Source organism: Shewanella sp. GutCb (assembly GCF_002836135.1).
GTDB lineage: Bacteria > Pseudomonadota > Gammaproteobacteria > Enterobacterales > Shewanellaceae > Shewanella.
The window spans coordinates 1-57,671 of sequence record NZ_PJBL01000002.1; the positions used below are offsets into that span (position 1 = coordinate 1).

At 41.9% G+C, this 57,671-nt stretch carries 45 protein-coding genes and 2 pseudogenes (1 of these 47 running past the window's edge); 22 read left to right on the top strand and 25 right to left on the bottom strand.

Annotation, left to right across the window (positions count from 1 at the left end):
• Positions 1 to 829: hypothetical protein (locus CXF86_RS22640; protein WP_180960989.1), on the top strand; the 829-nt coding region annotated here is incomplete at its 5' end.
• An 86-nt stretch (positions 830 to 915) separates the two neighbouring features.
• On the opposite strand, the gene CXF86_RS01820 is transcribed toward CXF86_RS22640, so the two are convergent.
• The 9 genes from CXF86_RS01820 to CXF86_RS01860 form a co-directional block, all read right to left on the bottom strand.
• Positions 916 to 1,500, bottom strand: a complete 585-nt coding sequence (locus CXF86_RS01820) for a recombinase family protein (protein ID WP_102038208.1) — start codon at positions 1,498 to 1,500, stop codon at positions 916 to 918.
• Positions 1,501 to 1,712: 212 nt separating this feature from the next.
• Complete coding sequence (locus CXF86_RS22645) at positions 1,713 to 1,850, bottom strand: hypothetical protein (RefSeq protein ID WP_180960990.1); 138 nt, start codon at positions 1,848 to 1,850, stop codon at positions 1,713 to 1,715.
• A gap of 10 nt (positions 1,851 to 1,860) precedes the next feature.
• Positions 1,861 to 2,001 carry an alpha-amylase gene (locus tag CXF86_RS01825; protein WP_102038209.1) on the bottom strand — a complete coding sequence of 47 codons (141 nt, stop codon included), beginning with the start codon at positions 1,999 to 2,001 and terminating at the stop codon, positions 1,861 to 1,863.
• Between the two features lie 319 nt (positions 2,002 to 2,320).
• Complete coding sequence (locus tag CXF86_RS01835; RefSeq protein WP_102038211.1) at positions 2,321 to 3,238, bottom strand: viperin family antiviral radical SAM protein; 918 nt, start codon at positions 3,236 to 3,238, stop codon at positions 2,321 to 2,323.
• Positions 3,239 to 3,313: 75 nt separating this feature from the next.
• Entirely contained in the window at positions 3,314 to 3,982 is a 669-nt protein-coding gene (locus tag CXF86_RS01840) for a hypothetical protein (protein ID WP_102038212.1), read from the bottom strand.
• Positions 3,975 to 4,310 (bottom strand): hypothetical protein, encoded by a 336-nt coding sequence (locus CXF86_RS01845; RefSeq protein ID WP_145992374.1) that lies wholly within the window; start codon positions 4,308 to 4,310, stop codon positions 3,975 to 3,977. The genes CXF86_RS01840 and CXF86_RS01845 overlap by 8 nt, the downstream gene beginning before the upstream one ends.
• A 50-nt stretch (positions 4,311 to 4,360) precedes the next feature.
• Positions 4,361 to 4,903 carry a hypothetical protein gene (locus CXF86_RS01850; RefSeq protein ID WP_102038214.1) on the bottom strand — a complete coding sequence of 181 codons (543 nt, stop codon included), beginning with the start codon at positions 4,901 to 4,903 and terminating at the stop codon, positions 4,361 to 4,363.
• 484 nt (positions 4,904 to 5,387) lie between these two features.
• Complete coding sequence (locus CXF86_RS01855; protein ID WP_102038215.1) at positions 5,388 to 5,600, bottom strand: AlpA family transcriptional regulator; 213 nt, start codon at positions 5,598 to 5,600, stop codon at positions 5,388 to 5,390.
• 254 nt (positions 5,601 to 5,854) lie between these two features.
• Positions 5,855 to 7,183, bottom strand: a complete 1,329-nt coding sequence (locus CXF86_RS01860) for a sensor domain-containing diguanylate cyclase (RefSeq protein ID WP_102038216.1) — start codon at positions 7,181 to 7,183, stop codon at positions 5,855 to 5,857.
• A 405-nt stretch (positions 7,184 to 7,588) separates the two neighbouring features.
• On the opposite strand from CXF86_RS01860, the gene CXF86_RS01865 reads away from it, so the two are divergent.
• Positions 7,589 to 7,825, top strand: coding sequence for a helix-turn-helix domain-containing protein (locus CXF86_RS01865; RefSeq protein WP_101089223.1), 237 nt, complete (start codon positions 7,589 to 7,591; stop codon positions 7,823 to 7,825).
• A gap of 431 nt (positions 7,826 to 8,256) precedes the next feature.
• On the opposite strand, the gene CXF86_RS01870 is transcribed toward CXF86_RS01865, so the two are convergent.
• The gene (locus tag CXF86_RS01870; protein ID WP_101089222.1) at positions 8,257 to 8,487 is read right to left on the bottom strand and encodes a helix-turn-helix domain-containing protein; all 231 of its coding nucleotides are present in this window, start codon (positions 8,485 to 8,487) and stop codon (positions 8,257 to 8,259) included.
• Positions 8,488 to 8,642: 155 nt separating this feature from the next.
• Here CXF86_RS01870 and CXF86_RS23175 point away from each other — a divergent pair.
• The 6 genes and pseudogenes from CXF86_RS23175 to CXF86_RS01895 form a co-directional block, all read left to right on the top strand.
• Positions 8,643 to 8,687 (top strand): annotated as a pseudogene (locus CXF86_RS23175) (hypothetical protein); the annotation flags it as partial.
• A 943-nt stretch (positions 8,688 to 9,630) separates the two neighbouring features.
• The gene (locus CXF86_RS01875) at positions 9,631 to 12,252 is read left to right on the top strand and encodes a TonB-dependent receptor plug domain-containing protein (RefSeq protein WP_102038217.1); all 2,622 of its coding nucleotides are present in this window, start codon (positions 9,631 to 9,633) and stop codon (positions 12,250 to 12,252) included.
• Positions 12,253 to 12,581: 329 nt separating this feature from the next.
• Positions 12,582 to 13,103 (top strand): phiTE_072 family protein, encoded by a 522-nt coding sequence (locus CXF86_RS01880; RefSeq protein WP_102038218.1) that lies wholly within the window; start codon positions 12,582 to 12,584, stop codon positions 13,101 to 13,103.
• Positions 13,104 to 13,490: 387 nt separating this feature from the next.
• Positions 13,491 to 13,580: pseudogene (locus CXF86_RS22565) on the top strand (transposase); the annotation flags it as partial.
• 1,231 nt (positions 13,581 to 14,811) lie between these two features.
• Positions 14,812 to 16,965: a S8 family serine peptidase gene (locus tag CXF86_RS01890; protein WP_102038219.1), complete on the top strand. Its 2,154-nt coding sequence runs from the start codon at positions 14,812 to 14,814 to the stop codon at positions 16,963 to 16,965.
• Between the two features lie 12 nt (positions 16,966 to 16,977).
• Positions 16,978 to 17,451 carry a hypothetical protein gene (locus CXF86_RS01895; RefSeq protein ID WP_102038220.1) on the top strand — a complete coding sequence of 158 codons (474 nt, stop codon included), beginning with the start codon at positions 16,978 to 16,980 and terminating at the stop codon, positions 17,449 to 17,451.
• Between the two features lie 677 nt (positions 17,452 to 18,128).
• Here the strand turns inward: CXF86_RS01895 and CXF86_RS01900 are convergent.
• The 5 genes from CXF86_RS01900 to dsrO form a co-directional block, all read right to left on the bottom strand.
• Positions 18,129 to 21,686: an ABC transporter permease/M1 family aminopeptidase gene (locus tag CXF86_RS01900; RefSeq protein ID WP_102038221.1), complete on the bottom strand. Its 3,558-nt coding sequence runs from the start codon at positions 21,684 to 21,686 to the stop codon at positions 18,129 to 18,131.
• Positions 21,687 to 21,697: 11 nt separating this feature from the next.
• The gene (locus tag CXF86_RS01905; protein WP_102038222.1) at positions 21,698 to 22,579 is read right to left on the bottom strand and encodes an ABC transporter ATP-binding protein; all 882 of its coding nucleotides are present in this window, start codon (positions 22,577 to 22,579) and stop codon (positions 21,698 to 21,700) included.
• 1,274 nt (positions 22,580 to 23,853) lie between these two features.
• Positions 23,854 to 26,949, bottom strand: coding sequence for a tetrathionate reductase subunit A (locus CXF86_RS01910; protein ID WP_102038223.1), 3,096 nt, complete (start codon positions 26,947 to 26,949; stop codon positions 23,854 to 23,856).
• A gap of 17 nt (positions 26,950 to 26,966) precedes the next feature.
• Positions 26,967 to 28,070 (bottom strand): NrfD/PsrC family molybdoenzyme membrane anchor subunit, encoded by a 1,104-nt coding sequence (gene nrfD / locus CXF86_RS01915; RefSeq protein ID WP_102038224.1) that lies wholly within the window; start codon positions 28,068 to 28,070, stop codon positions 26,967 to 26,969.
• Positions 28,067 to 28,834: a sulfate reduction electron transfer complex DsrMKJOP subunit DsrO gene (dsrO, locus tag CXF86_RS01920; RefSeq protein ID WP_101090665.1), complete on the bottom strand. Its 768-nt coding sequence runs from the start codon at positions 28,832 to 28,834 to the stop codon at positions 28,067 to 28,069. Before dsrO ends, nrfD begins: the two co-directional genes overlap by 4 nt.
• A 169-nt stretch (positions 28,835 to 29,003) precedes the next feature.
• Here dsrO and CXF86_RS01925 point away from each other — a divergent pair, with 169 nt between their 5' ends.
• The 4 genes from CXF86_RS01925 to CXF86_RS01940 all read left to right on the top strand — a co-directional run bounded on the left by CXF86_RS01925 (position 29,004) and on the right by CXF86_RS01940 (position 34,516).
• The gene (locus CXF86_RS01925) at positions 29,004 to 30,824 is read left to right on the top strand and encodes a sensor histidine kinase (RefSeq protein ID WP_102038225.1); all 1,821 of its coding nucleotides are present in this window, start codon (positions 29,004 to 29,006) and stop codon (positions 30,822 to 30,824) included.
• 2 nt (positions 30,825 to 30,826) lie between these two features.
• On the top strand, positions 30,827 to 31,441 hold the full coding sequence (locus CXF86_RS01930) for a response regulator transcription factor (protein ID WP_102038226.1): 615 nt from the start codon (positions 30,827 to 30,829) through the stop codon (positions 31,439 to 31,441).
• 453 nt (positions 31,442 to 31,894) lie between these two features.
• Positions 31,895 to 32,185, top strand: a complete 291-nt coding sequence (locus CXF86_RS01935; RefSeq protein WP_101090662.1) for a hypothetical protein — start codon at positions 31,895 to 31,897, stop codon at positions 32,183 to 32,185.
• A gap of 63 nt (positions 32,186 to 32,248) precedes the next feature.
• Complete coding sequence (locus CXF86_RS01940; RefSeq protein ID WP_102038227.1) at positions 32,249 to 34,516, top strand: TonB-dependent receptor; 2,268 nt, start codon at positions 32,249 to 32,251, stop codon at positions 34,514 to 34,516.
• 632 nt (positions 34,517 to 35,148) lie between these two features.
• Here the strand turns inward: CXF86_RS01940 and cyoE are convergent.
• From cyoE to CXF86_RS01970, 6 genes are all read right to left on the bottom strand, one after another.
• Positions 35,149 to 36,081 (bottom strand): heme o synthase, encoded by a 933-nt coding sequence (cyoE, locus tag CXF86_RS01945; protein WP_102038228.1) that lies wholly within the window; start codon positions 36,079 to 36,081, stop codon positions 35,149 to 35,151.
• A gap of 13 nt (positions 36,082 to 36,094) precedes the next feature.
• Complete coding sequence (cyoD, locus tag CXF86_RS01950) at positions 36,095 to 36,430, bottom strand: cytochrome o ubiquinol oxidase subunit IV (protein ID WP_101090659.1); 336 nt, start codon at positions 36,428 to 36,430, stop codon at positions 36,095 to 36,097.
• Complete coding sequence (cyoC, locus tag CXF86_RS01955; protein ID WP_101090658.1) at positions 36,430 to 37,041, bottom strand: cytochrome o ubiquinol oxidase subunit III; 612 nt, start codon at positions 37,039 to 37,041, stop codon at positions 36,430 to 36,432. Before cyoC ends, cyoD begins: the two co-directional genes overlap by 1 nt.
• On the bottom strand, positions 37,038 to 39,023 hold the full coding sequence (cyoB, locus tag CXF86_RS01960; RefSeq protein WP_102038229.1) for a cytochrome o ubiquinol oxidase subunit I: 1,986 nt from the start codon (positions 39,021 to 39,023) through the stop codon (positions 37,038 to 37,040). The genes cyoC and cyoB overlap by 4 nt, the downstream gene beginning before the upstream one ends.
• Before the next feature lie 2 nt (positions 39,024 to 39,025).
• Positions 39,026 to 39,928: a ubiquinol oxidase subunit II gene (gene cyoA, locus CXF86_RS01965; protein WP_102038230.1), complete on the bottom strand. Its 903-nt coding sequence runs from the start codon at positions 39,926 to 39,928 to the stop codon at positions 39,026 to 39,028.
• Between the two features lie 190 nt (positions 39,929 to 40,118).
• A complete protein-coding gene (locus CXF86_RS01970; protein WP_232775133.1) occupies positions 40,119 to 40,508 on the bottom strand; it encodes a hypothetical protein in 390 nt (129 codons plus the stop codon).
• Positions 40,509 to 41,241: 733 nt separating this feature from the next.
• On the opposite strand from CXF86_RS01970, the gene CXF86_RS01975 reads away from it, so the two are divergent.
• The 9 genes from CXF86_RS01975 (at position 41,242) to CXF86_RS02020 (ending at position 53,140) form a co-directional block, all read left to right on the top strand.
• On the top strand, positions 41,242 to 43,554 hold the full coding sequence (locus tag CXF86_RS01975) for a TonB-dependent receptor (RefSeq protein WP_374702314.1): 2,313 nt from the start codon (positions 41,242 to 41,244) through the stop codon (positions 43,552 to 43,554).
• Between the two features lie 11 nt (positions 43,555 to 43,565).
• Positions 43,566 to 45,719, top strand: coding sequence for an FAD-dependent oxidoreductase (locus tag CXF86_RS01980; RefSeq protein WP_101090654.1), 2,154 nt, complete (start codon positions 43,566 to 43,568; stop codon positions 45,717 to 45,719).
• 55 nt (positions 45,720 to 45,774) lie between these two features.
• A complete protein-coding gene (locus CXF86_RS01985) occupies positions 45,775 to 46,602 on the top strand; it encodes a DUF547 domain-containing protein (protein ID WP_102038317.1) in 828 nt (275 codons plus the stop codon).
• A complete protein-coding gene (locus CXF86_RS01990; protein ID WP_102038232.1) occupies positions 46,589 to 47,911 on the top strand; it encodes an ABC transporter substrate-binding protein in 1,323 nt (440 codons plus the stop codon). Before CXF86_RS01985 ends, CXF86_RS01990 begins: the two co-directional genes overlap by 14 nt.
• Positions 47,881 to 49,614, top strand: a complete 1,734-nt coding sequence (locus tag CXF86_RS01995; RefSeq protein ID WP_102038233.1) for an ABC transporter permease — start codon at positions 47,881 to 47,883, stop codon at positions 49,612 to 49,614. The genes CXF86_RS01990 and CXF86_RS01995 overlap by 31 nt, the downstream gene beginning before the upstream one ends.
• An 8-nt stretch (positions 49,615 to 49,622) precedes the next feature.
• Positions 49,623 to 50,306, top strand: coding sequence for an ATP-binding cassette domain-containing protein (locus CXF86_RS02000; RefSeq protein ID WP_102038234.1), 684 nt, complete (start codon positions 49,623 to 49,625; stop codon positions 50,304 to 50,306).
• Positions 50,307 to 50,426: 120 nt separating this feature from the next.
• Positions 50,427 to 51,083, top strand: coding sequence for a CDP-alcohol phosphatidyltransferase family protein (locus CXF86_RS02005; protein WP_101090650.1), 657 nt, complete (start codon positions 50,427 to 50,429; stop codon positions 51,081 to 51,083).
• A complete protein-coding gene (locus CXF86_RS02010; RefSeq protein ID WP_257985263.1) occupies positions 51,076 to 51,900 on the top strand; it encodes a sterol desaturase family protein in 825 nt (274 codons plus the stop codon). The genes CXF86_RS02005 and CXF86_RS02010 overlap by 8 nt, the downstream gene beginning before the upstream one ends.
• A 661-nt stretch (positions 51,901 to 52,561) precedes the next feature.
• Positions 52,562 to 53,140, top strand: coding sequence for a HupE/UreJ family protein (locus tag CXF86_RS02020; protein WP_101090649.1), 579 nt, complete (start codon positions 52,562 to 52,564; stop codon positions 53,138 to 53,140).
• Between the two features lie 539 nt (positions 53,141 to 53,679).
• Here the strand turns inward: CXF86_RS02020 and CXF86_RS02025 are convergent.
• The 4 genes from CXF86_RS02025 to nfsA all read right to left on the bottom strand — a co-directional run bounded on the left by CXF86_RS02025 (position 53,680) and on the right by nfsA (position 56,799).
• On the bottom strand, positions 53,680 to 54,021 hold the full coding sequence (locus CXF86_RS02025; protein ID WP_101090648.1) for a zinc ribbon domain-containing protein YjdM: 342 nt from the start codon (positions 54,019 to 54,021) through the stop codon (positions 53,680 to 53,682).
• Between the two features lie 269 nt (positions 54,022 to 54,290).
• Positions 54,291 to 55,100 (bottom strand): AraC family transcriptional regulator, encoded by an 810-nt coding sequence (locus tag CXF86_RS02030; RefSeq protein WP_102038235.1) that lies wholly within the window; start codon positions 55,098 to 55,100, stop codon positions 54,291 to 54,293.
• A 123-nt stretch (positions 55,101 to 55,223) separates the two neighbouring features.
• A complete protein-coding gene (locus CXF86_RS02035; RefSeq protein WP_102038236.1) occupies positions 55,224 to 55,751 on the bottom strand; it encodes a YbhB/YbcL family Raf kinase inhibitor-like protein in 528 nt (175 codons plus the stop codon).
• Between the two features lie 307 nt (positions 55,752 to 56,058).
• A complete protein-coding gene (gene nfsA, locus CXF86_RS02040; RefSeq protein ID WP_308303110.1) occupies positions 56,059 to 56,799 on the bottom strand; it encodes an oxygen-insensitive NADPH nitroreductase in 741 nt (246 codons plus the stop codon).
• Between the two features lie 335 nt (positions 56,800 to 57,134).
• On the opposite strand from nfsA, the gene CXF86_RS02045 reads away from it, so the two are divergent.
• Positions 57,135 to 57,671, top strand: partial view of a CBS domain-containing protein gene (locus CXF86_RS02045; RefSeq protein ID WP_101090645.1) — the 5' portion only. Its footprint extends 24 nt past the window's final position; only the first 537 of its 561 coding nucleotides appear in the window; its start codon is at positions 57,135 to 57,137; its stop codon lies beyond the right edge, outside the window.

The following is a 57,671-nucleotide window of genomic DNA, read 5'->3' on the forward strand; positions in this document are numbered from 1 at the left end:
TAAAATACAAATCATCGAATCTCTCAGTGAAAAAGACCGAAAAACAGGGCAGATTTTAATTGAAGACATCAAGATGATGGAATTATCTCATCGAAAAGGCGTTGCCATTGATTATGTGTCAATAACTACAAAAGAAGAACTATTCACTCATATTGATACTCTCATCCACGAAGCGAAATATAACCGTGTCTTCCCTGTGCTTCAGCTAGATGTTCACGGTACGTCAGATAAAAGTGGAATAGTCTTAAATTCAGGCGAAACTATAATTTGGAGGCAGCTTTGCGATAAACTTAGAGAGTTGAATTCATTATCTAAAGGAAATCTCATAATCGTAATGGCAGCATGCTATGGGGCTAATATTCAACAGGGAATAGATATTTTTAATCGGTCTCCTTTTTGGGGAGTGATGTCCCCTCTAAATACGGTGACCCCAGACGAGATATTAGAATCACTTAGTGAGTTCTATCGTCATATATTTGAAAACTCTAGTGATGTGAACAATCTCCCTATTTATACAGCTTTGAAACTTATTACAACCGATGCCGCTTTTCTACAGTATTGGAAGGTATATCTTGATGACAAAAGTCCGGATGATTTATTAACACAGCATGTTGTTAAATTCTATGCAGAGGTGAAGAAAATTAATCCCGATATTAAGTTTGATGATTTAAGGAAAACCTGGGCTATTGAATGCAGAAGTAAACTCTTAGAAAAACTAAAACACTTCCTTTTCGCTGATGTTGATCCTTATAACCTTGACAAGGTCAAGTTCACTTCATCAAACGAGATATTAGAGCACTTTAAGGATGAAGCCCTATATGGCTATTAGCAAAGTGATAATACGCCGATATTAAGCAAATGCGCATTGACAGAAATATCTTACCGCAAGAAATTATACTATTCGTCTAAAACAATCTAGTTACTTGGATTTGGTAGTTTATTCCAGTGCCTTTTCACTGTTGCGATTCCCAAACCTAACGCTTCTGCCACTTTAGATTGAGATAAGCCCACCGCTTTTTTAGCTTGTACTGAAGCGGTGGTGGCGCTAGCTTGTGGTCTACCCAGTTTTTTTCCTTGTGCCTTAGCTCTCTCAAGCCCTTCTTTTGTTCGTTCTCTGATTCGGTTACGCTCAAACTCGGCAAAGGCCGAGAACATTTGCAGCATCAACTTACCCTCAGCACTTGAGAGGTCTGCTACAGGTAAATCTAAGCAGACAACCTTGATACCTTTATCTGTAAGTAGGTTAATGGTGTTTTGTACATCAATGTTATCGCGGCCTAAACGGTCTAATTTAAGTACCACCAGCATATCCCCACGTTCCATCTGGTGATTGATGAGCATCTTGAACTTTTCACGTTTCATTGCCTCAACGGAACCTGAGACCGTTTCACTGATAGTGCGAGCATCATTTACCTCATACCCTTTTTGTCGGATAGCAAGAATCTGATTCTGGGTGGTTTGCTCTGTTGTAGAAACACGGCAATAAGAAAAGATACGCATTGGTCACTCTCTTTTGTAGGAGGTATCAAATAAAGGGGTATCATACAATTAAAGTACCATAAAAGATACACCCTAATTTTATGATACCGATATCTAATAAGGAACACTGGTATCAATATACGAATGTTAAATATTCAGTTTAAAAAGTAAATGAGCGACGTGCATGCACACCGCTCATAGGCTCTAGATTGATTACAACTCGCTAATTAGCGTTAATCATCTCCAATGTAGTCATCATTATTGGGGTTATGGATATCAGACCATTCATCCATATCTGCATCGTTATTGGGATTGTTGATATCGGACCAAGAATCTAACTCTTCCTGGGACATATCAGAAGTATCTGGCATGGTAATCTCCTTATTTTTTACCTTGATAACGTGGATTTTTAGGGTCCAGTTGTTGGCTACGATTATCCAATACTTTTTGATGCGCTTTATTGGTCCCTGTGGTGCCTTGATTGCTATTAGGTTGGTCCGACTTATTTTTGTGGTTGCTCATTTTAAATATCCTTAATAATTAAGTTAGTTTGATTACCGGGGAATTAGCCATCTAACCCCCCTGTAATCGCCGAACATCACTTTTAAAATTATTAAATGCCCTTCTATCACTCGGTGAGCCCGGTACTGTCAGCTTTCGCCCATTAGATGACTGTAAGATAAGATGCCGCGTATGACGATATTCCTCCCATCCTTTTTGCTTAATCATCTGATAAACAAGATTGTTAATATTTTTATCGCTGCTGTATTTTTTCATAAGTATCCCTAAGCTTAAAAACCGATTTACAAAGCGTTTTTCCAGCCTTGTTTAAACTGTATTTTTAATAGCTTTGGGAAGTACTAGTACTAACTGAAGATTGATAGCGGCGCGAAAACGCATCAATATTAAAACTGATCTGCTTAAACGCCTTTTCTACCCCGACATCTAAAATAGGTTCACTATGAGCGTGCCCCGCACCATCGCAACTATTTTGGTAGAAACAGCCGTCGGGATTTATCATGAGATAGGATTGCCACATCGCATCGTTATCTTCTTCCACAATAAAGCCTGACAGTGCTTGGTGGCGGTCGACATAAGCCCGATATTGCTCATCTGTGATTGTGCAGTCTTGTTGCTGTACCGGAAGTACTCTTAACAACTTCCATTTATCTGGTTGGATCTGTTCAATCGTGCTTAACAGGCTTTCTCGCCAATTAAACGCATTAACGACAGTGTTGAGCTTGAGTTTTCCTGCTGGATTTAAAGCTCGATACGTACGACAGATTTCAATCAGTTTGTCAGGCGATAACCAGTCTCCCTTTCTATCAAGCCGACCAATCGTGCTTGCTAACAGATAGTCGCCAGTATCAAAGCTGATCCCAAGCATATCGATATGTGTTGAGACACGGTTTAGCATTTGAGCACTTAAGAAGTGCCCATTGGTGATGATGGAAGTATTAAACCCAAGTGATTTAGCATAGAGCAAAGCTTCTATAAAACGACTGCCAAGCATGATGGGCTCGCCACCAGCAAAGTTAATCCGTACTGCTTGATAGCCGAGTTGTGTTTTTAATGGGTTATCTGAAAGGAAATAGTCAGCCAATCGACTAAGTAGCGCACTCACTTGTGATTCGGCGTGGTGTAGTTCTGATGAAAGAACATGGTTATCCCATGTTGCATAGCAATAACCACATCGGTAATTGCACGCTTCAGTCATGTGAAAGTTGATAACCAGTTCTTGGACTTGATTTGTTTGCATTGTGAATCTCCGTTTGTTGATAACAAACTCAGATTCATTCAGTGCAATGCACTAACAAGCATTTATTGTTACTTTTTAAAAATTTCTCATCTGGTCAAGCAAATCATCAAAATCACAAGCTTCCTGCAACTGAGAGTCTATAGATTGCTTAAGCTCCTTTATACCTAGAACTGATTCATCTAAATGGCTACAAAGCTCACTGGCCTTTTTCCAGTCTTTCTGCAGATAAGCCATGAGCACTGTATCTGACGTCTTTAAGACTGAAGACTGAACCAATAGAGCCTGTAATAGTCCGGTATTACTCCCCAGTGCAACTTGTGGCAACTTAGAGAAGGGATTAGGCAGCTTGGTGTGATACAGGCTTTCACCTGAACGTAGTGCATTAACCAGCTCTAACACCATAGGACTTTGGAGTGCAATTCCCATTAAGCTCGTCATATCAGACAGCAGTGTATTTACCGTCTCAGCACACTCAGCCCGATAAGCAGTATCTTCAAAAATACGCTTAACCTCTTTGGGATCTAGGTAGATGGCATTGATGATCAAAGCATTGTGCAGAACTGTTAATTGAGATTTATCTTTTAGATATATGGTTGAGCGTTGTACATGTTTATCTTGAACTGTTTTGATAAGCCCATTACGAACTAATGAATTGGCTTTATTTTTTAGAAACTGGCTATCCTTCGCTACCTGGATAGAAAACAGTTTGAAAATTGCATCAGGTATTGTGATCCCACTATCCATCGCAATAAACCTTTTCTAATAGTGTTGTTGCTGTCGTTGTGTTTTCCCACGCATTAACGCCAAAAGAGATATCAGCAATAGATTGCGCCAATGTGTACCAATTACTTTTCCGATAACGACTATAGGAACAAGTCGAATTCTGTTTTATGTACTGTTGTAAAACACCAATACAATATCCAGCCCGCATTGCTTCTGACATGGACGTTCTAACGGATGACAGTTGCCTTTGTTCATCACGGCTTTTGTAAACACTTACCGCCTCTTGACAAGCCTGCACTAAAAACTCGCCATCATCACCAAATAGAGCTTGTTTTGCCTTTACCGGCATAACAACGCTCAAGCTTATGCAAGCACAGATAATTATTACTTTTTTATATCTCATACGGGATTCACTCCTGAAGGAGTATCATCTTTAGGCATTACAGGTTCAGGTGATTCAATTTCTGTAGCTTCAGTGTTCACTTGCAAGTTTTCACTATTTTTGGGGACTAAACCGTAAAGTAATACCACCAACAGCGCCGCATCGAAAAATCCTATCCACTCAGCCTGTTGCTCGTAAAAGGCAGTGCTGAGATTTCCCTGAGAGTACAACTGCATTAACAAGAATGATGCTTCGATAAAAAATGCAAACAGGAACCCTAAAGCCAGAATAATAAACAAACGCTTTATTGCAGACCAATAACTCAACTTTACCGTTCGGGACACTTTAACAAAACGCCAAACCATAATAAAAAAAAGCGCAATAAGCGAGGTCTCTAAAATATCTAGGTCAGCAAAACCTTCATTATATTCAAGAAAGGAAATGGGGACTGAAATGATTGTTAGAATGCCCGCGAGTGCTACAAGTACAAAGCTGACTTTATTAATGAGCCATGACACTACGCTGGTAACAAACTGATCTAGTTTACTTAAAAAATTCATACTACCGTCCATGGGAAAATGTATACCGTTGAAATACATTTGTTATTTTAAACAATGTGATAGGTACAGTCCACGCTTTAATTAACACATTTTTACAACACTAATGACTAATGTAGCCAACTGGTTATGTAGTAACGTGCACCTCCAATATCTACCTCAAACATTTTTTAGCCATATATCATCCTTATGCCGTAACCAATAACGACATAACAAAGCAGCTGGTGGACACCATGCCACCAGCTGCTTTTTTACTTTAAGGAATGATTAGGAGGCTTTATGCCTATAGCTCTTATTACTGGCTTTGCGGTTGGCGTTGGTATTTATCAAGTATTAAAGGAGCAGAGTTATGTTTGATTTTGTTAAGCACAAGCCAATAGCAGAACTGTTCTTGCTGGAAGTCATCGTTGGATAATAAGTGGGCTGTTGAATCTGATAGCTAAAGCTTTTTAGTCCAAACTTATGGATAGCTGAAAAGGCTCTCCATTTATGTTGTCGCTAACTCTGCTTTTTTAGTCTTTAAATCTCGTTTTTCAATCTGCTCCAATATCCACTCTTGCACTTCACTTTCGACCCACGCAACAGCCCGGTCACCTAATGATACAGACTTAGGGAAGCACCCTTCTTCAATACACTTATAGATTGTTGAACGTCCTAAGCCGGTGCATCCGATTACATCTTTGAGTCTGATTAGTTTCATGATTAGGTCCTGGTTGTTAATTTCATTCAATAACCAGTGCCAGTAATTTTTAACCTATAACGCCTTTACTCAGTGTACAGCCAATCAACTTTTATGATCCAGCTTCCACTTCAGGTAATCCGTCACCTCAAAGATTTATTAAACCTATATCAACTCAGTGTATAGATGTAGTAGTCAACCAGTACTAGTAAAGAAGTTTAATCAAACGACATAATTAATCATCGTTGTATAATTAACTACGTAGTGAAGGGAGTTTAACTAACGCAAACACGATCCCTTCCTTCTTGTTTAGCTCTATATAACGCCTTATCAGCTAAAGTCAGAGCACTCTTAATCTCGTTGGTATCTCGGTAACCTGCAGTACCAACACTAATTCTCACTTCTAAACTCAAGCCCTCAACTTCAAAGTTTTCCTTTGAAACCATCGACCTTAACTGGTCGCATATCTCTTTAGCTTGTTCAATTTTAGTTATAGGCATTAACAGTATAAACTCTTCCCCTCCACTTCTACATAAAACGTACTTATCTGAAACGTGCTCCATACAAAAGTTAGCAAAGCCTACCAAAACTCCATCACCAACATCATGGCCATATTTATCGTTTATTTTCTTAAAAAAATCGATATCAAAGATGGCAATAGAACCATAATCCACTACGCTATGGAAAGCTTTAATTTTGCGCTCAAACCCACGCCTATTTAGCAAACCAGTTAAAAAATCAGTATGAGCCTCGTTCTCAAATATAAACTTTTGTTTCTCACTGCCTTGATATTTTTTGAAGTATCTTATAGGCAACAAAACTAATAAAAACAGAGCCAAAAGTAAGAGGAACACAAGGGTTCTAAAATAAATGCCTGAATTAACCTTAGATACAGATAGTTCCCATTTAACATTAGAAAAACCAACCACACCCTTTATTAATGAACCTTCTAACCTCCCCTTTGAGCTTATCAACTTTTCATTCTTCCCCTTACAACCAAGGTTATACCCTAAGACTAAATAATTATCAAAACCATGTTTTGACAGTACATTATCCACAACATTATTTATTGACTCTAAATACACTATTGAAGATATAAATCCCCAAAATTCATTATCCGTTCGAACAGTTCTTCTAACGATAAAAGCTTGCTTTCCATTCTGAACTAATTTTACTGGACCGATAATACTAACATCTTTTTTTAATATCGATTCCATGCAACCTAACTTTATATCCTCACCACTTAGAATGTCATGACCAATTGCATTTTTATTATCATCATAAGGGTAAACATAAGAGACTACTCCATTTGGCAGAAGGATTATTGATTCTACATCGCTATAACCTTCAGTTAGTTGTTTAGCTGCCAGATTGAATTTTTTTAATGTAATACCTTTGCCATCAGATATTTCAATCATTTCTTTTAAGACCTCAGATGAAATCAATGCACCATTGAAAATGGCCTTTACAGCTTTATTTAGATCAGCAACAACATTAGATAAATGCTTTTCATCTTTTACTTTGTCTAAGGAACTAACTATAAATTCAGTAGCCAAAAACAGTATAATTATAAACAAAAAAACAAAGAGCTTATTCAACATCATAACTACTCATCTATGCAATCAAACACAGCCTCATTTAGAGTTCTTCTTGCAAAATAGAACACTACAGCTCAAATTCACAAGTGCAACAATAGAAGCCATTCGCCAAAAACCGTAATCAGGGCATTTACTCCCTAGAAACCATTAGCCAAAACCATAATCAGGGCATTTTCACCCTAGAAACCATTCACAAAAAAAACGAAATCAGGGTATTTACTCCCTAGAAACCATCCACAAAAAAACGCAATCAGGGCATTTACCCCCTCTTTTTCTAGATAACAGCCTAAACTTAAAGTACTTCAAAATTTATTCCTTTAATGCAGGAGGAGTCTTAGTGCTACATATAAAAACAATGAAATCAAAATATCCTATTTTGGGATACTTTTCAATCTGAAATATCATTTGATCATGAAAAATAAAAAATGGTCAGACAGAGAGGAATCTCTACGTAACGCATTGAAAAATATGCGTAAAAATGTGTACTTAAATCAAAGCCAATTAGCTCAAAAGTTAGACAAACCACAAAGTTTCGTATCGAAATACGAAAGTGGTGAACGACAACTTAGAATTTTGGAGTTAGAACGGGTGTGTATTGCTTGCGGAACAACCGCACATGAGTTTCTGAAGGTTTTTAGCGAGCACTAACTTCTCACTATTTATAACAGATAATTCTATAGCATTATTTTTGTGTATAAGCGGAAATATTTATATTGTAAAAATGTCAGAGAGGTAGCTCTGCGCTTTATAGAGCTACTTCAGTCTCATTATCAAATAGATTAGTATCTTTAGAATATACAACCCAAATCTAGGCCACATGAACGTACTGCTGCAAGTCCCCGAACTGATGGCTACACATCCAATCCTCCAAAGTAGTACTCATTCTCAAATCGATTATTGACCAATAATTCCACTTTTCCCTTTTAGTTATTCAGTTTGAAAGCTCAGTACTTATATTGAAATTCACCACTGTATACGTTCACTAAAACGTCTACTTATGACTGCAGCTAAACTGTTCTAGTTCTACACTAGGCCTTATAACTCACTATTTAGCATTCTCATTAAGACATTTTCGAACACTAATATAATCGTTCTGCAACGACCAAAATATCAGAAGGTTTACAATCAAGAGCTGTAGCTAGTTTCCACACCGAAGTGACTGTAGCTTTCGCAACAACTCGTTCAATACCAGATACTAAATAACGTGCAAAATCTGCTTTATCAGCCAACTCCTCTTGATTAAACCTAGCTCTATACGACGAAGCTTTACCGAACGCTAGGCTAACTTTTAACACTTCATCATTATTCACACAGAGATCTCCAGAACAAGGTCAGCAACTCAATGATGCTTTCCCTGAGATCATCAAGCGACTTGAAAATCAAGCATCACTGGCTTCCTTAATTCCAGGTGGCAGCGTTGCATTAGCCTTCGCACGGTGGGCTCACCTGTGAGGCTGATACCTTAGGCTGTCATGGTTATTTGTACATTGCCATTTATCCTACATCTTAAAAAACAATATACGAGCAAACTAGATAGTCCCTTCCCTTCCCTTCACCTACCACTCCCCTCTCATAAGCTGTCTTGTCACCCTCATTCACTTAAAAACTTAGCATGACCTAATTACCGCACATCAATCTCAAACGAGGTATCCAAGTTGAGTATTCAACTACATCATTCAAAGTTTGCCTATAAATTTCATCGATGAATGAATAATGCTGACTATATATTAAAAATGGAGATTTCCTTTTATATAAGAAACTTTAATATTTTATACTTACCTTTACTAAAGGCTGTAAAGATGATTTTTGTAGTATGCCTCTCCATTCCTATGGCTGCAGAGTGAATCTTTCTTCTATTTAAAAACCCTCTATCAATACCTATTAACTCTTACATTAATATTTCTATTAAAAACAGCAATAGATATATAAACCTGATTTGAAATACATATCAAACTTAGTTTTTATTCGGGTAAAGTTTACGAGACGTCCAACCTACTCTTTATAATTATTTTCGTCGTTCCGCTCAATATCGACTCTAACAATTTCATATAAATACAGGTAAAGCGGTGTAGATTAAATAATTAAAGCAAAATCAACCCGTTATAAAAATCAAACTTAGAATCTTACCAGTATTAACTGAAGTAAAATGTAATCATGCCTGCTCCCTACAAGCTTGGTAAATAAAAACATAAAAACCACAACTAACCAACATAAACACAAAGATCAGACAACATAGATTAATAAACATTAATTTCCTATCGTTACCTAATCTTATGAATAAAAAAACAATATATATACCAATAACTTGAATTTTATATTTAGAGTAACATCTCTGCAACATTTAGACCTTGGTTACAATTTGAAACATTTGTTACGTGATGCTTTTGTTTTTGTATCTTTATATTGAGCTCGGTTCATAACGAATAAATCTAAAAAACTAATTGGGGATGCTAATGTTTCATGCAAATAAAATTACACTCGGGATTCGTATTACACTCCTGGCAGGAGCTGTTACAACGGCCGTCGCTTCTTTGGGCGCTTATGCGGCTGATGGTGAACAACAAGTTGAACGTATACAAGTAACAGGTTCTCGTATTAAGAGCACTGATATGGAGGGGAGTTCACCCGTAACCACTATTAGTATTGATGATATCGCCAAAACAGGACAAATGACGGTTGCTGATTTACTTCGTAGTAGCAATTTAAACACCTTTGGATCGTTCTCTGAGCGTTCAGGTAGTTCGGCGCAATCTCAGTCCTCTGTTAATCTGCGTGGTGTGGGTTCAGAGCGCACACTTGTTCTACTTAACGGAAAGAGAATGCCGGGGTCGCCTACCTTGGGTGGTACCGCTGTAAACTTAAATGCTATCACTACTGCGGGTATTGATAGGATTGAGATCCTTAGTGATGGTGCAAGTGCTGTCTATGGTTCTGATGCTATCGCGGGTGTGATTAATATCATTACCAAGAAAGGTTATGAGGGCTTACAGCTATCCGCTACTAAAACAGATCCAGAGCAGCCGGGCGGCGAAGAGTGGAAAGCACACGTTATTGGTGGTGTATCAAGTGATAAAGGTAATATTACTTTCTCTCTTGAGCACCAGCAACGCGAGATTATCTACCAACATGATCGTTGGTTTTCTTCATCGTCCAATACTGATGCTGCTAAGTACGCTGATACAACGGGTGTATCTACCTATGCGCGTAACTTCAATGACGGAACAACTTATGTAACAAGTCCGTTAGCAGGCTGCGACAATCCCGATATGGTTGGTGATGGTCATATCTATGATGCTGGTGACGGTGATCATGTTTGTGGTTATGACTATACGGCAAAGGGGGCAGACCACGCGGCGAGAACGTTTGATGCTGGTTATTTAAATGCTGAGTATCAAATCTCTGATGAAGTTCGTTTCGAGGGGCAAGGTATTTTCTCTCGTAATAAGACTTTTGGGCGTTATGCACCAGCACCGGGAAAATTCGCAGTTGGCGCGGGAGTGGTAGACGTTAAAAACTATGGTCCTGATGGTAAATATGTAGACACCACCAAAAATAAAAATGCTGGTACGGTTTTATATCGCTTCACAGGTGTAGGTACTCGTGACTCTGAAACTATTGACCACAGCACGGATATTCAACTAGGTTTTGTTGGTGAACATGATGCTCTAGGCTGGGACTTTACATATCACTATAACCTAGCTGAAAATAGCAATAACGGTACAGGTTATGTCCATCGTCCAACGGTAGAAGCGTTGGCGGCGGCTGGTAAGTTTAACTTTGGTCCAGAGGGTAACAGCAAGGAAGTTATTGACTCTATCACTCATGACATATTCCAGAAAGACACTATGGAATTCCAAAGTGTTAACGCTGGTGTTAACTTTGATGCTATTGATTTGATGGGTAGCGGTGATATGAGTTGGTACTTCGGTACTGAGTTCATGGATTACAAGTATACATCTGCTGTAGATTCGGAATCAGCTAACGGTGAGATTATCGGCTCTGCTGGTAATGGTTCATCAGGTGAGCGTGATGTATATGCTTTCTTTGGTGAGACTACATTACCTATCACTGATGATTTATCAATGAATGCGGCTTTACGCTATGACAAATACTCTGACTTTGGTAATGCTGTCACGCCTAAAGTATCACTACGATACAAAGCTACTGATGATTTAGTATTACGTGCGTCATGGGGTCAAGGCTTTAGAGCACCATCATTAGCTGATTTACATGCTGCTGATTCGTTCAGCGCAGATACAGCGACCGATTATCAATATTGCGCACAGGTGGGTACTGCTGTTGCACAGTGTAAAGCTAAGCAATATGACGTAACGCGAACAGCTAATGCCGATCTTGAAGCTGAAACCTCTGATTTCTACAATCTAGGGGCTATCTATGATTTCACGGAGAACTTTAGTGCTAAAGTTGAGTACTATGACCTTAAGATAGATAACGTTATCACGTTAGTCTCTCTTGACTCATTACTGAGCGAAGAAACTAAAGTCGGGTACGGTAATCTTAAGTTGGGTAATATTAAGCGTTATGGTGATACTGCTAGCGGCAAGATATCAGAAGCTACAGCGCCATTAGTTAACGGTAATAGCTTGTCAACGTCAGGACTTGATTTTAATCTATCATATCGTGACTTAGAAACGTCTATCGGTGACTTTAGCGTTAACCTCGATACCACTTACGTTTTAGACTACAGCGAAGAAGAATACTTCGATGGTCCAGTCCATAACAAGATAGGTCGTAACGGATTACCTAAGATACGTTCAACAGGTACGGTCGATTGGATGATGGGCGATCACTCTGCGGCGGTAGTCATGCACTATATTGACGGCCAAACAGAGAGAACTGATCCTGAAACCTTTGGCCAAGTCGGGTTGCTTAGCTCACAAACTACATTTGATGCTAGTTATGGGTATAACACTTCTTGGAATGGTAAGGTATCACTAGGTATACGTAACCTAACAAATGAAGATCCTGTTTTAGATTCAAGTCTTGATTACGATAAGGGTTTATATAACCTATACGGTCGTACTTATAACTTATCGTACACTCAGACGTTCTAAAGTAAGTGGTTTTCACTATGTCACTACCTAGTTATCTTATACTCTCTTAACCATTTAGCTGAAGTCCTTAGCCGATAGTTCTGTTTTATCTCGGCTGGGGACCTCTTCTCTTCAACCGTGCCCAACAGACAGATGAAATTCAATATGAAAGGAGCTTCCTTGTGATGTCTAATTGCAGGATACAAAATCCCAAACTCTAGTATAGGTAGGCTGCGGTCGAAAATTAAATATTGATGATGATGCTTAGGCATTATATTGGAGCATTCACAGCATGAGACTTAACTTCCCATTGATTACATGTCAGTTAAAAACTTTTAAGAGCTAATATCATGAAAATAAAACATTCAAACAAAAATCAGGTAAATATAAAAATTTATGATCTTCAATTCATGGAACCTATCGACGTAACAATTAAAAACATATTACCAGGAGTGAGTCAAATAGATTTTTATCATATTGACAAGTATTATTCAGCCACATGGGCGGCCATGAAGACAGATATAATTAGTTTTGTTATTTCAATTAATGATGAGTTTTTATCAAAAAATTCTGGAGGACCTAAAAAATTGATAGATGATGATGTAGAGGCTCTCCGAACAATTCAAAAAACAGCTTCTAAAGTTCATGGCGAACACCATGAACTCACTCTAGAATTAAATAACTTTTCAGCTAATGAAATAAGTACGGCTAGAAATAGAATTAGTAAAGAAATGCTTAGTTATTTAAATGAAGATGATTGTTTGGAAAAACTTTTCCCCACTAAAGTAAATCCTGAATGGGATGCTTTTTGTCAAATAACTAAAACATTGAGAGATGGACTAATTAAATATAAGACAGATATTGCAACTTAGTCGATAATTCAAATTTTAAAAATAGTGAGCAGTTATTATTTTCTATACCAATCAATAATACAGGCTATTGGTACTTATACAGGTCTGTCACAAACTGAGAGCGAACCGCTATAAATTGATGGAATAGACTCCTCATGGTCCTCCGCCACATAATCAAATTCAACTTTTTAAGCAATTACCGAACAATTGCTTAAAAAGTAGCATTAGGTCAAAGAACTGTTGAAGTGAAAGCTCATCACCTGTTTAATGATCTGATATTAATTGACAGTGCTATCCATTTTCTCAGCGATAGTTAGCTACTGCTCATAAATATTCAAATGATTGGTAAGCCCCTAGAAAAGTAGACACTTCATAGAGTTATAATGAACCAACAATATGAGATGTTACGTGCGCGGAACACGATATCCCGGTGAATTCAAAATTGAAGCCGTTAAACAGATCACTGAGCGTGGTTATAAAATCGCAGATGTTGCCGACTTGCCCCAGCTCCGAAAAGAGTAGCCTGCACGCCAGGCAGCTTGTCAATTGTATCGTCTAGGGTGGGATGGATATTTAGCTTTAATTGATCTTCCGTCATCACGCTGATTGAAGTGGTGCTTTCCATCATAGTTTTCTTGAGTGAAACATTGTGAGTCACTATAGCAGTCGCGATCTGCATGCCTGAAGTTATTATCACTTACATGAAGAGGACATGGCTGGTGTCTGCGATTGACAGTTTGTACCGACCTTGAGAGTCGCTCTAGGCTACGTTGCCAAACAACTACTGGTTGTAGATAAAACGGTGGAGTTGTACTTTCAATTTGTTGCAGACAAACGACTAGTATAATGTTTGATGTTGGGCCTGCACATTCGTCATGATAAACATTGCTGTACTGACAAGCGTTATCGATTGTAAAACAATCGACCATAAGCCAAATAAAAGCAGAAGGTAACCCATTATTTTGAGGTTTATCTTTCATATGGTTACCTCCGTTATTTGAAGACGTGCAACTTATTAAGCGAAGATATTAGTTTTGTGACATATCAAATGTCTACTTTTAAATCTTAGTCATATGTAAAAAATATTTAAAGTTAATATCTGAACACTTTAGTTAGATACAATGTTACTTTATACCTTGTATCACCGCGCTATTTCTGCCCTCCCAGCTTAATGTTAACAAATTTAGATTTAAAAAATATCACTAGCTAATCTAGATCTACTTCTAGGCATGAGTTACCGCCTCCTTGTAACGCTGTTAATAAAAACCCTATTAATTTATTTTAAAATATAAATACAGTCTTCTGTAACCTACCCTTCACATTAACAATTACATCACTAATGTATAATGTATAAATAATCGTGCTAGTTGTATATTAAATCTAAATACTGGTTTATAAAGCTCCTTGCAATCTAGCTACAATAAAGTTTCATTCAGATTATAACTTATAGAAACAAAATCCATTCCAAAGCTCACTGAAAACCTCTTCCTTAAATAGATAAAATAAAATTAATCTTTGTTATATTTTTGTGTAGCCAATATCAACAATCAATTATATAGCAACAACTTAAGTTACGCCTTTGTGTGAACGAAATGTAAACGACCAGAACTAGATACATTCTGTTACACCTGTTAATTATGGGTGTGGTTTTATATCTTTTACATTGAAATCGCTTCGTATAAATCGAAGAAGGGAAGAAAGTTAATTATTAAAGGGAAAGGTATTAAAGATGTATAAAAAAACAATACTTTCTATTTGCATTACAACAGCTATTTTAGCTGGCTGTGGTAGTGACAATAGTGATACTAAAAAGAACATTTTGTCACCTACAAGCTCTGATGTAACCGTTAGTGCAAAGCAGTCAGTTACCGTTACAGGTACACTGACTGGGAACGATGAAGATAGTGATGTTACTTTCTCTATCGTTGATCCAGATTCAATTAAGCTTGGTAAGTTACTCATAACTGATGCCGCTAAAGGCACGTTCACCTACACTACTTCGGCTAGCGAAGGTGCTGAGGTCATCGATTTTAAAGTTAGTGATGGAGTCAATAAAGATTCGGTCTCCGAGCTGACTATTAACATTGATGGCGGTGATCCGCTATACACTCAACAATGGCACTTAAAAAACACGGCGCAGAATTCATTTTCTTTAAGTCGCGGTCTAACTGGGAACGATCTAAATGTAGAGGGCGCTATTTCAAGCGGTGCTACCGGTAAAGGTATTATTGTTGCTGTTATTGATAACGGCGTAGAAATCTCCCATGAAGATTTGAAAAATAATGTGATTGTTGGAGGGTCGTACAACTTAATTACCGGAACTAATGATCCAACGCCTTTTGCTGATAGTGCTGCTCATGGTACTGAGGTGAGCGGTATTATTGCTTCCGAGGGCTGGAACGGTTTTGGGGGGCGTGGTGTTGCACCAGAGGCAAGTTTAATTGGTTTCAACTTTTTAGACCAAGATCCACTATGTGCTCATCCAACACTAAGCAACTTCTTAACTTGTGCTGCAGGTGTACAGACGTTTGCCAACTTCGCTAAATCCCATGGTAAAAGTGCTTTTAGCGATACCGCAAGAGTGTTTAACCAAAGTTACGGTTATTCACCGACACTGCCGTTTACCACTGAAGAAGATGAAAATGAACTGATGCTAGATGTTGTTAAGCATGGACCTGATGGTAAAGGTGCTTTATTTGTTAAAGCCGCTGGTAACGGATTTCAATACTTCAAATTCCAAAATGCTTACTGGGCACCAAGTATCGCTGTGATTAAAGGTGAAGATAACAATCATGGTTTACCTTTCCATAACGCCAATATGTCACCAGATAATACTAACTTGTTCAATTTAGTTGTTAGCGCGACAAATGCAGTCGGCCAATTATCAAGCTATTCATCAGTTGGCTCTAATGTGTTTGTCGCTGGTGCTGGCGGTGAGTACGGTACTGATGCTCCTGCCATGGTGACGACCGATAGAATGACCTGTGCAAAAGGTAGCGCTACCACTAATGATCGCCCCAGTACAGGATTCATGGGCGGGGACCATCCTCTTAATGAGCAATGTAACTATTCATCAACAATGAATGGAACATCAGCTGCAACTCCTAGTGTAGCAGGTGTTATTGCATTGATATTGAGTGCTAATCCCGATTTGGGTTGGCGTGATGTTCGTGAAATTTTAGCTAAAACTTCAGTTGAAATTAATCCAGACCAATCACCAATAATGATAGATGTTGCAGGTAAAGCTGATTTTGAAGCTATGGGAGCATGGGTAAAAAATGCTGCAGGGTACCATTTCAATAACTTATATGGCTTTGGTCGCGTAGACGCAACAGCCGCAGTAAATCTTGCTAGAACCTATAAAGCTGATTTAGGCGATTACGTAATTAGTGATTGGACTACAAAAGACAAATTAGATAAGGCTATTCCGGATGCTAACCCGAGTGGCGTAACGGATGCTAATTCAGTTCTAGACAACCTAGTTATTGAGGGGGTTCAAATAGAGCTAAACATTGATCATAAGCGCTTACCTGACTTAGCTATCGAACTTATATCTCCATCAGGCACTCATAGCATGGTAATGACACCTTACAACGGTTTCACATTCCAAGGAGTCGCTGATGAAACGGATCCTGATGAAATCGTTACTGGTTATGTGGATACCCCAATGCTATCAAATGCTTTTTATGGTGAAGATTCGGCTGGCGACTGGACCCTTAAAGTGACTGACGTTAATAGCGGTCAATATAGTTTTTGGACTCAATATAGAGTAGGTACAGCTCAGAATCCTGCCGCCAATGATAAGGTCGTTGATATACCTAACGATGCAAACGGACTACTTAAAGGTTGGTCTATCCGTTTCCATGGTCATGCAGCTAGCTAATTGGAGTTACAAATGAAAAAATTTAAAGTAGTTATTTGCTTATCAGTATTACTTACCTCCTTTGCTGGGACGGTAGCATTCGCTGAGTCGGATATAGCTGAAAAGCTAAATATGAATGAAACCAAAACAAATGAACAAAAGTTAGTTGACCGCACATCATCTACAGAAGGAGCGTACAAAGTGCAGCAAGGTGATTCCATTATTCGCTCAGATACACTCACTAAAGGCCAAATCATCTTTGACCGTTTATCTCAACCATCGATAGTCACGGGTGATCTTGTTATTAAGCTATTTGATAATGCTTCATCTGAAGATTTTGCTAATGACCACGACCTTTCAATCTCTATGAATACGGAGTCTAACTTAGGGATTTACACACCTAAAACTGATGCTGACTTAGTTAAATTGCTCGAATCAATTAAAAAAGATGACCGTGTAATTAGAGCTAAGTTGGATAAATCGACTAACAAATATCAAATCCAGTGATAGATAAGTTTCAATAATCTGAATTTGAGATAATACATTTAATATCAACCCTCTTTGTGATTATATTTTTCAATTAGAACTCATTAATCACTTAGAGGGTACACAAAAACAACAAAAAACAAATTCACTTTTAATGGACTAATAGAAACAACCATAAAGATAAACTTATGGTTAAGCTAAGAGGACTCGTAACAGAGGACGTTACAGTGACAGTTGTGGCAGATAGAGCTTTGGTGATACCGCACTGTTTAACTTCATTAAACATGATCTGGGTTTTGAGTTCATTATTCAGATTAATGGGGCTAATAGGCCACCCATTTTAATCATCAGGTGAATCTACGGATTTTTTAACTGTTTATGTCAAAAGTGCCGTTGTACTTATACCAAGTCCAGCTGCAATTTAAGGTAACTTTATTACGTTGATTAATCTAAGCTGACTTAAAGCATTAAATAGCCAATTTTAGACGTAATGCGTCCCCATGAAACATGCAAGTTATGTGTGTATGACATTGAAGCTGGCTACTTAGTCAGGCCAATACTGACAAACTTCCTTTTCGCTACACAGTAATGAATTGCCACGCCATTTCATTTAAGCAAAGTAAGTCCATTTTCCGCAATCAAATTTCTATCCGTAAAAAACTGACGCTTTAAGCGTCAGTTTTACGTTAAAGAACCGATTAAAGCTTAAAGATATTATCCTTCGCATCACGGTCAATCAGCTTAATAAAGGGATCAACCCCTACATAGCTTGGCTTACCATCAAGGACTAAAGTTAAGTTATTCTCTCCACTAACAAGTCTATGCTTCTCTAATAGCAGCACTTCACTGTCATTTTTAAGGTTGTCAGGATCGGCGCTAAATACACCAATATCAATTAAGGCATCTAATGGTAATTCAGATTCCTCACCTTTGCCTTGGGCAGCTTTACGACCAGCATGAATAGTCAAGTCCAACTGTACTTTGCCATTATCCAATTGAGTCATCACTACATTCGTCAAACGTAAATCATATAATATGATCTGGTTAAATGAATCTTCGATAAACTGCGCTTGTTCCTTATCGACCCCCTGTTTAAGGTAGCGGACGAGATCCAAAGTGGTTGGAAAAGGATCATTACGATATTGATAACGTGTTAAAAATGCCTTCAAGTTATCATTAAGCCTATCTTCCCCTATAGCATCTTTAATCGCCATCATCACCACAGAGCCTTTTTGGTAGTGAATATATTGCTGGTTCTCACTACGCAATAACGGCATCTCTCTTATCGATTCAGACGACCGACCACGTAAGTATCGATCCAATTCATATTTAAGGAATTTACGGATCATTTTCTTGCCATATTTCTTTTCCAGCACCATCAAAGCAGAGTACTGAGATAAGGTTTCTGAAATAACAGCACTGCCCTGTACGTCAGCAGCCCCCACTTGATGCCCCCACCACTGATGTGCCACTTCATGCGCCGTTACGTAATACACGGGGTCAATATTGTCTTCATCACGTAAGTCGGTAATAAAACCAATACGCTCAGAATAAGGCACGGTATTAGCAAAGCTTTGAGCAAAACTGCGGTAACCCGGAAACTCCATGATCCGCATTTGCTTATGCTGATAAGGCCCAAATGCTTGAGTGTAATAATCAATAGAATCTTCCACTGATTCGATCATGCGATCGACATTCCAAGGGTGGTCTGGGTGATAGTAAACCTCAATCGCAATGCCCTTATGTTCAATACGTTTAACTTGATAACGTGCCGAAATAATAGCGTAAAAATTCACCATTGGACTGTCCATCAAATAGTGAAAATACTGCCGCCCATCTTTCTTCCACTGTTTTTGTAAGTATCCGGGTGCTAAGGCTATTTGGTCAGCAACCGTCGAAATGGTGGCTTCAAATTGAATAAAATCACCATTGGCCCCAAAAAAGTTCTGCGTGTAAAAGCGATCATCCTCAAGCTTGTTAGCACGCTGTTTTTCAGCTAAGTCACGCTTTTTACGCTCGTGACGATCTGACAACTCATAACCTTCTTGGTAACCAAATGCCGGTAATAACTCAAAATTATTAATGAAAGTACCATTTTCAACAACCGTGAAATCAAAGCCTGATTCGGCAATCCCGACTGACTCGCGGGTTAATTGAATATCCCCTTGTACTTTATCTCCTGGCATAATCGGCGTTTGGAAAGTCAGCCAAGTATTGCGGTAACGGTCATCAAACTCTCCTAGAGTTGAATGAGGAATATTGATCTTTACTGTGTCTGCACGTGTATGTTCCGGCAATTGTACTAACATTTTTTCGATTGGCTTATCTGACTTGTTCTGCCATTCAAATTTAATGTTCGCCACAATTTTACGGGCTTCAGGATAAAGATCGATATTAGCATTTACTTTTGTCGTCACTAATATAGGCCAGCCTTGGTATTGCTTGAACGCTTTTTCGTAGTCTGCTTGTAAATCGGCGCTTTCATCTGCAGTTTGGTACTCATTTAGCACTTTTGTTTGGTAAAATAAGTAACTCCCCATGCCCAGAAACACAACAAGAGCACTTGCCACTATAACCTTGCCACCGCCACCTAATTGGTAGCCTAACAAGTTCATTCGCGTCTTAAGGCTCTGCTGTGGCCCTCTGTGGTACAAGCCATAGCCTAAAACAAATAAGACTACGCTTAGCGCTCCCCAGTAAATCATGTACATACTCTGGGTGAACAAGCCCCAACCGTAACCATTCATATCGGAGTAAGCTAAGGTGGGTGCCTGAGCAAAATTATATAAACTATGACCAAAACCCCAACTGGACATCACAAACGTCGTTAAGTAATAGCCAACAAACAGGCCCATACCTACGTACTTATTCGGACTCAGCACTTGCAGGAAAAATGCCAGCACCGCGGACATAATCAAAGGCACAAGATAATAAAATCCAAGTCGAATAATATATTGCGACAACTCAAGATTGCTCTGGCCTTTAATTAACTGAAATACAATCGTGGTGCACATGGCCAGTAAATAAAGCAGGGTCATTACGATAACAACGGACACCAACTTTGAACTCCAAAAGCTCAAATTAGACACCGGCATGCTGTCAACAATATCCCCCATGCCCGATGTGCGTTCACGCCAAACAATTTCAGCACTGTAATAAATCAGCACTATGGTCATTAATAGGCCCGTAGCACCGGCAATGTTGTTAACCATGTCTTGTGTCAATGGCCAGTTTGAGGTGCCATACCACCCAAAGTCAGTAAACATCGGGCCAATTAAGTTAAATACTGTTAAGGCCCCTAAGACCACAAAAGGTGCTGTCAATAATACTTGGCGAACTTCAAACTTTACTCGCGTCCAAAACTGCAAACGGCCATTTGGCTGCGTCGCCACGGCCAATTGTGATAGCGGTGTAAGCTTGGGAAGTGTACCGGCTTTCAAAGACTTCTTTTCACGTTGCTTAGTTAACTTAGGTTGACTAAAGATGCCAGAAAACCCGAGTAATACCGCAGCAATACCTAGCCACAATAAGCGGTTTTGCAACATGATCCCTGACAATTCCACCAGCTGAGTATTTTTTTCACTGATGGTCCAATAACGAGTGACATCAGCAAAAGTACGTAGTGCAAAGGGATCAAGTAATGCAGCGATGGTACGATACTGTGGCTGACCCGCCATTTCACCCGTTAAGGTATAAAGCACCAGCATTGCCACAGCCGTAAGATATAAGGCCATCAAAGACCTAAATTTGATAGCCATCGCATAAAACAAGGTCGAAATTAATAATAAACTGGGCAGCGCCAATTGAAAATAAGGCACTACATAGTTCAGTAATGAGATGGAACCAAAACGGCTAGCATCCACCCAAGGCATAATAGAACCCAATAAGAAGCCCAGCGGAATAAAAGCAAACACCGCAATGACCACCAAGAAACTGCCTATAAAGCGGCCAAACTGATATGAGAATGGGGATAACGGCTTACTATAAATCAACTCTTCCATCAAATGCTGATGGTTACGAATTGCAGTCGTCCCCACAAAATTCACCACCGCAAACATCGAAATAAAGCTCATAATGAGCATCGACTGAGTAATACTAAAGGGGCTGTTTTTCATCACTTCGCCGCCAGCACCAATTTGTATATTGTTGGAAGCAACAGACAAAAAGCTCACTAAAAATAAAAGTGAAGCGACCACATAAAATGACGGTTGACGTAAATAATAACGCCACTCAAATCTCACCATAGATAACAACATAGTTCTTCTCCTTATGCTGCCTGACCATTACGGTGACGATGAAGCGTGGAAAAGTACAAATCCTCAAGACCGGCACGGGCAGCTGTGAAACCTTCTGGACATGTATCAGACATCACATGCAGAACAGTTCGACCAGCTAACAAACGTTTGGAAATGACTGATAACTCAGACTCCAGTAACGCGGCCTCAGCTTGGCTGACCGTCTTAGACCAAATTTTGTCATCCAACCCCTCGACTAATTGTAATGGGTTACCTTCAAGTAAAATTTTACCCGACGCCAGCACCGCCATGTTAGCGCAAAGTTCAGAGACATCTTCGACAATATGGGTTGAAAGAATAACCACTTTTTCTTCACCCAGGCTCACTAACAAGTTATGAAAACGGTTACGTTCTTCAGGATCTAAACCTGCGGTCGGTTCATCGACGATAAGCAATTTGGGATCGCCAATCAGCGCCTGCGCAATACCAAAACGTTGACGCATACCACCGGAAAAACCACTGACCGCCTTATTCTTATGTTGATATAAATTAGTATGAGCAAGTAAACCATCAACTGATTCTTTGCGAACTTTAGGGTTATTAAGCCCTTTTAATATGGCCAAATGATCTAATAAGTCATAAGCGCTTATACGTGGGTAGACATTAAAATCTTGCGGGAGATAACCTAAGGTTTCACGCAGTGCTTGCGGATCGGCCATGACATCTATGCCATTAAAAATAATACTTCCAGAATCTGCACTTTGCAGAGCTGAAATAGTACGCATCAATGACGATTTCCCTGCACCATTTGGCCCGAGCAAACCAAACATTCCCTTGTCTATATTGAGATTAACGCCATCAAGTGCTTTAACATCATTGTCATATGTTTTATTTAAATTGGTGATAGTTAACATGTGTGCCTCTTGTTCCTTGAGAATAAAATACCGCCAAAGCACCACCTATCATTAATGTTATAGGGGACTCACGATAAAATAAGATTTGAGCTATTATTTGACCAAATGAAAATGAATGCTAATCTCTTTTATTTACTGATTCAATCTGACTTTGTTACGGAATGTATAAGGGGCAGTTGATCTTTCGAGCTTAGTTTTTGTTCAACTCTTTCCGCTAAAGAATAATGCTTTTAGTATCAGGCTATTTAAACGTGTTAAATAAGCGCCTAATACACGCTTGTAGTAAAAGAATAAACGCTTTGAAACGAACTCAAATGACCACGCTATCTGGCTGTTTTTTAGTCGATATTTAACCGATACCTAAGTGTTAAACATTTGCTTTGTCTGCGAACAAAAATCAGACTGTCACCCTGTGATTTACACTCGAAATTGGGGGTGAAAAAGTGCAAACATTAGTTTGCAAAATTATTATGACTCAATAATATATATTTCAAATCATCTCATTTAGATTTTAAAACTCGCTGTTGTATAGAACAAACGCCTCACATTATCATAAGACCCAAAACCTGATCCCGAGCCTGTAGTTCCATCAGGTAAGTCACGATCAAACAAATTTTCAATCCCAGTTTTTAGCGTAATACCTGATTCAAAGTGAAGATCACAACTCTATCAAAAGGGGCTCTTGTGCTTGCTCAACAAAGTCTATATTCCTGACTCTAATGGTGCGAGTACTATCAGGAACTATAAAGTACATAAAATTAGACTTTATGAGATTGAAGGTTGTTCACTTACTAGCGTTAGTACGAGGAAGGTCACTGATGATTTTTTCCGAGTTTTAAAAAAACTCCATCATCATTCAAAGTGACCTACCTTAAACGGAACACCCGATGTAACAGCCATCAAAACAACATGATAAAAATCAATCGGAATACAGTAACTTAATAACTTACACCAAACCCCACAGAACCACCAAATACAGGAAGCCTCGGTACGAAACTATCGGGGCTTCTTGTATCTCTGCAAAACAATAGAATCAATATCTTACGTAGAGTAAAAGCTTATTCCACCAAGAGTTGCGGTCTTGGTCGTTATCCAGAGGTACCGCGGGCTAAAACAGGGAAAATAAGAGATGAGGCTCGCGAATGCTCGAAGCTAAAGGTTATTCTGTATTAAAGGCATCAATACAGCATGCGACGCTTAGTCTTAATATAAGCCGCACAGCAAAGCTCTCTGCCAGAGCAGAGAGCTTTATACCGTCCGAATATCTATCAATATTACGCTTTGCGAATTTTAGCCGGAAGAGACTGACGAGCAGCCGAGCCAACCACCCAATCAAGCATTACGCCTTTACCTTCACGAGTAGGGTCAATCAGACCGATATCATTAATATTGACACCATCACCGCCGCCGCGATTTTTTACTGGCTGTTGCTTACCATCAATCCAATGTGAACGCTCACCCAGTTCGGTGTGCCCAAATCCGTGCTCAAAGCCAAGGCTACCGGGCTTGATCCCATCGAGCACCATGGCGATGGCTTCGGTACTTGCACTCGGTGTTTCAACGATGAACCTATCACCGGTTTGAATCTGCGATTTTTCAGCATCAATTGGATGGATATACACCGGATTAATGCCTTTAATCGAATGCAGACGTGGAGAAAGGTTAGACACCGAACTGTGAATATTTGACTTGAAATTAGTCAAACTAAATGGCCACTCCTTAGGCGGATACTTTTCATCTAACGGCGTACCATCACTGAGTTTTTGAGGATACCAAGTTGGGCAACCACTGTAGAATTCGCCCGTCATCGTGTTTCTAGAGGTACCGACCTTCTCATTCCAGATGGCGAGCGGCTTAGTCCATTTGTGCTTCATGGTGTCGTCTTGATACGCATTAGATGCATTTTCAAAACGTCCTCCACGGGCAAAAATATACGCAACCCGTTTCATCTCGTCAGCCGTGAGGGTTTTCTGCATTGCCGGCATTAAACGTTCTAACCCTGACCAAGCAATATCCTCTGCTGATACCTCTGGTACACCGCCTTTTACATACGCAAGGTTAGCGGCTGAGCGCAGATAAAAGTCTTCGGCGCAGTGAATGCCATGCCAATTGCCCTTGCTATCAGGAATAGCTTTATCACCAAAGCCACCTAATTTCATTTTCTTAGCAATATCAATTAAAAAGTTTTCTAAACAGATTGAGCGGCCATCTTTACTTTTAGCTGTTCTAGGCTCAACAACTGGCCAACGGGCGGTAATGGCCTTCACTGGTACGCCGTGCCACGGTGCGGTCATTCCCCAGCTTTCATAGGTCACTGTGTCTGGGACCATATAGTCTGACAGTGCGGTGGTTTCGTTAATGAACGCATCAACTGACACAATTAGCCCGAGCTGCTTAGGATCTTTAAGTTTGTCCTCGAGTAGGTTTTTTAGGCCGGGAACACCGTACATTGGATTGGCCATGTGGTTGATCCACGCTTTAGCGCGATATGGATAACCGTCAATTGCCGCAGAAAGATGCTCAGTTAATAATGGCGCCGAGATAGGATACCAAGGCGCACGTGTAGGGTAAGGAGACTCTCCGGCTGCAACGCGGCGTTTATATTCACTGGTCTTGTGATACGGAAACTTACTGCGTGAGAGGAAGATACCTTTAGGCGCTGTTTTGCCCTCAAACTGAGTAAAGTCATAACGTGGGCCTTTAGCAGATGTAGGATACCCCCCTGCTCTTGCCATTGCGCCACCTTTGACATTAACGTTACCGACAAGGGCATTAAGCATCATGATCGTAAAGGCATTATAGAAACCATTGGTGTGCATGTTACCACCGTGGGTGTCGACGACGGCTTTAGTGCCATGGCTGGTAAAGCGAGTTGCTAACGCGATAATTTGCGCTTCGGCTATCTCACACTGCTGGCTGTAAAAACTCAGATCATGTTTAAACGCTTCATCTTTGAGTCGCTGTAGCGACGATTTCACTCTGACAGTACCATTAGCCAAAGCAACGTCACAGTCAACAAAAAGTGCCGCTTCGTCAGCTTGTGTATGCAAGCCAAACTCATCAGTTTTTGCGTCGACAATCACGTAAGGGTCCGTCTCAGAGTGGGCTTCACCTTCAAACGGCATGCTTATATCCGATGCACGCAAGAAGCTACCGTTACGAGGGTGTTTGTCATCACTGATGACCAAATGCGTGGCGTTGCACCAATGCGCGGTGCCCGCACGCTTCATGGCATTAACACCCGGTTGCGCGAGGAACGTTTTATTAAAACGTTCATTCTCAATGATCCACTGGATCATGCCCAGCACCAGCGCAGAGTCGCTAGCGGGCTTAATCGGCAGCCAATTATTATCATCCCCCGCCGCTAGGCTAGAAGAACCTGCCGGCAAGCTGGGCGTAACGATCGTGTACTGCAGGTTGCCATCGGTACGCGCTTTTGCCAATTGGCGAGCCTGTAGCTTAAACGGATTACCCGCTTGCGCTGGTGACATGCCAATAAAAATAATGTATTCAGCATGATTAAAGTCAGGCTTAAGGTGAGCAAACTTTTTAAGGTCATTCATAAAGGCACCACTCCCCGCTCGGAAAGCATACCCACAGTACGACCCATGATGGCCATAGTTACGGGTACCAAAGCTATTAAACGCAAAGCGCTTTAAAATATCATCTCGCCCTTCGTTACCCGCATTGGTGACTAACAGCTGATTGGCTTTTGGGCCATATTCAGGGTTTTGTGCATCAATCGGTGTATTGATATCGCGTATCGCTCTTAGGCCGTCAACGTGGCCTTCACCGAAGAGATCACCGCCTTCAACGACTTCTTCTATTAGCTGCTCATAGCTAATTTTTTGCCACTTGCCTTCACCTCGCTTACCAACACGTTTTAACGGCTCGGTAATACGATAAGGGCTATTGCGAATTTCAAGCATGCCATTTCCGCGAGCACACGCGGTTGAACGACCTTCTAGCCCTGACTCACCCGTTAGACTCAGGTAAGCGTCTTTTACCGGAGTATTGAAAGGAATGGGATTTTGATGTGATAACGGATGGTAGGGATTACCACTGATCCGCAAAATATCATCGGTACGATTATCGATTCGTACACGGAGTCCACACAACGTCCAGCAACCAAAACACATTGATGGCGCAACTCGCTGATTATGATTTGGAATTAGGTTGCCATTTTTATTGACTTGATACTCGGGTTCTAACGAGTTGCCGTGGTGAATATCGCGGGTTTTCTTGCCCGATGTTCCTTCGATAACCCCTTCTACCAGATGCTTAGTGGTGCCAGCGTATCCAGCTGAAAAAGCGCCCAGACCACCAACAGCGAGGCCTGATTTCAAAAATTGTCGACGTTTGTTGTCCATAGTGAAATCCTCTTTAATTAGTGGGTGGTCAGCGCGGTATCAGCACTTTTATGACGCTTGGGTTGTACTAACTCTGATGCCAGCATGGCAAGCGCCATCCACAGCCCAATCATGCCAACAATACCGAGTAAGCCACTGCTGCCCATGGGTAATGAATAGGGATAAGGCCCTACGTCGAATTTAGGAATGGTTTGCACTTCCATCATGGTTATCCAGCGGGTTATCCAACAGGCTGCAAGTAACATTAAAGCGTTACAGAACAATACGAAGTTACTGCTGTTATGACGTAAGGTTAATAGCACTAAAACGGCACAACTTAATATCGATACCGCTAACAGAGTAAGATCACTTGCCCAGCGACTATCATCAAAGAGCGAGAATGAAGGATTATTTGAGGCCCATATAGGGATAAGGATGAGTGCTAAAATACTGCTCAGTATGCTGGTCTGTTTGATGAGACGAACATCAGTTTTAGACAATTTGTCACTAGCTTCTTTTTGAGGAAAAAGTAACCATATAATAAGCGATAAACCCACCGCGCCGAGAAAAGCAGTGGTAAACCAGAGTAGTGGTGATGCAGGCTGGTCCCAAAGCGGACGAGCATGGACCGCTGCAATTTCAGCCCCGGTGTAAAAGGCAATCGACATACTGGATATAACAGTAATTGTCGCCACACTAAGCATCATTTTAGCGCTGGTTTTCCACTGCCCTAATGACAATTTAGACACTGTTCTAAATATCTTGCTCTCACTGTCTCTAAAACTCATTAAGTCGTCGCGCAGATACAGCCATGCAGTGACAACAGAGAGTCCAGAAAAAACAGGTAAGAAAAACGAGCCCATAGACATCCAAGACCACGGGGTGATATACGCATAAAAATGCCAAGCGCGGCCTGGCTGATGCAAATCTCCAGTAAGGGCTAATGGCCCAACAATTGCGCAAATGGCAAGTGTTAGGACTAATGCTGCGCGTAGGCGATGGCTGGTATGCTTTTTAAAGATAAGAGTGAGCAGAAACAACATTGCCGCCGCATAGGCTGACCCAATAAAAAAGAAATACTGTGTCGCCCAAGGTAGCCAAGCCATTTGTTGAGCCGGAACTAAGACTTCAGTAATGTTCATGCCTCTACTCCTTTGGGATCATAAATTGCGGGTTTGCCTTCAATATGGCTGGTAAAGCGTTCATCCATACCAATATAAAACACGTGCGGTTTAGTATTTTCTTCCGGCTTGAGTACTTTTATATCTTGGTGATTTTCTTTTAGTAAGCGATTAATCTCACTAGATAGATCATTTAGATCGCCAATCACCCGGGCTCCACCCACACACGTTTCAACGCAGGCAGGCAACAAGCCTTTTTCAAGACGGTGAGCGCAAAATGTACATTTGTCAGCGGTGAGGGTTTCTTCGTTAATAAAACGAGCATCGTAAGGACACGCTTGGACGCAGTAGGCACAGGCAACACAGCGACTGTTATCAACCATTACGATACCGTCTTCACGCTGGAAGGTCGCTTGCACCGGGCACACGGCAACACAAGGTGGGTTTTCACAATGGTTACAAAGCCTAGGTAGCATAAAAGATTTTACTTCTTTAACCCCTTGAGAACCGTCATTAAGTGTCACTTCATATTGCTTAACCGTGGTTCTGAACTGGCCGATTGGCGCTTGGTTTTCGATGCTGCACCCAACGGTACAAGCCTGACACCCTACACATTTTCGTAGGTCAACGACCATAGCGTAGCGTTTTCCGACCTGACCTTTACGATCCGGTTCGTCGTTATTACGTATAATAGTTCCCGCTGTTGCCGTGTTAACCCCAACAATAGGGATCAACGCGGCTCCGGCGGTAATAGCACTCAAAAAGCGACGTTTGTTAGAATCCATAATTCACCTGACTCGATTATTTTGATCTTGTTATCATTGTCAGTAAAATATGCTCAGCTCGGTATTGTGGATTTCCACATGTCTGAATAAACATTGATCTAAAACAAGTATCAAACAGCCTGTAAAGGCTATTACTCTGTTATTACAAGTATTCAATTTAGGAAAAGTGATGATGATAAAGCGATGGTTTCGTTATGGTTTCCATATTTTAGTATGGATGATAGCGTTGTTATCGTTGCCGGTATCAGCCACAACAACAGCTGCAGCAAATACACCTAACGTTGATATTGGCGTACTTGCCACGCGTGGCCATTTATACACAAAGCAACGTTGGCAGCCGACCATCGACTGGCTTAATCTACAAATACCTGAGGTTAACTTTGTACTCCATCCATTGGATTTAGATACCATGGCTAATGCAGTCAGCCAGCAAACTATGGACTTTGTACTCACCAATCCGGGGCAATCGGTCACATTAGGACGTCAGTATGCTTTGTCGTGGATAGCGACGTTAACGAACAAAGCACCAAGCAGTACTAACTTTGGTATTGGTTCTGCACTCGTAGTGAGAGCCAGCTCTGATTATCAGCGCCCTGAAGATATCGTGGGCTTGCCTATGGCTGCAGTGTCCGAGAATGCCTTTGGCGGCTATTTGACACTCCGCTATGAGATGGTGCAACAAGGGATTAATCCCAATGACTTTTTTGCTGACGTGCACTATTTAGGCTTTCCAATTGACGCGAATCTTTATCAACTTAGAGACCGAAACGTTGAAGCGGCGGTGATACCCGTCTGTCTGTTAGAAAATATGGTCAAAGAAGGCTTACTCAATAAAGCAAAGTTTCGAGTATTAAATCCAAAAGAGAATGGCCATTTTACTTGTCAGGTTTCAACGCCTCTTTATCCAAACTGGTCACTGGCAAAAACAGAGCGAGGTTCGGCTCAATTAGCAAAGAAAATCTCTCGTATTTTACTTTCCATGTCAGCAGAAAATACGGCAGCAATAGCCGCAGGGGCATCGGGTTGGACATCGTCAGTTAACCTGTTATCTATCGATAAAGTGTATCAAGCGCTGGATCTTTTACCGCTGCAGCAGCCTTGGTGGAAACAGGCATTGCGTTGGCTTCGAATTCATCAGGAGTGGGCTTGGGCCCTATTTATCTTTTTTATTTTTATCAATGTTTATCATTTCTGGCTTGAATACCGCTTTAGTAAAAGTAAACAAGCGTTGGAGCAAACACTGCACCGCTTAAAAGAGAAAGGGGAAATGTTAGAGCATTCTCAGCGTGTTGCCATTGTAGGAGAACTGGGCAGTAGCTTGGCACATGAGATAAATCAGCCATTAACCGCGATTAGAAATTACAGCGAAGGCGGATTATTACGCTTAGCTAAACAGCGGCCTTATGAAGATATTATTCCTGTTTTTGACAAGATCCAGAGTGAAGTTGAGCGCGCTGATGCGATTGTTAATCGCTTACGTACCTTAATCACCAAGCGAACGGTAAAAAAGAAGATGTGTGATATTGAGCAGTTACTTAACGATACTATAGAGCTATTGCATTTTCGGCTACAGAAACAAGAGGTCGTCATTGCGCGAGAATTAACAGGAACAGCGGTTAAGACTGTAGTTGATGTTGTTGGTCTACAGCAAGTGATGATCAACGTTATTAACAACGCGATTGATGCCTGTATGACGTATCTTGAGCGACATCCCGCTGAGGGATATCAAGCTAACATTATTGTACGAACCCATTATCAGCAAGACACCATAAGCATCGAGATTGTAGACAACGGTACCGGACTTGAACATGACAATCCAACAGAAGCATTTGTCAGTACCAAGACCGATGGATTGGGGTTAGGACTGGCAATTTGCCGCGATGTGATGGAAATGCATGGGGGAGAATTTATGATCCAGTCTCTCGAATCTAAGGGTTGTATTGTCACCATTTCATTGCCCGTCTTATCTACAATCAATAACAGGAGATAACCATGCTCAACCTCGCTAAAACCTTAGCCGTTTATGTTGTGGATGACGATAAATCAGTGCGAGACTCACTGGCATTTATGCTTGAGGAATATGAATTTAATGTCACCACCTTTGAAGATGGTCCGCAGTTTCTTGATGCATTAGATCTAACACAACCTGGTTGCGTTATTTTGGACTGCCGTATGCCTAAATTGCGGGGGCAGCAGGTGCATCAATTACTAAATGAAGCCAAGAGTCCGTTAGCCGTGATTTATCTTACCGGCCATGGTGATGTCCCAATGGCGGTGGATGCTTTACAGGCTGGAGCGGTGCACTTTTTTCAGAAGCCTGTCAGAGGAAGTGATCTGGCTTTAGCCCTTGAGCAGGGGTTAATCCAGTCAGCAGAAAAGATGAATACACTCGCGGTCAATGCCGCTTATGATTCATTAACCCTAAGGGAAAAGGACATACTGCGCCTGCTCATTGCGGGGAAACGTAATTTAAGAATAGCCGACGAGCTCTGCATTGCTATGCGTACTGTGGAGGTACATCGTGCGACCTTGCTAAAAAAATTCTCAGCAAAGACAGTCGCTGAATTAGCTTATATTTATGGGCACTGCCATGAGAGCGCATTTTAGTCACATCAGGACTTAACGTAGTGCAGGATCATCTCCCGACTCTTTAACAGCCGTGTGATGTGGCAAACCGGTGGAACAAACAAAATCAATATCCTAGATGCAATCTAACGCTGGCTTAATACAGAGCATAGCGACATATAATCTGCTTTTTATAACCTCTATAACCAATTTAACAACGGCAGTGGTTATGTGGTAGATACTGATAAAATCAGTATCCATCAGACAGTCAATGTCGACGTTCAACTCCTTTAGACGGTAAATGGTCATCCTATTAGTGTAGCAATCGCCCTTTAACCTATAGAACCAAAATATTCTCGGCTTAGGCAGCGGTCCCAATGGCTAAATAAAAATGACCAATCTCATTTTAGCACTAGACAATTGAGACATTACTAAATTAAGATTAGCGACTTGTAAATTATCAGATGTCCAAACATAGGGGGAATGTTAACAACAATGACAAATCAGCTCCCCCCAAAGTTTAAAGGTTATCTCTTACTAGCGTTTGGCTTGTGGTTGATTGTTCTGCAATCGATAACCTTCGCACACGCAGCAGAACATGCTCTAGAAGCTGATAACACTCACTGTTTGTACAGCAATGTTTACCATGATCAAAGTGCTGGCCCAACGTCAAACGCCATACCCGTCATTTGTCCGCCACAAACTGAAAATATAGCCGCACCATTATATCTACAGCCTTCTCTTGCTTGGCAACGTAACCTACAGGTTCGAGCTCCCCCTTTATAGTCCTTAAGCAAACTCCACATCATTTCAAATTTATTTTTTTGCTTATCTATAAGGACAAGCATAATGAAACTTGCACTATCATATGTAGCGCTAGCTGTTGCTGGCTGTTTTTCACCTGTAATGGCAGCTCAGCTACAAGGCCAAATTACCGATAATAATGGTACTCCAATCCCGAATGCGCATGTCAGCATCGACGGGGGTAAAAAAACAACCAGCGACACCCAAGGCCACTATCAATTATCCCTCGCAGATAACAGCCATGTTCACCTGCATGTAAGTAATGATAACTTCAAACATGCAGATCATGATTTACATATCGCGACAGGCACTGTGACGCAAAATGTGTCACTTGAGCAGGCTATGATGGAAAACATTGTCGTTACAGCATCGCCTTTTCTGCGCTCTGCAATGGAAAGCACCACGCCAATCAGCGTGATGACTGAAGACCAGCTAAAGCTGAATATCGAGCCAACCTTAGGCGATACACTTGAAAAATTGCCCGGTGTGCAGGCCTCTCATTTCGGTGCCGGTGCTAGTCGCCCTATCATCCGAGGTATGAGTGGTCCCCGTGTCATGGTATTAGAAAATGGTCTATCGGTGGGAGATGCTTCAACAGTATCAGCTGATCATGCGGTAACTACCGAAGCCGGAACCGCGCAGCAAATCGAAATTCTACGAGGGCCAGGTTCTCTACTCTACGGCAACGCCGCCATTGGTGGGGTTGTCAATGTCGTCAATAACCGAGTTCACGAGCAATCTGTCGATGAGTTATCTGGTAACTTCGGCACCCACTATGTTACTGGTAATAATGGTCGAACCGTCAATGGTGAACTAAACGGTGGCGACGGTAAATTCAATTGGCATTTAGACGGCACCCATCGTAATACGGACGATTTCAATATTGCCGGCAATGCTATTGAGGGCCAAGCTGAAACTCACGGTAGTGTTGCTAATAGTCAGCTAAAACTGGATGACTATGCGGCGGGTGTTGGCTACACAGGTGATAACAGTTTTGTTAGTCTTTCTGGGGCAAATACTCAATCTAACTACGGTATTCCCGGCAGAGGTGTACAAGGCGATCCAGACATCACCATTGATCTAAAAAAGACGGCCTGGCAGCTCCACAGTGGCTTGTTTGATCCATTTGCAGGGGTGAGTAAAATCCGCTTTGATGCAGGTTATACCGACTATCAACATGCCGAGCAAGAGAATGGTGATGCCGATACTTTCTTTTACAACAAACAGAGTGAAGCTCGTTTAAGCGTTAACAATACGCCTTGGGGAGAATGGCAAGGCGTTATGGGTCTGCATGCTATTCATCGGGATTTTTCTGTTCAGGGGGAGGAAGCACTGACACCTGACAGTAAAACCGACACCATTGCGGCATTTATCGTACAAGAACGTAAATTCGGGGACTTTCGCATCGAGCTCGGTAGTCGCATCGAACATTATCGTTTAAATCCCGACAGCATGAGTATAGAAACCTTGAATGGCTCACAAAACTATCAACCCGATGGTTTGAGTGATAACAATATCACGCTGTCCGCTGGCGTAGTCTGGGATTTTGCTACAGCCTATAACTTGGGCTTATCAATCGAAAGAGCCGAGCGCTCAGCCACTGCAGAAGAGCTTTACAGTTTTGGCGCTCATGATGCGACCCAAAGCTTCGAGGTGGGCTCTCAATTCAAGATTGAAAATGGTAATGTCATTCCAGACAGTGGCGATAGTGACAAGGAAATAGCCAACAATATCGACTTAACCTTGCGTAAATTAGAGGGGGCATGGACGGGGTCTTTTAGTGTTGCCTATAACAAGATCAATGACTTCTACTATGAAAAAGATACGGGTCTTGTCGCCTCTGATATAGGATCAGAAGGAGATCTGCCAGTGTATCAATTCACCCAAGGCGATGCCGAACTCTATTCAGTCGAAGCCCAAGCCAACATCCCCTTTAACGACACCTGGTCACTGGATTTACTCAGTGATTATACTCGCGGTAAATTGGTCGATGGGGGTAATCTACCACTGATATCGCCGATGCGATTTGGCTCAACCCTTAACTTTGACCAACAAGATTGGCATGCAGAAGTCGGGGTAATGGGTTATGCAAAGCAAACCGACACCGCTGAAAATGAAACAGATACTGCTGGTTATGCTTTGGTAGATACCGCTCTAACTTATCATTTACCTACTGAGAATGGCGACATGATGTTCTATGTGAAGGGCAACAACTTACTCGATCAGGATGCGAGGCCACACACCTCATTACTCAAAGAGTATTCCCCACTCATGGGTCGGAGTTTTATGCTTGGCATGAACTACGATTTTTAATCGATGCTAAAACACATCGCTTGATATGAGCGCAAACCTTAAGGCGAAGTCGGTGACTTCGCCTTTTTAATAAAGGGACCTGTCGTCATTTTGGTTTTAAAAATAATCCAGTGATAATAAAGGATTATCAACCAAGCTGAGCTCGCCGTGAATGGCTTCAAAGAGTGACAGCGTTTAGCGACTATCCAAACGTTAGGTAAGTTCATAGCGGCACAATCCCCCTAAGCAACACGTCATTACCGACACACCACGTCATATAACATGGCTTTTGCAGCAATTATTGACGTGTTTCCCCATAAAAACAGGTATCGATTTACCCGCCGGAGATGCTAGCTTCAACCTGCTTACCCAATACCCAAAGGCATCGAACTCGAGTCTATATCGCGCGAGTAACAAAACGAAAATATAGCTTCACTATTGAGCACACTCAGACATGAGCGTTCAAGCAGCTGTGCAATGGGAACGAAAGGTTGATACCACCCTACTATTTCATATCTCGGCTAGTCGCTGTAGGGTAAAAGGTGCAATCACCACCATCAAATAGTCGAGCATAAGATGATAGTGATTACAGGATGTCGCACGCTAATAGACCAATAAACCATTAGCGTGCTTAAACATAAAACTCTCTAAAACTAGTTAGCCAACATCAATAATGGTGTTTGTGCTACCGACTGAAAATCTAGCGCCATAGTCACGCTTAACGCGGTAATAGTTATGATAGAAAAACCAAATACCTGACGTGCCCAGCTATGAAGATTAATATCACGGCGATAACCTTTTAATGCCATGGCAAGCCACCAAAAACTGGTCGCACAAGTTACCGCCATAAAGGCGATACCGGTATAACCTGCTAATGGCAGCAACACACTGACCAGTGCAAACACAGCTATATACAGCACAATATGCAATTTAGCCTTAGCCATCCCCTCAGACACGGGTAACACGGGAATATTAGCCGCGGCATAATCATTGAAACGATAAATAGCGATGGCGTAAGAGTGTGGCATCTGCCATAAGCTAAACATTAGCAGCAAAATAAGCGCACCAGCATCCATTTCCCCGGTCACAGCGCAATAGCCAACCACGGGCGGAACCGCACCTGAAAAACTGCCCACCAAGGTGCCATAGACAGAGTTTCGCTTCATATACAGACTATAAACACCCACATAGACTAGGTAACCAATCACGGCAAATATCACCGCTAAGCTATTGGTATATATTATTAAGGTACCAAAACCTAATATACCTAAGAGCACGCTATATATCAGTACCGATGGTACCGATATCGCCCCCGTCACCGTGACTCGGTTACGGGTGCGTTGCATCTTTGCGTCGATATCGCGATCAATACAGTTGTTAAGTCCACAGCCCGATGCAACCACCAAAGACAAGCCCAGCATGGTCATCAACATCAAGGTCAAATCCACGTTACCTTTAGCAGCAAGTAAAAAACCACCCGCAACGGAAATCAAATTCCCCATGATAATGCCAGGCTTCGTTACCTGAATATATCCTTTCAAATACGTCTTCCATTGCATAGACATCAACCGACCTTGAATATTCATAACCAGCCTCTTACTACATCATCAAATCGTTGGCTGCATAGATAATCCATACAGACAAACCCACCACCATGACAATAATCAAGGTAGTAAACAGGAACGAAAATGTATTGAGTCTGCCCTCTTTAGAGAAATCAAGATGCAGAAAATACTTTAAATGCACCACAATCTGCACAATAGCGGTCACCAGCACGATGCCTAAGGTTATTGGCTTATCAAAGTGATGCGTCATCACTGCCCAAAATGGGATCCCAGTTAAGATAACCGACAATAAAAAACCGACCAAATATGACTTAACACTGGCGATCAGGCTCTCTGAAGTATTGCCTGGTGTTGTATGCGCTAGATTCATCACAATACCCCCAATAAATAAACCACGGTAAAGACACAAACCCACACAATATCAAGGAAGTGCCAAAACAAACTTAGGCAACTCAAGCGAGTGACACTACGTTTGGTCAAACCTGTTTTACCCACTTCAAACATCATAATTGCCATCCAAATAAGCCCCGCAGTAACATGTAAGCCATGCATACCGACTAAAGCAAAAAAGGATGACAAAAATGCGCTACGCTGAGGCCCGTGACCCGCCTCTATCAAGTGATGGAATTCGTAGACCTCCATACTGATAAATACACACCCTAAAACAAAAGTGATCATCAGCCAGGTTAACGTGGCTGAACGCTTCTGATGTTTTGCGCAAATTAAGGCGAAACCAAAGGTGATACTACTGACCAACAGTGCTGCAGTTTCGATAAGAACAAAGTTTAATTCGAAAATATCTTTCCCCGATACGCCACCATCGGTATTCATGAACAGTACCGCGTAAGTGGCAAATACAGAGGCAAACAAGATGCAATCGGTCATCAAGTAAAGCCAAAAACCTAATAGCGTATTTCCGCTAGTGTCATGGTGATCATCTGCTTGTTCAACGTATAAATCTCTTGAGATAGCAGTACTCATATCCGCCCCCTTGCCACTTTATCTAAGTGTGCATTTTCGATGCGAGCTATTTCATCAGGTTGAACGTAGTAATCATGGTCGTTGCTATAAGCTCGGAACAAGAACACTACAAAAGCACCTAACATACCCGCGATAGCTAACCAAAGAATATGCCAAATCGCGGCAAAACCGGCAGCGGTTACGCCTAAGGCTATTAAAATACCACTGGCCGTATTTTTCGGCATATGAATGGGTTCATAATGATCATAACGTTGATAAGCCTCCCCTTTCTCTTTCATATCAGTGAAACTGTCGATATCAGACACTTGAGGATCTTTAGCAAAGTTATAGAACTGCGGCGGTGAAGATGTTGACCACTCTAGTGTATGGCCATTCCACGGATCGCCGGTCGTATCAAGATTTTGTTCTCTATCTCTAAAGCTCACATACAGTTGTACGAACTGTAATATGATGCCGACAAAGATGATAAAGGCGCCCACTGCAGCCAAATAAATCCAGATGTTCCAATCAGGATTATCAGTGTGATTAATACGACGGGTCATGCCTAAAAACCCAAGGACATATAAAGGCATAAAGGTGACATAGAAACCGATCTGCCAGCACCAAAATGCGGCTTTACCTAAGCGTTCATTAAGCTTGAAGCCCATCGCTTTCGGGAACCAATAAGCAAAACCTGCAAAATAACCGAACACAGCTCCACCTATAATGGTGTTATGGAAATGAGCGATTAAAAATAAGCTGTTATGCAAAACATAGTCCGCGCCAGGAAGGGCTAACAATACGCCTGTCATCCCACCAATAGTGAACGTCGTCATAAAGCCTAACGTCCACAGAACAGGCACGGTAAACTTTAATCGACCTCGATAGATAGTAAACAACCAGTTAAATAACTTAACTCCGGTTGGCACCGCTATCACCATGGTCATCACCCCGAAGAAGGCGTTGACGTTTGCACTCGACCCCATCGTAAAGAAGTGATGTAACCACACGATAAAGCCTAAAACAGAGATAGCACCACTAGCCCAAACCATTGATTTGTAGCCAAACAATCGTTTAGAGGTAAATGTGGAAATGACCTCAGAAAAAATACCAAAAGCAGGTAATACTAGTATGTAAACTTCAGGATGACCCCAAGCCCAAAAGAGGTTGATGTACATCATGGCGTTGCCGCCACCATCATTAGTAAAGAAGTGGAAACCCATATATCGATCAAGGGTTAACATGCCAAGTACTGCCGTTAAGATTGGGAAAGAAGCCACGATCAAAATATTGGCCCAAGTACAGGTCCAAGTAAAAATCGGCATCTGCATTAACTTCATGCCCGGCGCACGCATTTTAAGCACCGTCGCGATAAAGTTAACCCCGGTTAACGTCGTGCCTATGCCTGAGATCTGTAATGCCCAGATATAGTAATCGACACCGACCCCGGGGCTAAATGACAGCTCAGACAATGGCGGGTAAGCCACCCAACCCGTTTTAGCGAATTCACCTAATCCCAACGAGATATTAATTAATATCGCACCGCCAGTGGTAAGCCAAAAACTTAAGTTATTAAGAAACGGAAAAGCGACATCTCTAGCACCAATTTGTAATGGCAAGACTAAATTCATCAGACCGATCATAAATGGCATTGCCATAAAGATAATCATGATCACGCCGTGAGCCGTGAAGATTTGGTCGTAGTGCTCTGGTGGCAGATATCCTGTCGCGCCATTAACTGCCAGTGCTTGTTGAGTTCGCATCATTATTGCATCTGAGAAGCCACGAACGAGCATCACAAAAGCAAGCACAATATACATAATACCTAAGCGTTTATGATCAACTGAGGTAATCCAGTCATTCCACAATACGCCCCATTTTTTATATTTAGTGATCAACCCGACAAGAATAATGCCTATTATGGCGACAACCGCTAAGGTCACCATAATAATGGGCTCTTGATACGGAACTGATTCTAACGTTAGTTTTCCGAGAAAAGACATGGTTACTCCGTCTCCCCATTGTTAGGGGATGAATGTCCTGAATGGTGTGACATATCCATACCCGCATCCTTATGCATATATTGCATCACGATCTGGTTAAACATGCCTTTACTGACTGTTCCGTAATACTCAACAGGATTATTTTCACTCTCGATAGCGAGCGCTTTATAACTTTGACTATCAAGCTTTCTGCTTTGTTTTTTCACTTTTGCTACCCAAGCATCAAAGTCTTCAGCTGTCGCTGTCGCAATAGCCTTAAACTTCATCCCAGTAAATCCAGCGCCGCTATAGTTAGCCGAAATACCATTGAAGATTCCCGGTTCATTAGCAATCAAATGCAGTTGAGTCGCCATCCCCGCCATTGAGTAAATCTGGCTGCCGAGTTGCGGAATAAAGAAGGAGTTCATTGCAGTGTCTGAGGTGATTTTAAAGTTCACTGGCACATTGGCAGGAAATGCCAACTCATTGACCGAAGCTATCCCCAACTCAGGATATATAAACAACCACTTCCAGTTGAGGGAGACCACCTCAACAGTGATAGGTTTAGCCTCATGTTCTAATGGTTTATAAGGATCTAAATCATGTGTTGATCCCCAGGTGATGACACCAAGAATAATCACAATCACGATCGGCACTAACCAAACAACGATTTCAATGTTTTTTGAATGAGCCCATTTAGGCGCATAAATTTCTTGATCGCGGCCATCACGGTACTTCCAGGCAAAATACAGCGTCATGAAAATCACCGGGATCACCACAATCAACATCAACAAGGTGGCGACAACAATGAGATGTTTCTCATCAATGCCAATTTGCCCTTTGGGATCGAGCACACCGCCTTCACAGCCGCTCAGCAATATTGCAAATATCGCCAGAGCAGCTTTACTTAAATTTCGAATTAACAAAGGAAGATTCCTCTCACCTTAAGGTTTTATCTCTCTGTAGGCAGGTATTCACTCGCCGCACAGCAGTGGCTAATACACTGATCAAACCATGATTACGCAATATACAGCTGTGCATAAGCGCACTCGAATTAAGTCATTCGAGATTATGATCTAATGGGTGATTAGCTAAGTGTTATAAAGAAATAGAAGTCTAAAAAGGAGGAGCGCGGCAACCGTGAGCGTCTTGTGCTAGAGACTGAAGCGAAGGAACTGATAAATCGGATAACAGATGACTTGAATTTAACTTCTTAGTTAATTTAAAGATGAAGCTAATCAATCGCCAAAATTGTTTGATGACCTGTGGATTAACCAGCAACAAACTAAATAAGCTAACTCCCAGACACTCAACAAAGAAACCATCACTCAGGGCGATTAGTTCACTTACATCAACATAGCCGCCAGTAGAAACGGATAGACCATCAGATAAAAATAGCAGAAATACCCCCCCTAAAAACAAGGATAGGTTTGTCTTACCGGCATAAGAAAGCTTTACCGCTGAGGGTAACTTTGCAATCAGTCGTTGGTAAGAAGCTAATTTCAAAGAGAGTGTCCAGCCTACTAATACGGTTAATTTTGTGAATGCAAAGCATTCAGAGCTCATCTGTCGCAGGAGAATAACAAGAAGACATAGTTAAATGAAAGTAACTTAACGCTAAAAACCTCGTTTATATTAAATAAACCTTAATTAAAACATGGTAAGTCATAATGCATTACAAACTTAACAAAAAGGCAACCTTTGCCATCTCAAAAACGCTACCATTGTGACTCAAGGCACTAATAGGTTCTGTCGAAAATGAGTAACACCTCACTTAATGATCAATAGACAATTTTATTGGCAAGCTATTAACCTCGATAAACGGTGCAAAATAACAGTAACAGTGGCCTATTTGAGCTCAATATATCGCTAGTTTCAACCGTTAAGATTAATCAACCTTAAGCATAAGCCGTCACGCTGGGAGTAAAAGTAATGACGTCTATTGTTGATGGGGTTAGAAATAAATGGCTTATCTGAACGATATGGATAAGCCACCCACAAAATAGTAATAATGTTGGCGGGTGGGAAAACAGCCAATAAACGGCGGCAAAAACAACCGTAAAAGATCAACAGCCCCTAGTTATATATATTCGATATACGACCAACTAAATAGGTATATCCTTGATGAAAGTTATTTTCTGATAGCCCGTACTATTAAGTTATGTTCATCACCACAGGAAATATTATGCCCACCGTTAGTGACTTCCCTGCTCGCTCATTGATTGCCGTTGTCATCAGCATGGTGCTTTATTCAAATTTAAGCTTCGCGGCAGAGCCACCAGCAAAAACTATCGAAGTGATCCAGGTATTAGGTGAGACTATAAATGAAAAGGGGGTATCACCTAAAAATGCCACTATAGACGGACCATTTGGCGATGAAATAGAGCTTAAAGATATCGCCCGTGCTGTTACGCCTATCACTAGCGAAATGATGCAACAGCTCAATATGACTGACTTACAAGATATTCAAAAAGTCAGCCCAAATAGTTATTCAGCTAGCGGTTTTGGTGCTTCAAGCTTACCGACGATCCGTGGCCAATTAGGTGAACTGTATCAAGACGGTATTCGCCGACAAGCGGGTAACAATGGTTTTGGAGTGCCACTGTCCTTTAACGCTATTGAGCAAATCGATGTGATTAAAGGGCCGCCTCCAGTGTTGTTAGGCACCAGCCAACGCAACGGCGGTTTTGTTAATTTGCACTCTAAGGTTGCGCCGACCAATGAAAAATTTGGCAAACTAAATGTATCCGCAGGCAGCTGGGATCATTATCGTGCCCAAATTGACTTCGGTAGCGATATTGTTGAAAACGAGAGTGGTTTTAGGATCAGTGCTGAACATATTGATAATGGCAGTTACTACGATTACTCCGCGTTTAAAAGTGACAGTGTATTTTTGGCATTTCGATTATTAGTTAACCAAAACAGCAGTTGGGATATCAATGCTGAGTACTATGATGTCGAGTTTACTGACAACGCAGGAATTAACCGCCCCACCCAAGCCTTAATCGACAGCGGGTTATATATTACCGGTCAAGGCATACAACCTAATGGCAGCAGCATTCCTGGCGCCAATGCTATTGTATCTCCGACCGGATTGGTTGAAATAGATCGCAACCGCGTATTAACCGATCCGGACAACACAAATGGTGCCAGCACCTTCTTACTTCACAGTATCTATACTCTTGAATTAAGCGAAAAAGCCACATTAAAAAATATCACTTATTATCAGCATCTAACTCGTGAAGAAATTGCCCAAAACAGTTTTGTTGAAATTATTGATGGCGCCGATACGGCGCAAAATCGGCTTGAATTGGCATACCAATGGAATGATACCCAATCCACCATTACGGCTGTCGATGTGCGTTACAACAAGGTGCTCGGCTACAGTCAATTTACCACTGAAGCAGATTTACCCATTGATTTAACTGGGCCCATTGGTAACCGTCGTATTCCGTTAACAGCACAACAGCAAGCAAGGTTAGTGGAACTCCGCCCAGGCGTATTTGTGTCACCCGGCGCGCAATACGATATCAACGCCAATGGTAGTGGCGACTTTTCATTATCTGACACCACCGACTCTACCAGTTGGCAAACCGGACTGGCTATTCAGCATAATAGCCAATGGACTGACACTTTTTTTACCAGCGTCGGCTATCGTGCAGATTTTTATGATGTAAAAGCTCGCGACCCCATTGCTCCAGTAGGACAAATTGTCGCCAGTGATTCGATTAATGAAATGCTCAATTCTGCACAGATCAGTTTAAGCTACCGTGTCAGTCAAGATTTTACCGCTTATGCGAGTGCCAGTTATAACGAGTCAACGTCTAACAGCATGGCGGGCGGCAATACCCTGGGCGCTAATAACACCATTAGCCTACAAAACTTTGCCACTGAAAACACCTTTACAGAAATCGGCATTAAGTACGCACCGACTGACAATGCTTGGTATGCCGATGCCGCCATATTTGATCAAAAGCGCAGCCTGCGTAATCGTGATGGCAGTAATACCGGCATTCGTACCAAGGGACTGGAGTTACAAGCATTTTATGATGCATCACCCTTTTGGCTTAGCGCGGGTTACAGTTATTTAGATGCTCGCTTTGATGACTCAGCCAGCAGCCAAGATAGCGCTCAAGTCGCCGATGCCTTTGATAACTCTCGTCCAGATATTATTGAAGGAACCGGGGTTGGTGCGCCAAACTTTGCGTCTTTCGCCCCCACAAATCGCCGTGTACAAGGTATTCCTGAACAAACCACCTCTTTAAACGGCGGAGTAGATATCACTGAGAAATGGCAAGCGGGTTTCTCCGGTCTATATACCATGAGTTACCCATTAGATTATTTAGCCACCGTTTATATTCGAGACCAGTACACACTAAACATCAATACCAGTTATGACTTTTCCGAGCGGGCGAGATTACGACTCGACATCAACAACGTGACCAATCAAAAGAATTGGCGTCCGGTATTTGAAGGCGGTTACTTCGGTTCCACCTTGGTATTTCCGGAGCTCCCGGTCAACGCAACCGTCACTTTACAGTATTCATTTTAAGGTTTTAGTTTATGTCTAAGAAAATCGTGTTGTTATTAATTGTCGCCTCTTTAATGGGTTTATTCTTTCACTATGATTTACATCAATTACTGACCTTAGATGGCTTAAAAGCGTCGATGAATGAATTCAGCCAATGGCGCGAGCAGTCTCCAGTGGTGGTCATCGGTGGATTCTTCCTGCTGTACGTGATGATAACGGCATTATCACTGCCGGGAGCTGCAATATTAACGCTTGCCTCTGGCGCATTATTTGGCGTTGTCGAAGGCTTAATAATTGCATCATTTGCGTCAAGTATTGGGGCATTATCGGCCTTTTTAGTATCGCGTTATTTACTGCGCGATTCCATTAAGCAACGCTTTCCTGAACGCTTAGCCGCTATTGATGCTGGTATCCAAAAAGAGGGCGGGTTTTACTTATTTACATTACGTTTAGTGCCTATTTTCCCGTTCTTTTTAATCAATTTATTAATGGGTGTAACTGCATTTAAGTCTTGGACTTTTTATTGGGTTAGCCAGTTAGGCATGTTTGCCGGCACCTTTGTTTATGTTAACGCTGGCACTCAGTTAGCGCAGATTGATAGTCTATCGGATATTTTATCTTTCAAGCTCATAGTCTCCTTTGCACTATTAGGATTATTCCCGCTTATAGCCAAAATGATTGTTAACATAATTAAAAAACGCCGCGTTTATCGCAATTGGAATAAACCCGCTAAGTTTGATCGCAACATGATTGTTATCGGCGCGGGGGCTGGTGGTTTGGTTACCAGTTATATTGCCGCGGCAGTAAAAGCTAAAGTGACCTTGATTGAAGCCGGCGAAATGGGCGGTGATTGCTTAAACTACGGTTGTGTCCCCAGTAAGGCCATTATTAAAAGTGCCAAAGTTGCCCAGCAAATAAGACATGCTCATCATTATGGTTTGAACAGCACAGAGCCGAGCTTTTCGTTTAAACACGTAATGGCAAGAGTACAGCAAGTCATCGCTGATATTGCTCCCCACGACAGCGTAGAGCGCTACACCAATTTAGGTGTCGAAGTGCTAAAAGGTTACGCCAAATTAGTCGACCCTTGGACAGTTGAGATAACCTTCCCCGATGGAAGCAGCAATAAATTAACCGCTCGCAGTATTGTGATTGCCACTGGCGCACGCCCTTTTGTACCGCCATTGCCCGGCATAGAAACCACCGGTTATGTCACCAGTGACACCTTGTGGAGCGAGTTTTCTAAGCTAGATACAGCCCCAGAAAAACTCGTGGTGCTGGGCGGTGGGCCTATTGGTGCAGAATTAGCACAATGTTTTGCTCGTTTAGGGTCGCAAGTAACCCAAATCGAAATGGCAGAACGCATCATGATCAAAGAAGATGTTGAAGTGTCTGAGTTTGCGACACATGCATTGCAAAAAAGCGGCGTGAACATATTAACCTCACATCAAGCGCTGCGCTGCGAATTACGTGATGGTAAAAAATTGCTCATTGTTAAGCACCAACAGCAAGAAGTTGCTATTGAATACGATCAACTGCTGTGTGCCGTAGGCCGCAGTGCGCGCTTAAGCGGTTATGGTTTAGAAGAACTCGGCATTGAAACTAATCGCACTATTGTGACCAATGAATATTTAGAAACCTTGTATCCCAATATTTATGCCGCTGGCGATATTGTTGGGCCATATCAATTTACTCACGTGGCAGCGCATCAAGGTTGGTACGCTGCGGTGAATGCATTATTTGGTCATTTCAAAAAGTTTAAAGTCGATTACCGCGTGATCCCATGGACCACGTTTATCGACCCAGAGGTGGCGCGAGTCGGTATTAATGAAGAGGAAGCAATACAGCAAGGCATTGATTACGAAGTCACTCGTTTTGATTTTGCAGAGCTTGACCGCGCCATCACTGACAGTGCAACTGACGGTTTCATTAAAGTTATTACGCCTAAAGGGAAAGACAACATTTTAGGAGTCACCGTCGTCTCTGAACATGCTGGGGATTTAATTGCCGAGTTTGTGTTAGCAATGAAACATGGCTTAGGCTTGAATAAAATCCTGGGCACCATACACAGTTATCCGACGTGGGCTGAAGGTAACAAATACGCGGCTGGTGAATGGAAACGTAATCATGCCCCTGCGACTGTGCTACGTTGGTTAGAAAAATACCATGGCTGGCGTCGCGGCTGAATCAAATTGCAAAGTGAGAGTCCAGAGTAAAAATGCTGAGCGAGAACCCAGAATAATGAAGATCTTAACCCGATATGTTCAAGGTTTGCTGTTGGCTGTCAGCATTGTGCTCAGTCACATTGCGATGGCGGCAGATGCTCCATCTGCACCACATTTACATGATGATTGGCAACAATTACTCATTCGGAATGTACAGCCAATTAATCAAGGTCACAGCAGCGCAGTCGACTACCGCGCCATGCTACAAGACAGAAGCATATTAAAGGGCTACCTAAATCAATTGAGTCTAATCACCCAAACAACATTTGATGGCTGGGACACAACGCAGCAATTGGCCTTTCTAATCAATGCCTATAATGCATGGACAGTTGAGTTTATTCTAACCACCTATCCTGATATCGATTCCATTAAAGCGTTAGGCAGTTTTTTTCGCTCACCTTGGGATAAATCGTTTATTCCATTATTGGGCGAAACTCGCAGTTTAAATGACATTGAGCATAAATTAATTAGGGGTAGTGGCCGTTATAATGATCCGCGCATTCACTTTGCTGTCAATTGCGCCAGTATAGGCTGCCCCGCGCTGCGTGAAGAAGCTTACACGGGTGCTAAGCTCGAACAACAATTAACAGCTCAAACCGAGCGCTTTGTTGCCGACACCCGCCGCAACTATTTCAAAGATGGCACTTTATATCTGTCATCCATTTTTAAATGGTACGACGAAGATTTTACTATGGGGTTTAATAACAGCGATTCTGTCGCGGCTTTCTTACTGTTATATATCGATGTACTCGAACTTACCCCAGCGCAACAAGCTGCGCTGACCAAGCAAGAAATGCAGATTGAATTTTTAGATTATGATTGGTCGCTAAATGACAATCAGTAAACGACTTAGCCTGTCACTTCACCTTAAAACCGCCCACTATCATTTGGTGGCGGCAAGGGTACTTTTCGTCTGTTTGTCAACGAGCTTATGGCCAAGCGTAAGTCATGCCTCGACCTCCCCCGATAAAATATGGTCAGAGATTGAATCTCGCGGTAGAAACCAAGATGTTTATTTTCATGCTTGGGGTGGCGACCCACAAATTAATATGTATATCCTATGGGTTGCAGAGCAGGTCAAACAACGATATTCCATTAACTTACACCAAGTAAAATTAACCAACACCAGCGAAGCCGTCAGCCGTGTATTGTCTGAGAGATCAGCGGGAAATCATCATAATGGTCAGGTCGATATGGTGTGGATTAACGGTGAGAATTTTGCATCAATGGCACAGCATCAATTACTAACCCCAAATTGGGTTAGCCAGCTACCCAATTTTAGCTTAACCAACCCTGAGCATAACCCAGCAATGACACGCGACTTTGGCGTGCCAACACAAGGAATGGAAGCGCCGTGGGGACAAGCCTCACTATCCTTTTACTACAATAGCACCGCAACCACTGTTCCACCTTTAACATTATTACAGTTACTCGACTGGAGCCAAGATCATCCAGGGCGGTTTACTTATCCTAAGCCACCTGATTTTTTAGCCATGAGCTTTTTAAAATATGCGTTAATAATGTTGAATGACGCTCAACCGACGGCAATAAAAGAACGGCTTTATCAACCCGCATCGCCTCAAAGTGAAGCGTTATTATTACCTGTTTTATGGCAGTTTTTAGATGAGTTACACCCTTCGCTCTGGCGTAAAGGTCAACACTTTGTGTCTAGCGGTATGACGCTACGCCGCTTAGTGGGCGACGGTGAATTGAACCTCGCATTCACCTTCTCAGCAGCCGAAATCCCAGCTGCAATCGCTCGCTTTGATCTTCCCAGCAGTACCCGTAGTTATAAGATGCAAGATGGCAGTTTAAGCAACATTCACTTTGTAGCCATCCCCTATAACGCAGCTCATATCGACAGTGCAAAATTAGTGATTAATTTCCTGCTTAGCCCTGAAGCACAGGCAAAGAAACAACACATAGAGGTGTGGGGTGATAGCACGGTATTAGACCGTTCACTGCTGACCTTAACGCAACAAACTTTATTCAGCACACAAACTGCCAAGCAAGACAATAAGCAGACGATACCGGACGCTGCTGCGACCAGCATGGCGCATTACGTGGCGAGTCCTGCCTTAAGCGAACCTCATCCCAGCTGGACCCAGATTATTGCTCAGCAATGGCTGAGTCGTTATGGGGTGAAACCATGATTGCTGCCAATACCCTGTTTACCCGCGTCGTCAGTTTTAGCCCATCTGTCATGGTGACATTAATCGTGCTGCCCGTATTAGCAGGATTGTTGGGGGTGATTTTACCCGCTTTTGGCTGGGTCCCTGCATTAGGATCAACTGAGTTCGGGTTGCACGGGTTTGAACAATTAATGGCGACGCCAGGCATGAGTCGCATGGTCATGCTCAGTTTTACCACCAGTTTAATCAGCACGTTACTAGCATTTATAATGACGACATTGATCCTAGCCAGTTACTTTTCAAGCCCATGGTTAAAACGAATTCAACGCTTATTAGGGCCTCTCTTAGTTATTCCACATGCTGCGGCGGCCATTGCTATCGGCTTCTTAATCGCACCATCTGGCATGGTGTCGCGTTTAGTATCGCCCTGGCTTAGTGGATGGACGAGCCCACCGGACTGGTTATACCCGCACGATGCCATGGGCATCAGTATTATTATCGGCTTAACCATTAAAGAACTGCCTTTTTTGTTGTTAATTGCCCTTGGCGTATTAGCCCAGCCAGACATAGGCAATACGTTACGCTCTCAGCATCGAGTCGCACTTAGTCTCGGCTACAGCCCAATGACCGCATTTTTTAAAATCGTGTTACCAAGCCTTTATCCTTATCTGCGCTTACCGGTTTTAGCCGTATTGGCTTATGCCAGTGCCAGCGTTGAAATCCCATTAATTTTAGGCCCGAATACCCCACCCACTTTAGCCGTCGCCATTATGCAATGGTTTAATGATGTCGATTTAAGTCTGCGCATTAAAGCCTCTGCAGGGGCGCTATTACAAATATCGGTTACCTTGGCGTTGTTAACGATTTGGTGGTTGTTAGAACGTCTCGTAAAACGATTAAGCATCAATAGTTTAATTAATGGTCGCCGCGACTACCGCGACTTGTTATGGCAACGAATTACTCATCTACTGACGGTGCTTTTACTCAGTGTTATCGGCTTATCATTATTTGGCATGTTATTGTGGTCGGTGGCCGGTTTTTGGCCTTATCCTATGGCAATACCACAGCAATGGGTTGGCATGCATTGGCAATCGGCGTTAGTACAAATGCACGCACCATTGATCAATACTGTGCTCATTGGCATCTGTAGCACTGCTCTTGCGATCATCATCACCGTATTTGTGCTTGAGGCAGAACAACAACGAGGTAAAAACCTGTCAGCGATTAGCAGCGTGATTATTTACTTGCCCTTGCTGATCCCCAGTATTACCTTTTTATTCGGCTTAGTTTGGCTACAAGAACAAGTAAATAGCCACCATGCTTTTATCAATGTGGTGTTAGCGCACCTATTGTTTGTATTACCCTATGTTTTTTTGTCACTTGCCAACAGTTATCGACGTGTTGATCCTCGCTATGCAGCTGTTGCAGCAAGCCTTGGTGCGCCACCGGCTAAAATATTTTGGCAGATAAAATTACCTATGCTATTGGCACCTATTTTAATCGCCATCGCGCTGGGCTTAGCCATTAGTTTTAGCCAATACTTACCCACTTTGCTGGCTGGTGGTGGCAGAATAGAGACCATTACCACCGAGGCTGTTGCGTTAGCCAATGGTGCTAGTCGCCGAGTCAGTGCCGTTTATGCCTTAATGCAGATGTTCTTGCCTGCCATCGCGTTTTTAGTGGCTTGGCTTATCCCCAATATTCTCTTTCGACGTCGCGTATAGGGACCAATATGCCATTACAGTCAACACACTCTTCAGCCGACAATGCGCCTTTATCCCGGTCAGAACCAGGATCGTTACGCATTGAACAGCTAGTATTAACACGTCAAAACACCCCTTTACTGTCCCTTAATGAAACCATTAACGGCGGTGATATTTTGACGATTATGGGGCCATCAGGCAGCGGTAAGTCGACGTTATTAAACTGGTTAACGGGCATGCTGCCACAAGGATTCAGTGCTCAAGGTCAGTTACATTTAAATGGGCACAACATCACAGGCACTGCCAGCCATTTACGCCATATCGGTATACTCTATCAAGACCCATTGCTGTTTCCGCATTTATCAGTCGCGGGCAATATCGCCTTTGCCATGCCTAAAGGCGATGCTCCACTACGACGCCAACAGATCAGCCAAGCATTAGAACAGGTGGGACTGGCGGGTATGGAGCAGCGTAAGACACAAAGTTTATCAGGAGGGCAACAAGCACGAGTGGCATTATTGCGGGTGTTATTGAGTCAACCTGAAGCCATTTTGCTCGATGAGCCTTTTAGTAAACTTGATAGTCAACTACGCCAAGAAACACGGCAGCTGGTGTTTGACCTCATTAAGCGTCATCAATTACCTGTGGTCATGGTCACCCATGATCAAACCGATGCTAATGCTGCAAAAGGGAAAGTAATCACGTTAACTTAAGCGCTTTAAACGATAGCGAAAGCTCCTCAATATAAGTGGCTGAATTGAGTTAGATCCTTACTTTGATAGCCACTTACTCATCTAACTCGGCAACAGGCGTCGCCACAATAGGATTACACCATGCTAGATCGATTTGTCACGCCCATCATTAATACGTTATTACGGCCGTTAGTCAAACCGCTGGATAAGCGCAATATTAGCCCAGATCAGATCACCTTAGTGGGATTTGGTATCGGTATGACTGCATTACCATTGTTGGCATTACAGCAATGGTATGCGGCGCTTGTGGTGATCTTAATTAACCGAATTTTTGATGGAGTCGATGGCGCTCTTGCTCGTTATCAAAACAAAAATACCTCTGCGGGAGGCTTTTTAGACATTTGTGTCGACTTTTTATTTTATGCAGCGGTACCGTTAGGATTTGCCATCGCTAGCCCGATTGAAAACGCCTTACCCGCAGCGGTATTATTAAGTGTATTTATGGGGACAAGCTCAAGCTTTTTGGCATTTGCGATTCCAGCAGAGAAGCTCCATTTACCGCGGCCCCAGTTTGCCAATAAGAGTTTTTACTTTTTGAATGGCTTAACTGAAGGTACCGAAACCATCGCCTTTTTTCTGGCATTCTGTCTATGGCCAGAGTACTTTCCAGAGCTGGCTTACAGTTTTGCTTTGCTAGGCTCAATTACTATCTTCACTCGTATTCACGGTGGCTACCATACGTTAAAAAACCACACGCCCCTTAACCAAACCTCACAAGGTAAATGTGATAATGGATGATGCATCATCAATACGACTAGGAATATTTTTAACAGTGCTGGCGTTAATGTTACTACTAGAGCGTTGCTTTCCGGCAAGGAAGTTCCCCAACACAGCAACAACGCCGAAACAAGGTACTCGCTTATTCGGCAATGTGGCAATACTCGTCATTTCAGCTGTTGCGGCAAGGTTAGTATTACCGATTGGATTAGCGGGTCTTGCACTCTTTGGTCACCAACAGCAATGGGGATTCTTGCCCTATATCGGACTGCCGAATTGGGTCAATATAGGATTAAGCCTACTGTTATTAGATCTGCTTATCTATTGGCAACACCGATTGTTTCATCGTATCCCCTTGTTGTGGCGATTGCATAAGGTCCACCACGCCGATGTGCATGTCGATAGCACTACCGCGCTGCGATTTCACCCGATTGAAATCACTGTCAGTATCGGTGTTAAAGCGTTGGCCATCATTATTCTAGGGGTGCCAGCCAGTGCTGTTATTTTATTTGAAATTCTATTAAACGGTTTAGCCATCTTTAATCACGCCAACATTCGATTATCGCCAACACTCGAACGGATCACCCGCACCGTATTAGTGACCCAAATATTACATCGCATTCATCACAGTCAAATCATATCCGAGAGCAACAGTAACTTTGGTTCTAGTATCGTTTGGTGGGATAGGTTATTTGGAACCTATTCAGCCCAAGCCAGTAAAGCAGACAATGATATCGACATTGGCCTCGGCGAATATCAGGATGCCAAACATAACGCCAAGTTGTGGGGATTATTAAGGATGCCATTTCTATCCCAAAAGCCATTCAAAAAGGAATAACCATTTTTTCAATAATATGTCTTACATTCAAAATTCCTGAGAGAGGTCTAAATTAATCACATTAATGGCGTTGCTATCGTTATTTGGGGATATAACTCGGCTAAGCGTAGGTTCTAGCGAGTGATTTAAGCATCATAAAGCCTTGGCCATCCATGGCACTCTTGGCTGGACCATGGCTTGTGGTTCAGGAAAACTGCTTGCCGATCAAATCAGCGGAATGACTCGCAGTATTGAGAGCTTTCGCTTAGCCTTGTACTAACACCATTATTTTTTACGATAAAGAGTCGAACAAAAACGAAGTTCAAAAGATAAACTGCCCTTAGCGCTCACGCTTCATTCGACCCATCAGATGTTAACTCTACGCTCTTACTGTCACGAATGTACAACGCAAGGAGTCGGGCATGTAAATGAGCTTAAGGTCGTTGGGCAGGTCAATATCATTCTGAAAAGAGTCCATGCTACAAATAAGTTAACCTGAGGTTGCAAATCCATCTAACTCAAGCAATACAAGTGCGTGATGATTACGACTAACAACATGGATCCTATTATCAATCTTTATTATATTTATCAAACGCTTGATATGTATCAACCCTCATATTATTAATCCGTGTATCTTGACTTACTCTTCCTGAGTGAGTTAATCAAAAATAGGATTTTTGCCGTGATGCGTTTATCTGTTCTAGTGTTTGCCACCCTCTTTTTAGCACTGCCTGCGCAGGCCCATGAACTCCATTCATCTGGTGGGTTTTTCGCCGGATTTAATCATCCCGTTCTAGGATTTGATCACATGTTAGCCATGTTGTCGGTGGGCCTTTTAAGTACCCAACTTGGTGGCCGTGCAATCTGGACCGTCCCCACTGTATTCGTCATATTTATGCTTATTGGCGGCATTATTGGCTTGCTGTCAATTCCTATTCCGTTTGTAGAGATCGGAATTGCTATCTCGGTTCTATTGTTAGGATTGGCTTTAGCAATAGACAAAAAACTACCTCAGCTGTTGGTTATGGCATTTGTTGCCCTATTTGCCATATTTCATGGTCATGCTCATGGTGTTGAGATGCCACAATTGGCTAACCCGGCACTCTATGCCCTAGGGTTTATCTGCGGTACTGCAGCAATACATATTGTCGGGGTATTATTAGGAATGGGTATGCAGCATAGGGATCCGCAACACCACTTTATTCGGACATCGGGAGGCGCTATTGCACTTATCGGCGGTTATCTTCTTATTGGTGTTTAACATTTACTTTATGACATATATGAACAATTAGAACCTGTCTTAAACGTTTAATTTTTAGACGTATTGTCGATATTATCTTTTAAAATAATGCAACGCAGCAATAGCCCTCTGAGAAGCTCATACTGTGCAGATTTAAAACCTGCTTTATAATGTACAGGTGAGTTTCGATATACAATTTCATGGTCTATTTTTGTTCCATACAAATATAGTATTCCCTCCATGGAGGTCAAATTCGGGAGGTAGATCCTACCGAGGATACTAGAGCCGAGAATGACAAACACGCATGCATATTCTCTGACTCTATGAAAGATCGTCAACTAAGCCCAAATAGTAAAAATTAATTAGACGCTAACGTCTAATGCCCGCTACACAGCCGCTATCTTACTCAAATTCTAGCAAGTGATTTAAAGCGTATTAATATGAATGACGCAGCTAGGGTTGTAAAACTGATTGGCTTATTTGTCGAACCATAAAAAAACACCTGCACTAAGGCAGGTGTTCTTATAAATCACTATCACGCTTTCAGCTTTGGAGCTCGATTAGCTTTGCTTTTTAACAAATTTAGATTTAAGCATCATAAAGCCTTGGCCATCTACTTTGCAGTCGATATCGTGGTCGCCATTCACAAAGCGTTTGATAACCGCTTTAGTGCCAACCTTAAGCACTAACGATGAACCTTTTACTTTAAGGTCTTTGATTAGTGTCACTTTATCTTCTTCTGCTAATAAGTTTCCTACTGCGTCTTTTAAGATAATAACGTCTGGATCAACAATAGTTTCGTTAGGATTCCATTCATGAGCACATTCTGGACAAACGAGTTGTGCACCATCTTCGTATACATAGACTGATTCACATTTTGGGCATGGTGGGAGAGCGCTCATGGTATTTTCTCTTTAATAAATAATTTGTTGAATCGTACTTGATAGGTCATCACTGACACAACCATCAATACAACTCGCTTTTCAAAGACACATTATAATCAATATTTCGAATATCATCTAGATTGAAAATAGGGTCTTGTGAACAAGCCGCTATTTATGTTTAGTTATAGATGTTCATTATTGATATCGAATTTTGTGTTTTTTACCCTGTTTGCAGATATTGTTCAGCCTTATCTTGAATCATTTCTATCGGGACCACTTTAGCGCCATCACTCATTAAGCGTCTGTTTATACTCTTTAAGCGAAATTCCAAATTGATGTTTAAATCGCTGACTAAAACGAGTTTCAGATTGATAACCACAACATATCGCTAACTCTAGCTGAGAGAGTTGAGCGCCATTACGGCTGTATGACGATTGCATCACCCCTATGGCATGTAACATTCTCACTTCTGCCAAAATGACTCTAAAAGAGGTGTGTTCTTTACTTAGATGCCGCATGAATGTTGCTTGGCTCATCGCAAAATGCCCACAGACATTATCAATAGAATGATTTCTAGCGGGATCTGCTGCAACGTAACGACTCACTTTATCTCGTAATGTGAGTTGATGATGACCGAACAAACTTGGTAAGCCGCCAGCTTCGCTAAGCTGTTGGTAAAAAGCATCGAGATAGAGCTGCTGCACTGATTGGCTCAAATGATATTCAGACATACTAAGCAGCTGCGAAAAAGCAAAGTTCAAGCCATCAGTGACTTCAATACAGGGTGAAGCCAGCATAGAATCTGTCTCTTTTCCGGCAGTTATAGATTGTTGCAAAATATGTTCTGATGGCGATGAAAGAAACGAGATCTGAACTGAATTAAATTGTTGTTGAAAAGGCTCATTCACAAAGGTCAGTTTTTCATTAGAAGAAGCGAGAAGCCAATTACTCCGATTAAATGTGAGAGTGTCACCTTGCCAAAGCAGAGTTTTTATTCCCGAAGTAACCGCTATAATGCTTGGAGCCACCACAGGTACATTACGCAATGGTTGCGACTTTATGCCAAAGAAGCGATCAACTTTAACTAATCCGCGCACTTAGTTTCCTCTTTAAAGGAGATGACATCCAAATGATCTCTTGATGCGGGATTCAGCATGAAGAGAAGTGACTAAATAATAGGGTAATAAACTCAGCAATTACCCTATTATAATGAACAGGTATTAACGAACGTAAGTTGCAGTGAGTACAGCTTTGTCTAACGCCATCTTGTTGAGGGTAAAGCCCACAATAGCAGGAGAGATATCAGCGGGTAATTCGAGTTTAGCCTCAGGCAGTGCCCATACTGTAAACTGATACCGATGCATTCCATCCCCTTTCGGTGGACAAGCTCCCCCAAACCCAGGTTTACCGTAATCAATTCTGGTCTCTAAACCGGTTTTTAAATTACCTGATGCCCCTTGTGGCAGTGATAACGTACTGGCAGGCAGATTAAGTACCGCCCAATGCCACCAACCACTTCCTGTAGGCGCGTCAGGATCAAACACCGTAATCGCAAAACTCTTAGTCTCCTTGGGGGCACCACTCCAAGATAATTGTGGCGAGACGTTGCCTCCATTACAGCCCATGCCTTGGTATTCAAACTTCTTCGGCATTAGCTGCCCTTCTTTGATATCTGTACTACTAATTTCTAATGCAAAGCTCTGAGCAGAGAAGGCTATTAAAGCGATAGATAAACTTAGGTGTTTCATCGTTATCTCCTAGATAAGATGGTGAGTGTATGACCATCTTACCGAATGAAAAACTAAATAATAAACAACAACTATCACTTATGGTTTTTAAAAGCGTATAAATGCAAGTTTAAGTCATAAAATACCAATATAGCTAATGACGGTGAAGTATTCATAATTAAAAAACGAATTCCTATCAAAGTCATCATTACAACTAGGATGTTAACCATTTTCAAATCTTTAGAGGATCTCTATATTCATCTAAAAATCAAAAGTACGCTAGCCTCGTAGCCCTCAACACAATCACCAACAGCCAGCTAAATATCAATTACTTAGAAAGAAACCCTTGTTTATTCATCGCACTTAACATGAAGGGTCTCGCCTCTTTGTTCAGGGTTTCCGTTATTTGATCTGACCATGAAACCTGTTTGTTATTGCTCGAGCGAGAGCCGTAATACTCTCTAATATGCTGGTCATATCGTGCTAAGACATCAAAATCTAATGCCTTATAACTGTCTTGATGCACCACTATCGACTGCGGTAAACGCGGCTTAGACTCTGGTGCTTTAGCAGCATAGCCTAGACACAGTCCAAATAACGGCATCACATGCTTTGGAAGGTTTAACAGCTGTACCACTTTGTCAGGGTTATTACGGATACCACCAATAAAAACGCCACCGAGGCCAAGTGATTGCGCTGCCAACAATGCGTTTTGCCCCATCAAAGCAGTATCGATTGCTCCGATAAGTGTTTGCTCACAAAAGCCCAGTTGCGCTTGCGGGTTTATCTGCTGATGACGATTAAAATCAGCGCAAAAGACAAAGAACTCTGCCGCGCTAGCAACATAAGGTTGGCCACCAGCGTATTCAACCAACTTGTCTCTCGATGCTTTAGCGGTAACCCGAATAATACTGGTGCATTGAATAAAACTTGAGGTCGATGCTGCGATAGCACAATTTAAAATCTGTTCCAGTTTATCGGCTTCAATCGCTTGCTCGGTAAAGTGCCGTATAGAGCGGTGTTGTAATATGGTATCTATCGTTGAGTTCATAGTCGCTTCGCTTTTCATTACGTTACCACTAGCCTACTGGTCCTTTACGTTATGAGCAATTGAAAATAAGCAGTGACGTAGATTCAGCCTGCAACATTAAATCTAAACAATATAAAATATTAAAAATCTTCAGAATCAACCATATTGGCAACAACTCTACCATTAGCTTAACCTATATTAATTGTACTTAATGTTATTGACCCTCTACCGCCATCAAGACTAGTTTGTATTGATACGGCTAACTAATGACTTCGCATTACAGCATCAAGCCGGTGTGAATAGAAATAAAATATAGCTGTTACCTCCCCGAATCAATCGCCTGAAAGATGTACCTTAGTACAGGAGAAAGCCCTATGAGAAACCTAGATCTATATAGCACCGCATCTATCGACCACTTACTTTGGTCGACCGATGAAGATAAAACGCAGCTAAACTCGCCAGCATTGAGTATTTTTACCGACTTTAACCATTCTCAACCTATGGTCATCGACGCAGCAACAAGCGCAATAGACACTTCAAATGTAATGGATAAGACGCATGCATTTATGCGGTTAGTGGTCGACAAAGATAATCAATTCCTCGGCGTGATAACTAAGCATGAGCTACTCCACCGTAAAATGGTAAAGCTAGCCAACAAGTTTGCTTGCAGTATTGAGGAGTTATTAGTGACCGATATGATGATCGCTAGAGATCAATTATCGGCACTGGATTACCAGCAACTATCAACGGCAAACGTCAGTGATGTTGTGCGATCCTTACAAGAGAATGGCTTACATCACATGCTAGTCATTGACCACGAGCAACATCATATTCGAGGATTAATCGCATCAAATGATGTTGCACGCAAACTTAAAATCCCCATTAATATCGAATTACCACCTTCGTTTATG

Excerpts from the sequence above, each read along its gene's own strand:
- CXF86_RS01820 (WP_102038208.1), bottom strand. The coding sequence starts at position 1,500 with ATGCGTATCTTTTCTTATTGCCGTGTTTCTACAACAGAGCAAACCACC.
- CXF86_RS22645 (WP_180960990.1), bottom strand. The coding sequence starts at position 1,850 with ATGCCAGATACTTCTGATATGTCCCAGGAAGAGTTAGATTCTTGGTCC.
- CXF86_RS01825 (WP_102038209.1), bottom strand. The coding sequence starts at position 2,001 with ATGAGCAACCACAAAAATAAGTCGGACCAACCTAATAGCAATCAAGGC.
- CXF86_RS01835 (WP_102038211.1), bottom strand. The coding sequence starts at position 3,238 with ATGCAAACAAATCAAGTCCAAGAACTGGTTATCAACTTTCACATGACT.
- CXF86_RS01840 (WP_102038212.1), bottom strand. The coding sequence starts at position 3,982 with ATGGATAGTGGGATCACAATACCTGATGCAATTTTCAAACTGTTTTCT.
- CXF86_RS01845 (WP_145992374.1), bottom strand. The coding sequence starts at position 4,310 with ATGCCGGTAAAGGCAAAACAAGCTCTATTTGGTGATGATGGCGAGTTT.
- CXF86_RS01850 (WP_102038214.1), bottom strand. The coding sequence starts at position 4,903 with ATGAATTTTTTAAGTAAACTAGATCAGTTTGTTACCAGCGTAGTGTCA.
- CXF86_RS01855 (WP_102038215.1), bottom strand. The coding sequence starts at position 5,600 with ATGAAACTAATCAGACTCAAAGATGTAATCGGATGCACCGGCTTAGGA.
- CXF86_RS01860 (WP_102038216.1), bottom strand. The coding sequence starts at position 7,183 with ATGATGTTGAATAAGCTCTTTGTTTTTTTGTTTATAATTATACTGTTT.
- CXF86_RS01865 (WP_101089223.1), top strand. The coding sequence starts at position 7,589 with ATGAAAAATAAAAAATGGTCAGACAGAGAGGAATCTCTACGTAACGCA.
- CXF86_RS01875 (WP_102038217.1), top strand. The coding sequence starts at position 9,631 with ATGTTTCATGCAAATAAAATTACACTCGGGATTCGTATTACACTCCTG.
- CXF86_RS01880 (WP_102038218.1), top strand. The coding sequence starts at position 12,582 with ATGAAAATAAAACATTCAAACAAAAATCAGGTAAATATAAAAATTTAT.
- CXF86_RS01890 (WP_102038219.1), top strand. The coding sequence starts at position 14,812 with ATGTATAAAAAAACAATACTTTCTATTTGCATTACAACAGCTATTTTA.
- CXF86_RS01895 (WP_102038220.1), top strand. The coding sequence starts at position 16,978 with ATGAAAAAATTTAAAGTAGTTATTTGCTTATCAGTATTACTTACCTCC.
- CXF86_RS01900 (WP_102038221.1), bottom strand. The coding sequence starts at position 21,686 with ATGTTGTTATCTATGGTGAGATTTGAGTGGCGTTATTATTTACGTCAA.
- CXF86_RS01905 (WP_102038222.1), bottom strand. The coding sequence starts at position 22,579 with ATGTTAACTATCACCAATTTAAATAAAACATATGACAATGATGTTAAA.
- CXF86_RS01910 (WP_102038223.1), bottom strand. The coding sequence starts at position 26,949 with ATGGACAACAAACGTCGACAATTTTTGAAATCAGGCCTCGCTGTTGGT.
- nrfD (WP_102038224.1), bottom strand. The coding sequence starts at position 28,070 with ATGAACATTACTGAAGTCTTAGTTCCGGCTCAACAAATGGCTTGGCTA.
- dsrO (WP_101090665.1), bottom strand. The coding sequence starts at position 28,834 with ATGGATTCTAACAAACGTCGCTTTTTGAGTGCTATTACCGCCGGAGCC.
- CXF86_RS01925 (WP_102038225.1), top strand. The coding sequence starts at position 29,004 with ATGATGATAAAGCGATGGTTTCGTTATGGTTTCCATATTTTAGTATGG.
- CXF86_RS01930 (WP_102038226.1), top strand. The coding sequence starts at position 30,827 with ATGCTCAACCTCGCTAAAACCTTAGCCGTTTATGTTGTGGATGACGAT.
- CXF86_RS01935 (WP_101090662.1), top strand. The coding sequence starts at position 31,895 with ATGACAAATCAGCTCCCCCCAAAGTTTAAAGGTTATCTCTTACTAGCG.
- CXF86_RS01940 (WP_102038227.1), top strand. The coding sequence starts at position 32,249 with ATGAAACTTGCACTATCATATGTAGCGCTAGCTGTTGCTGGCTGTTTT.
- cyoE (WP_102038228.1), bottom strand. The coding sequence starts at position 36,081 with ATGAATATTCAAGGTCGGTTGATGTCTATGCAATGGAAGACGTATTTG.
- cyoD (WP_101090659.1), bottom strand. The coding sequence starts at position 36,430 with ATGAATCTAGCGCATACAACACCAGGCAATACTTCAGAGAGCCTGATC.
- cyoC (WP_101090658.1), bottom strand. The coding sequence starts at position 37,041 with ATGAGTACTGCTATCTCAAGAGATTTATACGTTGAACAAGCAGATGAT.
- cyoB (WP_102038229.1), bottom strand. The coding sequence starts at position 39,023 with ATGTCTTTTCTCGGAAAACTAACGTTAGAATCAGTTCCGTATCAAGAG.
- CXF86_RS01975 (WP_374702314.1), top strand. The coding sequence starts at position 41,242 with ATGGTGCTTTATTCAAATTTAAGCTTCGCGGCAGAGCCACCAGCAAAA.
- CXF86_RS01980 (WP_101090654.1), top strand. The coding sequence starts at position 43,566 with ATGTCTAAGAAAATCGTGTTGTTATTAATTGTCGCCTCTTTAATGGGT.
- CXF86_RS01985 (WP_102038317.1), top strand. The coding sequence starts at position 45,775 with ATGAAGATCTTAACCCGATATGTTCAAGGTTTGCTGTTGGCTGTCAGC.
- CXF86_RS01990 (WP_102038232.1), top strand. The coding sequence starts at position 46,589 with ATGACAATCAGTAAACGACTTAGCCTGTCACTTCACCTTAAAACCGCC.
- CXF86_RS01995 (WP_102038233.1), top strand. The coding sequence starts at position 47,881 with ATGGCTGAGTCGTTATGGGGTGAAACCATGATTGCTGCCAATACCCTG.
- CXF86_RS02000 (WP_102038234.1), top strand. The coding sequence starts at position 49,623 with ATGCCATTACAGTCAACACACTCTTCAGCCGACAATGCGCCTTTATCC.
- CXF86_RS02005 (WP_101090650.1), top strand. The coding sequence starts at position 50,427 with ATGCTAGATCGATTTGTCACGCCCATCATTAATACGTTATTACGGCCG.
- CXF86_RS02010 (WP_257985263.1), top strand. The coding sequence starts at position 51,076 with ATGGATGATGCATCATCAATACGACTAGGAATATTTTTAACAGTGCTG.
- CXF86_RS02025 (WP_101090648.1), bottom strand. The coding sequence starts at position 54,021 with ATGAGCGCTCTCCCACCATGCCCAAAATGTGAATCAGTCTATGTATAC.
- CXF86_RS02035 (WP_102038236.1), bottom strand. The coding sequence starts at position 55,751 with ATGAAACACCTAAGTTTATCTATCGCTTTAATAGCCTTCTCTGCTCAG.
- nfsA (WP_308303110.1), bottom strand. The coding sequence starts at position 56,799 with ATGAAAAGCGAAGCGACTATGAACTCAACGATAGATACCATATTACAA.